44 protein-coding genes, 4 tRNA genes, 1 pseudogene and 1 riboswitch (1 of these 50 only partly in view) are annotated in these 46,457 nt (G+C 71.1%); of the genes and pseudogenes, 35 read left to right on the forward strand and 14 right to left on the reverse strand.

From position 1 onward, the window contains the following. The 3 genes in view from AB0G15_RS23405 to AB0G15_RS23415 are tightly spaced (at most 54 nt apart) and all read left to right on the forward strand, a layout consistent with a single transcriptional unit that may run on beyond the window. Window positions 1–1,054, forward strand: the 3' end of a protein-coding gene (locus AB0G15_RS23405; RefSeq protein ID WP_362843302.1) for a Pls/PosA family non-ribosomal peptide synthetase. Its footprint begins 3,068 nt before the window's first position; 1,054 of the gene's 4,122 nt are visible here — the last part of the coding sequence; the start codon falls outside the window, past its left edge; it ends in the stop codon at window positions 1,052–1,054. A 25-nt stretch (window positions 1,055–1,079) separates the two neighbouring features. Continuing rightward, complete coding sequence (locus AB0G15_RS23410) at window positions 1,080–2,372, forward strand: M1 family metallopeptidase (protein WP_362843305.1); 1,293 nt, start codon at window positions 1,080–1,082, stop codon at window positions 2,370–2,372. A 54-nt stretch (window positions 2,373–2,426) separates the two neighbouring features. Then, entirely contained in the window at window positions 2,427–2,741 is a 315-nt protein-coding gene (locus AB0G15_RS23415) for an L-rhamnose mutarotase (RefSeq protein ID WP_362843308.1), read from the forward strand. Window positions 2,742–2,891: 150 nt separating this feature from the next. Here the strand turns inward: AB0G15_RS23415 and AB0G15_RS23420 are convergent, their stop codons facing one another. Next, window positions 2,892–3,323 carry an ester cyclase gene (locus tag AB0G15_RS23420; protein ID WP_362843311.1) on the reverse strand — a complete coding sequence of 144 codons (432 nt, stop codon included), beginning with the start codon at window positions 3,321–3,323 and terminating at the stop codon, window positions 2,892–2,894. 822 nt (window positions 3,324–4,145) lie between these two features. Between AB0G15_RS23420 and AB0G15_RS23425 the strand changes: the two genes are divergently transcribed. The 4 genes from AB0G15_RS23425 (at window position 4,146) to AB0G15_RS23440 (ending at window position 7,397) form a co-directional block, all read left to right on the forward strand. After that, window positions 4,146–4,790 carry an SRPBCC family protein gene (locus AB0G15_RS23425; protein WP_362843314.1) on the forward strand — a complete coding sequence of 215 codons (645 nt, stop codon included), beginning with the start codon at window positions 4,146–4,148 and terminating at the stop codon, window positions 4,788–4,790. Between the two features lie 23 nt (window positions 4,791–4,813). Continuing rightward, window positions 4,814–5,983, forward strand: coding sequence for a zinc-dependent alcohol dehydrogenase (locus AB0G15_RS23430; RefSeq protein ID WP_362843317.1), 1,170 nt, complete (start codon window positions 4,814–4,816; stop codon window positions 5,981–5,983). Between the two features lie 133 nt (window positions 5,984–6,116). Continuing rightward, window positions 6,117–6,554 (forward strand): DUF2809 domain-containing protein, encoded by a 438-nt coding sequence (locus AB0G15_RS23435; protein ID WP_362843320.1) that lies wholly within the window; start codon window positions 6,117–6,119, stop codon window positions 6,552–6,554. A gap of 33 nt (window positions 6,555–6,587) precedes the next feature. Then, window positions 6,588–7,397 (forward strand): DNA-formamidopyrimidine glycosylase family protein, encoded by an 810-nt coding sequence (locus AB0G15_RS23440; RefSeq protein ID WP_362843323.1) that lies wholly within the window; start codon window positions 6,588–6,590, stop codon window positions 7,395–7,397. Between the two features lie 118 nt (window positions 7,398–7,515). Here AB0G15_RS23440 and AB0G15_RS23445 read toward each other — a convergent pair whose 3' ends face one another. Next, entirely contained in the window at window positions 7,516–8,370 is an 855-nt protein-coding gene (locus tag AB0G15_RS23445) for a tryptophan 2,3-dioxygenase family protein (RefSeq protein ID WP_362683596.1), read from the reverse strand. 149 nt (window positions 8,371–8,519) lie between these two features. Here AB0G15_RS23445 and AB0G15_RS23450 point away from each other — a divergent pair, with 149 nt between their 5' ends. Continuing rightward, window positions 8,520–8,945, forward strand: a complete 426-nt coding sequence (locus AB0G15_RS23450) for an Lrp/AsnC family transcriptional regulator (RefSeq protein WP_362684356.1) — start codon at window positions 8,520–8,522, stop codon at window positions 8,943–8,945. Between the two features lie 119 nt (window positions 8,946–9,064). Here the strand turns inward: AB0G15_RS23450 and AB0G15_RS23455 are convergent, their stop codons facing one another. Then, on the reverse strand, window positions 9,065–10,429 hold the full coding sequence (locus AB0G15_RS23455) for an alpha/beta hydrolase (RefSeq protein WP_362843325.1): 1,365 nt from the start codon (window positions 10,427–10,429) through the stop codon (window positions 9,065–9,067). A gap of 28 nt (window positions 10,430–10,457) precedes the next feature. Further along, entirely contained in the window at window positions 10,458–11,144 is a 687-nt protein-coding gene (locus tag AB0G15_RS23460; RefSeq protein ID WP_362843328.1) for a GntR family transcriptional regulator, read from the reverse strand. A gap of 121 nt (window positions 11,145–11,265) precedes the next feature. Between AB0G15_RS23460 and AB0G15_RS23465 the strand changes: the two genes are divergently transcribed. The 5 genes from AB0G15_RS23465 to AB0G15_RS23485 all read left to right on the forward strand — a co-directional run bounded on the left by AB0G15_RS23465 (window position 11,266) and on the right by AB0G15_RS23485 (window position 16,242). Continuing rightward, window positions 11,266–12,636: an MFS transporter gene (locus tag AB0G15_RS23465; protein WP_362843330.1), complete on the forward strand. Its 1,371-nt coding sequence runs from the start codon at window positions 11,266–11,268 to the stop codon at window positions 12,634–12,636. Between the two features lie 253 nt (window positions 12,637–12,889). Next, window positions 12,890–13,909: an SPFH domain-containing protein gene (locus tag AB0G15_RS23470; RefSeq protein ID WP_362843333.1), complete on the forward strand. Its 1,020-nt coding sequence runs from the start codon at window positions 12,890–12,892 to the stop codon at window positions 13,907–13,909. Between the two features lie 235 nt (window positions 13,910–14,144). Further along, window positions 14,145–14,702 (forward strand): GNAT family protein, encoded by a 558-nt coding sequence (locus AB0G15_RS23475; protein ID WP_362843335.1) that lies wholly within the window; start codon window positions 14,145–14,147, stop codon window positions 14,700–14,702. Between the two features lie 319 nt (window positions 14,703–15,021). Beyond that, complete coding sequence (locus tag AB0G15_RS23480; RefSeq protein ID WP_362683614.1) at window positions 15,022–15,768, forward strand: CbiX/SirB N-terminal domain-containing protein; 747 nt, start codon at window positions 15,022–15,024, stop codon at window positions 15,766–15,768. A gap of 66 nt (window positions 15,769–15,834) precedes the next feature. Continuing rightward, on the forward strand, window positions 15,835–16,242 hold the full coding sequence (locus AB0G15_RS23485; RefSeq protein WP_362843338.1) for a nitroreductase family deazaflavin-dependent oxidoreductase: 408 nt from the start codon (window positions 15,835–15,837) through the stop codon (window positions 16,240–16,242). A 78-nt stretch (window positions 16,243–16,320) separates the two neighbouring features. On the opposite strand, the gene pgeF is transcribed toward AB0G15_RS23485, so the two are convergent. Then, on the reverse strand, window positions 16,321–17,007 hold the full coding sequence (gene pgeF, locus AB0G15_RS23490) for a peptidoglycan editing factor PgeF (protein ID WP_362843411.1): 687 nt from the start codon (window positions 17,005–17,007) through the stop codon (window positions 16,321–16,323). A gap of 96 nt (window positions 17,008–17,103) precedes the next feature. Here pgeF and AB0G15_RS23495 point away from each other — a divergent pair, with 96 nt between their 5' ends. After that, window positions 17,104–17,469 (forward strand): PH domain-containing protein, encoded by a 366-nt coding sequence (locus tag AB0G15_RS23495; protein ID WP_362683620.1) that lies wholly within the window; start codon window positions 17,104–17,106, stop codon window positions 17,467–17,469. Between the two features lie 26 nt (window positions 17,470–17,495). Here the strand turns inward: AB0G15_RS23495 and glgA are convergent, their stop codons facing one another. Continuing rightward, a complete protein-coding gene (gene glgA / locus AB0G15_RS23500) occupies window positions 17,496–18,692 on the reverse strand; it encodes a glycogen synthase (RefSeq protein WP_362843341.1) in 1,197 nt (398 codons plus the stop codon). A gap of 48 nt (window positions 18,693–18,740) precedes the next feature. Between glgA and glgC the strand changes: the two genes are divergently transcribed. From glgC to AB0G15_RS23515, 3 genes are all read left to right on the forward strand, one after another. Next, window positions 18,741–19,967 (forward strand): glucose-1-phosphate adenylyltransferase, encoded by a 1,227-nt coding sequence (glgC, locus tag AB0G15_RS23505; protein WP_350966885.1) that lies wholly within the window; start codon window positions 18,741–18,743, stop codon window positions 19,965–19,967. A gap of 134 nt (window positions 19,968–20,101) precedes the next feature. Further along, entirely contained in the window at window positions 20,102–20,758 is a 657-nt protein-coding gene (locus AB0G15_RS23510) for a helix-turn-helix domain-containing protein (protein ID WP_362843343.1), read from the forward strand. Further along, the gene (locus tag AB0G15_RS23515; RefSeq protein ID WP_362843346.1) at window positions 20,755–21,126 is read left to right on the forward strand and encodes a VOC family protein; all 372 of its coding nucleotides are present in this window, start codon (window positions 20,755–20,757) and stop codon (window positions 21,124–21,126) included. Before AB0G15_RS23510 ends, AB0G15_RS23515 begins: the two co-directional genes overlap by 4 nt. Before the next feature lie 76 nt (window positions 21,127–21,202). On the opposite strand, the gene AB0G15_RS23520 is transcribed toward AB0G15_RS23515, so the two are convergent. After that, window positions 21,203–21,757, reverse strand: a complete 555-nt coding sequence (locus AB0G15_RS23520) for a DUF302 domain-containing protein (protein ID WP_362843349.1) — start codon at window positions 21,755–21,757, stop codon at window positions 21,203–21,205. Window positions 21,758–22,011: 254 nt separating this feature from the next. Here AB0G15_RS23520 and AB0G15_RS23525 point away from each other — a divergent pair. The 3 genes and pseudogenes from AB0G15_RS23525 to AB0G15_RS23535 form a co-directional block, all read left to right on the forward strand. After that, window positions 22,012–22,275, forward strand: a pseudogene (locus AB0G15_RS23525) (helix-turn-helix domain-containing protein); the annotation flags it as partial. Between the two features lie 20 nt (window positions 22,276–22,295). Then, entirely contained in the window at window positions 22,296–22,955 is a 660-nt protein-coding gene (locus AB0G15_RS23530) for a class I SAM-dependent methyltransferase (protein WP_362843352.1), read from the forward strand. A 381-nt stretch (window positions 22,956–23,336) separates the two neighbouring features. Further along, window positions 23,337–24,605 (forward strand): DUF5685 family protein, encoded by a 1,269-nt coding sequence (locus tag AB0G15_RS23535; protein ID WP_362843355.1) that lies wholly within the window; start codon window positions 23,337–23,339, stop codon window positions 24,603–24,605. A 227-nt stretch (window positions 24,606–24,832) separates the two neighbouring features. On the opposite strand, the gene AB0G15_RS23540 is transcribed toward AB0G15_RS23535, so the two are convergent. The 6 genes from AB0G15_RS23540 to AB0G15_RS23565 form a co-directional block, all read right to left on the reverse strand. Continuing rightward, entirely contained in the window at window positions 24,833–25,954 is a 1,122-nt protein-coding gene (locus AB0G15_RS23540; protein ID WP_362843358.1) for a mechanosensitive ion channel domain-containing protein, read from the reverse strand. Window positions 25,955–26,045: 91 nt separating this feature from the next. Continuing rightward, window positions 26,046–27,041: a ribonucleotide-diphosphate reductase subunit beta gene (locus AB0G15_RS23545; RefSeq protein WP_350966888.1), complete on the reverse strand. Its 996-nt coding sequence runs from the start codon at window positions 27,039–27,041 to the stop codon at window positions 26,046–26,048. Window positions 27,042–27,082: 41 nt separating this feature from the next. Continuing rightward, window positions 27,083–29,308, reverse strand: a complete 2,226-nt coding sequence (locus AB0G15_RS23550; protein ID WP_362843361.1) for a ribonucleoside-diphosphate reductase subunit alpha — start codon at window positions 29,306–29,308, stop codon at window positions 27,083–27,085. Window positions 29,309–29,423: 115 nt separating this feature from the next. After that, a riboswitch (cobalamin riboswitch) is annotated at window positions 29,424–29,625 on the reverse strand. A 4-nt stretch (window positions 29,626–29,629) separates the two neighbouring features. Next, a complete protein-coding gene (locus AB0G15_RS23555; protein WP_362843364.1) occupies window positions 29,630–30,649 on the reverse strand; it encodes a tripartite tricarboxylate transporter substrate-binding protein in 1,020 nt (339 codons plus the stop codon). 236 nt (window positions 30,650–30,885) lie between these two features. Beyond that, the gene (gene glmS / locus AB0G15_RS23560) at window positions 30,886–32,706 is read right to left on the reverse strand and encodes a glutamine--fructose-6-phosphate transaminase (isomerizing) (protein WP_362843367.1); all 1,821 of its coding nucleotides are present in this window, start codon (window positions 32,704–32,706) and stop codon (window positions 30,886–30,888) included. 43 nt (window positions 32,707–32,749) lie between these two features. Continuing rightward, window positions 32,750–33,025 carry a hypothetical protein gene (locus AB0G15_RS23565; RefSeq protein ID WP_362843370.1) on the reverse strand — a complete coding sequence of 92 codons (276 nt, stop codon included), beginning with the start codon at window positions 33,023–33,025 and terminating at the stop codon, window positions 32,750–32,752. A gap of 153 nt (window positions 33,026–33,178) precedes the next feature. On the opposite strand from AB0G15_RS23565, the gene AB0G15_RS23570 reads away from it, so the two are divergent. From AB0G15_RS23570 to AB0G15_RS23590, 5 genes are all read left to right on the forward strand, one after another. Then, on the forward strand, window positions 33,179–35,506 hold the full coding sequence (locus AB0G15_RS23570) for an N-acetylmuramoyl-L-alanine amidase (RefSeq protein WP_362843373.1): 2,328 nt from the start codon (window positions 33,179–33,181) through the stop codon (window positions 35,504–35,506). An 88-nt stretch (window positions 35,507–35,594) separates the two neighbouring features. Next, window positions 35,595–35,666 (forward strand) — tRNA-Gly (locus AB0G15_RS23575). 25 nt (window positions 35,667–35,691) lie between these two features. Further along, a tRNA-Cys gene (locus tag AB0G15_RS23580) sits at window positions 35,692–35,762 on the forward strand. Window positions 35,763–35,836: 74 nt separating this feature from the next. Further along, a tRNA-Gly gene (locus AB0G15_RS23585) sits at window positions 35,837–35,908 on the forward strand. 13 nt (window positions 35,909–35,921) lie between these two features. Next, a tRNA-Val gene (locus AB0G15_RS23590) sits at window positions 35,922–35,993 on the forward strand. 437 nt (window positions 35,994–36,430) lie between these two features. Here the strand turns inward: AB0G15_RS23590 and AB0G15_RS23595 are convergent. Then, window positions 36,431–36,709 (reverse strand): hypothetical protein, encoded by a 279-nt coding sequence (locus tag AB0G15_RS23595; protein WP_362843376.1) that lies wholly within the window; start codon window positions 36,707–36,709, stop codon window positions 36,431–36,433. A gap of 245 nt (window positions 36,710–36,954) precedes the next feature. Here AB0G15_RS23595 and AB0G15_RS23600 point away from each other — a divergent pair, with 245 nt between their 5' ends. From AB0G15_RS23600 to AB0G15_RS23645, 10 genes are all read left to right on the forward strand, one after another. Continuing rightward, the gene (locus AB0G15_RS23600; RefSeq protein ID WP_362843379.1) at window positions 36,955–38,406 is read left to right on the forward strand and encodes a pyridoxal-dependent decarboxylase; all 1,452 of its coding nucleotides are present in this window, start codon (window positions 36,955–36,957) and stop codon (window positions 38,404–38,406) included. Continuing rightward, on the forward strand, window positions 38,403–39,944 hold the full coding sequence (locus AB0G15_RS23605; RefSeq protein WP_362843382.1) for a hypothetical protein: 1,542 nt from the start codon (window positions 38,403–38,405) through the stop codon (window positions 39,942–39,944). Before AB0G15_RS23600 ends, AB0G15_RS23605 begins: the two co-directional genes overlap by 4 nt. A 48-nt stretch (window positions 39,945–39,992) precedes the next feature. Next, on the forward strand, window positions 39,993–40,478 hold the full coding sequence (locus AB0G15_RS23610) for a hypothetical protein (protein WP_362843385.1): 486 nt from the start codon (window positions 39,993–39,995) through the stop codon (window positions 40,476–40,478). Between the two features lie 25 nt (window positions 40,479–40,503). Next, window positions 40,504–41,286, forward strand: coding sequence for a hypothetical protein (locus AB0G15_RS23615; RefSeq protein WP_362843388.1), 783 nt, complete (start codon window positions 40,504–40,506; stop codon window positions 41,284–41,286). A gap of 34 nt (window positions 41,287–41,320) precedes the next feature. Then, a complete protein-coding gene (locus tag AB0G15_RS23620) occupies window positions 41,321–41,788 on the forward strand; it encodes a hypothetical protein (protein ID WP_362843391.1) in 468 nt (155 codons plus the stop codon). Further along, window positions 41,785–42,333 carry a hypothetical protein gene (locus AB0G15_RS23625; RefSeq protein ID WP_362843394.1) on the forward strand — a complete coding sequence of 183 codons (549 nt, stop codon included), beginning with the start codon at window positions 41,785–41,787 and terminating at the stop codon, window positions 42,331–42,333. Before AB0G15_RS23620 ends, AB0G15_RS23625 begins: the two co-directional genes overlap by 4 nt. 332 nt (window positions 42,334–42,665) lie before the next feature. After that, window positions 42,666–43,937, forward strand: a complete 1,272-nt coding sequence (locus AB0G15_RS23630) for a YibE/F family protein (RefSeq protein WP_362843397.1) — start codon at window positions 42,666–42,668, stop codon at window positions 43,935–43,937. Window positions 43,938–44,172: 235 nt separating this feature from the next. After that, a complete protein-coding gene (locus AB0G15_RS23635) occupies window positions 44,173–44,604 on the forward strand; it encodes a PPOX class F420-dependent oxidoreductase (RefSeq protein ID WP_362843400.1) in 432 nt (143 codons plus the stop codon). A gap of 248 nt (window positions 44,605–44,852) precedes the next feature. Beyond that, the gene (locus AB0G15_RS23640; protein ID WP_362843403.1) at window positions 44,853–45,740 is read left to right on the forward strand and encodes a hypothetical protein; all 888 of its coding nucleotides are present in this window, start codon (window positions 44,853–44,855) and stop codon (window positions 45,738–45,740) included. A gap of 31 nt (window positions 45,741–45,771) precedes the next feature. Next, on the forward strand, window positions 45,772–46,457 hold a 686-nt coding region (locus tag AB0G15_RS23645; protein WP_362843405.1), incomplete at its 3' end, for a hypothetical protein.

Genomic DNA, 46,457 nt, shown 5'->3' on the forward strand with positions numbered 1-46,457 from the left:
CACCCCCGCCTGGCTGCGCGCCCTGGGCATGAAGGTCGGCCGGGACGTGGAGCTGTCGACGGTGCTGGCGCTGCCGTCGATGACCTCGGTCGGCGACGGCGCCTTCCTCGCCGACGACACGATGGTCGCGCCGTACGAGCTGGAGGGCGGGCGGCTGCGGGTCGATCACGTGCGGATCGGCAAGCGGGCGTTCCTCGGCAACTCGGGAATGACCGCGCCGGGGCGCAAGGTGCCCAAGGACGGGCTGGTCGCGGTGCTGTCGGCGGCGCCGAAGAAGGCCAAGGCGGGCTCGTCGTACCTGGGGATGCCCCCGGTGGAGCTGCGCAGGGCCGCCGAGGAGGGCGACCGGAGCCGCACCTACGACCCGCCGCCGAAGCTGAGGTTCGCCCGCGCCGCGGTGGAGGTGTGCCGCGTGGTGCCGGTGATGTGCACGGTCGCGGTGGCCGTGCTCGTCGCGGCGGCCCTGGAGTGGCTGGCGGGGGCGTACGGCTTCGCGGCGGCGGCGGTCCTGTCGGGCGTGGCGGTGCTGGGCGGCGGGGTGCTCGCCGCGGCGACGGCGACCGTGGCCAAGTGGGTCCTGGTGGGCCGGATCGCGGTGGGAGACCGGCCGCTGTGGAGCTCGTTCGTGTGGCGCAACGAGCTGGCCGACACCTTCGTGGAGGTGCTGGCCGCGCCCTGGTTCGCCCAGCGCTGGCTGGGGACGGCGCCGCTGAACCTGTGGCTGCGCTCCCTGGGGGCCCGCGTGGGCCGGGGGGTGTGGTGCGAGACCTACTGGCTGCCGGAGGTCGACCTGGTCGGCCTGGGCGACGGGGTGACGGTGAACCGGGGATGCGTGTTGCAGACCCACCTGTTCCACGACCGTGTGATGAGCATCGATACTGTCGTCATGCGGGACGGCTCCACCCTCGGACCCCACGGGGTGGTCCTGCCCGCGGCGACGATCGGGGAGAACACCACGGTCGGACCGGCGTCCCTGGTGATGCGCGGCGAGTCCGTGCCCGCCGGGACCCGCTGGTTCGGCAACCCGATCGCGGCGTGGGCCCGGCGAGGATAGCGCGCGAAGAACAGAGGAAGCCGGTGTGACCCTGAGCACGACCTCCATCCCTCAGCTGTACTTCCCCATGCACGGCGACGACGGCTACCGGGTGGAGCACTACGACCTGACCCTCGACTACCGGGTGACCCCCAACCGCCTGGGCGGGGTGGCCCGGATCTCCGCGGTCGCGCTGCGGTCGCTCACCCGGGTCGCCTTCGACCTCGGCGCCCTCAGGGTGAGCGGCGTGCTGATCGACGGCGCGCCGGTGCGCTTCACCCACCGCGGCGGCAAGCTGCACCTGTCGCCGCCGGGGCTGCGGCCCGGCCGCTTCACCGTCGAGATCCGCTACTCGGGCACCCCCCAGCCGGTGACCAGCCACTGGGGCGGGCTCGGCTGGGAGCAGCTCACCGACGGCGTGATCGTGGCCAGCCAGCCGATCGGGGCGCCCTCGTGGTTCCCGTGCAACGACCGGCCCGACGACAAGGCCACCTACCGGATCTCGGTCACCACCGCCTCCGCCTACCACGTGGTCGCCAACGGGGAGCTGGTCTCCAGGCGGCGGGCGGCCTCGACGACCACGTGGGTGTACGAGCAGGCCGAGCCGATGGCCTCCTACCTGGCGAGCGTGCAGATCGGCCGCTACCAGCAGGCCGAGCCGAGCCCGGGGATGCGGCTGGTGTTCCCCGCCAGGTTCGCCTCGCGGGTGCGCCACGACTTCGAGCGCCAGGGCCGGATGATGGAGGTCTTCCGCGAGCGGTTCGGCCCCTACCCGTTCGGCTCCTACACGGCGGTGGTCGTGGACGACGAGCTGGAGATCCCGGTCGAGGCGCAGGGCATGTCGATCTTCGGGGTGAACCACGTGGACGGCAGGCGGGGCGAGGAGCGCCTGGTCGCCCACGAGCTGGCCCATCAGTGGTTCGGCAACAGCCTGACGGTGGCCGACTGGAGCGGCATCTGGCTGCACGAGGGGTTCGCCTCGTACGCGGAGTGGATCTGGTCGGAGAGCTCCGGCGGCCTGTCATCCGATGACCACGCGCAGCGCTGGCACCGCCGCCTCTCCGCGCTCCCCCAGGACTTCGTGCTCGCCGACCCGGGCCCGCGGCGGCTGTTCGACGACCGGATCTACAGGCGCGGCGCGCTCACCCTGCACGCGCTCCGCCGCACCGTCGGTGACGAGTCCTTCTTCGCGCTGCTCAGGGAGTGGACGGCCGGGCACCGCCACGGGACCGTCACCACCGGCGCGTTCACCGCGCTGGCCGCGAGCCGCACCACGCGGCCGCTGGACGAGCTGTTCGCCGGCTGGCTGCGGGACCGCCGCCTGCCCGCCCTCCCCTGACCTTCACACATCCGATGACTGCTATAACGGTCTACAACTTCGTGGAGGTACGGCATGCGCGTCGCGTTGCACACCCGGGTCAAGCCGGGCAGGGAGTCGGAGTACGACCAGGCGCACCGGGAGGTGCCCGCCGAGCTGACCGAGGCCATCAGGAGGGGCGGCGCGCACGAGTGGACGATCTGGCGCAGCGGCCAGGACCTGTTCCACGTGATCGACTGTGACGACTACGAGGCGCTGCTGTCGTCGCTGGCGGACCTGCCGGTGAACATCACCTGGCAGGCCAGGATGGCCGAGCTGCTGGAGGTCGTGCACGACTACTCCGGGGAGGGCGCGGGAAAGGGCCTCCCCGCGGTGTGGCGGCTGCCCTGAGGCCTTTCCGCGAAGCCCGAGGCCTCCTCTCCGGGGACCGGAACCGCCCCGGGAACCCGGGGACCCGCCGAAAATTCCCGTGAAGACCTGAGGCCTGCCCGGGAGGCCTCAGGTCTGCCCGGGACGCCTGAGGCCTGTCCGGGAAGGAGATCACACCGGCTCGGTCACGAGACAGAAACCCAGCTGGTTGTACAGCTCCAGCTGATCGTAGTAATCCCGGTGAGTGACGACCTTGTCGTCCTCGATCGTGCACAGGCCACAACCCCGAAATATGATCTTGCGGCCGGTTCCCTCCGCCACGTGACCGTCGGGCATGAGGAAGGGCCCCATATGAGTGCCCATGAACGTCCACTCGGTGACGGCGGGGTCGCTGCAGTGCACCTTGTACCAGGGCGTGACATGCATGTCCGGGAAACCGGTCAACAGATGCTGGTAGTACCAGAAGATCTGTTCACGGCCTTCGGCGATGCCTACCGGCGTGACGAAGACGGCGTCCTCGGTGTAGAACTCCATCAGTTTGTCAATGTCATGCTCGTTAAGCGCGTCGAACAGCCTGTCTTTGACATCGCGAGCATCGGGCATGCCATACCTCCCTGACCGTCAGGACCACGGTATAACCGATTTTTTGGCAGTGGAAGGGAGACGGCGGCATCCGCCAGGAAACCAGAACATCCGCTCTGAGAAGCGACGACGTGGAGAACTTCGGAGAATCGCGGCGGAGCACGATACGCCTGACGCCCGAAGTCCTTCAAGGCGCGGTCACCCCCGAATCGGCAAAAACCCGCCCGCCGAACCTGCGGTGAATTTCCAGAGGATCTCCCATCGGCCACACCGGACGGGCGGCCGCGACGGTCTTTCAATAATTCACCAACAATGATCATCTGATGATGTTTTGACGATGATGGCCGGCCGGTGACCCGGACCGCGTCGGCGGTACGGAACTTGAACAGATATCTTCCCCCGCCTCTCCCCCGTGCCCGGCATTGATGACAACCTGAAAAGACCGGGTTTCTCACCGCGGCCGGGTTTCTCACCGCACGTTTCTCACCGCGCGCCGGGCACGGTCGCGGCGGACCGTCCGCCGGAAAGGCCCGGGCGGCCGGCAACGGCCCCGGCGGGTCTCCACGGCTCTCCACCGGCCCTCAGCGCACGGTGGGATCTCCCTCCCCGGTCGCGCCGGACGGCGGCGGGCCACGGAGCGCGAAACCACCACCACGCACCTCAGAGCGGGGGAAACCGAGGAAGAAAAGGCTCGACCATGGCACCGGAGGGACGCGAGCACTTCGACAACCGTGACAACGGCCGGACCTAGGTCGTCCTGCCCCGGCGGAACGCACCGGTTCATGAGGCGGAACGCACCGGCTCACGAGACGGGACCTGGGGCGACCACCCAACGGAGGCGAAATGAGCGGAAAGAACGATTGCACGACCAACCGGCTCGCCCGCGCGCTGGGCTGGGCCGGCCTGGGGCTGGGGCTGGGATACGCGGCGGTACGGATGAACCGGCACCGCTCGGATCGAGGGCCCGAGGGCCCGATGGGCCTGCGCGCGGCCATCACGATCAACCGTCCCCGCCCGGAGGTGTACCGGTACTGGCACGACTTCGAGAACCTTCCCCGCTTCATGACGCACCTGGACTCGGTTGAGACGACCGGCGACGGGCACTCGCACTGGAAGGCGAGGGGGCCCCTGAAGCCCGTCGAGTGGGACGCGGAGATCGTCGAGGACAGGTCCGACGAGCTGATCGCCTGGCGGTCCATGCCGGGCGCCCTGGTCGGCAACAGCGGTTCCGTGCGCTTCTCCGACGCCCCCGGCGGGCGTGGCACGGAGGTGCGGGTGAACCTCGCGTACGACCCGCCGGGCGGCAGGGCCGGCCTGGCCTTCGCCAGAATGCTGGGCGAGCATCCCGAGCAGCAGGTGCGCGACGACCTGCGCCGGTTCAAGCAGGTCATGGAGACCGGTGAGGTGGTCCGCTCGGAAGGCAGCCCGGAGGGCACCCGCGCGCTGCGGCAGGCCATGCAGCGTCCCGCCCAGCCCGTACCGCTGTGAAGCCGTGACGTGAGGAGAATTCCATGAAGGCCACCTGCTGGATGGGCCGCAACACCGTCGAGGTCCGGGAGGTTCCCGACCCCAGGATCCTGAATTCCCGCGACGCCGTCGTCCGCGTCACCTCGACCGCGATCTGCGGCTCCGACCTGCACCTCTACGACGGCTACGTCCCGACCATGAAGAAGGGTGACATCCTCGGCCACGAGTTCATGGGCGAGGTGGTGGAGGTGGGCCCGAAGGTGTCGACCCTGAAGGTCGGCGACCGGGTGGTCGTGCCCTTCCCGATAGCCTGCGGCAACTGCACCTCCTGCGAGCACGGCATGTTCTCGGTGTGCGAGAACTCCAACCCCAACGCGGGCCTGGCCGAGAAGCTCATGGGCCACGCCCCCTCGGGCATCTTCGGCTACTCCCACATGCTCGGCGGCTACCCGGGGGGCCAGGCCCAGTACGCGCGCGTGCCCTTCGCCGACGTGGGGCCGATCAAGATCGAGGATGATCTACCGGACGAGAAGGTGCTGTTCCTGTCCGACATCCTGCCCACCGGCTGGATGGGCGCGGAGATGTGCGACATCAAGCCCGGCGACACGATCGCCGTGTGGGGGGCCGGCCCCGTCGGCCAGTTCGCGGTCGCCAGCGCCTACCTGATGGGCGCCGAACGGGTCATCTGCATCGACCGCTTCCCCTACCGGCTGGGGATCGCCGAGCGCGCGGGCGCGGAAACGCTCAACTACGAGGAGGTCGACGTCCTCGACGCGCTGCGGGACATGACCGCCGGCCGCGGCCCGGACGCGTGCATCGACGCCGTGGGGATGGAGGCCCACCACCCCACCCCCGCCATGTACGCCTACGACCGGGTCAAGCAGGCGGCCCGGCTGGAGACCGAACGGCCGTACGCCCTGCGCGAGGCGATCATGGCCTGCCGCAACGGCGGGATCGTGTCCGTGATCGGCGTCTACGGCGGCGTGCTCGACAAGTTCCCGATGGGCTCCCTGATGAACCGGTCGCTGACGCTCAGAAGCGGTCAGTGCCACGTCCAGCGATACCTGGAGCCCCTGCTGGACAAGATCCGCAAGGGCGACATCGATCCCAGCTTCGTCATCAGTCACCGCATGCGGCTCGAGGACGCCCCGCGCGGCTACGAGATGTTCAAGAACAAGCAGGACGACTGCAACAAGATCGTCCTGACCCCGTAGCCGACGCTCCGTGACCCCGGCCGACGGTCGGCCGGGGTCACGGAGCGGAACCGGCGGTGACGAGGGCGGCGGGAGCGGGTACGGGCGGACGGGAGCACGGCTCGCGGAGCGGCGCGGTCGCTATCGTGGGCGGGTGCCTCCCGTCCCCGGTGACCGTCCGCCCCGCGTCCGCCGCACCCGCCTGCTCGCCGTGCTCGCGGCGCTCGTGACCGTCGCCGCCGGGCTGACCGTCCGCGCGGTCACCGGCGGCTGGTTCGGCAAGTACGCGGGCGACGCCCTCTACACCGTGCTCGTCCACGCGCTGGTGGTGCTGGTGTGGCCCCGGGTCACCCCGGTGCGGGCCGCGATCGGCGCGCTGGCGTTCAGCTGGGCGGTCGAGCTGGCCCAGCTGACGCCCGTTCCCGCCGCGCTCTCCGAGGCGAGCGTCGTGGCCAGGCTGGTGCTCGGCAGCACATTCGGCGCGGCCGACCTCGTGGCGTACGCGGCCGGGGCGGTTCTCGCCGCGTCGGCCCACACCCTGGCCGGGCACCGTTCCCGGCAGCGGCGGGAACGGGCGGCCGCGGCGCCCTGAGCATCGCCGGGCGGATCGTATGATTTTCGAATCATGCCTGAAGGACACACCATCCATCGCCTGGCCCGGGAGCATCGGCGGGCGTTCGGCGGGCGGGCCGTGCACGCGGAGAGCCCGCAGGGGCGGTTCGCCGCCGGGGCCCTGCGGATCGACGGCCGGGTGCTCACCGAGGCCGACGCCCACGGCAAGCACCTGCTGCTGGGCTTCGACGACGAGCGGTGGCTCCACGTCCACCTCGGCATCTACGGCAAGTACGCCTTCGGCCAGGCCCCCGTGCCCGCCCCGACGGGGCTGGTGCGCCTGCGGCTGAGCAACGCGGGCGAGTACGCCGACCTGCGCGGTCCCAACACCTGCGAGCTGCTCGACCCGGCGGGGAAGGCGGCGCTGCACGCCAGGCTCGGGCCCGACCCGCTACGGGCGGACGCCGATCCCGAGGTCGCCTGGCGGCGGATCGGCCGCAGCCGCGCCTCGGTCGGGGTCCTGCTGATGGACCAGTCGGTCGTCGCGGGCGTGGGCAACATCTACCGGGCCGAGGCGCTGTTCCGCCAGGGGATCGACCCGTCACGGCCCGGCCGCGACCTCACCCACGGGCAGTGGGAGGCGATCTGGGCGGATCTGGTGCTCCTGATGGCCGAGGGCGTCCGGGTCGGCCACATCGACACGGTCAGGCCCGAGCACACGCCGGAGGCGATGGGCCGCCCGCCCCGCGTCGACGGACACGGCGGCGAGGTATACGTCTACCGACGCTCCAGCATGCCCTGCTTCCTGTGCGGCACCGAGATCCGCACGGAGGTTCTCGCCGGGCGCAACCTCTTCTGGTGCCCGGTCTGCCAGGTCGGCTGATCTCCGCCCGGGCCGGGAAAGGCGCCGGCGGGCCGCTCAGGACCACGGGCGCCGCCGGAGATCGGAGCGAGACGAGATTCCCGACATCGGGGAGGTGTCACCGGTGCCGGGGAGTGCCTCACATCAGCGTCCGGGCCGTCCAGAGTTCGGGGAAGATCTCCCGCCGCATGCTCCGCTCGAGCCAGCTCAGGCCGCTCGACCCGCCCGAACCCGGCTTGGCGCCCATCGAGCGCCGTACCGCCATCAGGTGCCGGTAGCGCCAGTCGGAGAACTGCTCGGCCAGGTCGGTCAGCGCCTCGGCCAGCGGCGCGAACGGGCCGCCGTAGACCTCGACCCAGACCGCCTCGACCTCGGGGTCGGGCCCGTACTCGGCGGCCGGGTCGCGATCGAGCACCGAGCGGGGAACCGCGTGGCCCGCGCGGGCGAGGAAGGCCAGGACCGAGTCGTAGAGGCTCGGCCGGTGCAGCGCCTCCACGAGTTCCTCGTACGCCTCGGGGTTGCGGCGGTGCGGCCGGATGAGCGCCTCGGACTTGTTGCCGAGCAGGAACTCCACGTGGCGGTAGAAGGCCGACTGGAAGCCGGAACCCTCACCGAGGGCGTCGCGGAAGGAGTTGAACTGCGCGGGGGTCAGCCAGCTCAGCGCGGCCCAGGCGGCGTTGAGCGCCTCGAAGTGCCGTACGGTACGCCTGATCGTCAGGGTCGCGGCGGTGACGTCGTCCGCGTCGAGCTGCCGCTGGGCGAGGCGCCACTCGGTGCGGAGCAGCCCGAAATAGAGCTCCATCACCTGGGTGGTGACCAGGAACGGCAGTTCCTCGGGGACGTCGGTGACGGTGCGCTGGAGCCTGTGCAGGGTGGCGGTGCCCACGTAGTCGTCGTAGGGCGTCCCGGTTTCGAAGCCCAGCGTCGGCAGCCCTTCGTTGGCTTCGGCGCGCGCCTTACGGTCCTGCTCCGTGAGCTGCTTGATGCCGGTCATCACTCCTCCTTCGTCGGTCTATCTCCATGGTGGTCTGTATCGGTCTGTACGGAAATAATGGAAGAAAGGCGATTATTGGATCGGGCCTTCGGAACGGAAGGCATCGAGCGGATCAAGTTACGACGTGACGGAGCGTGACCGTGGACGCGATGGACTGGGCGTTGCTGGCCGAGCTGCAGGGCGATGCGCGGCTGTCGTACAGCGAGCTCTCGCGCCGGGTGCACCTGTCGGCTCCGGCGGTGGCGGAGCGGGTGCGGCGGCTGGAGGAGACCGGGGTGATCACCGGCTACCACGCCCGGGTCGACGCGGCGCTGGCCGGACGCGGGGTGGCCGCCCTGATCAGGATGTCGTGTTACGGGCCCCGCTGCGTGCTCCGCGACGAGCAGGCGCTGGCCTGGCCGGAGATCCTGGAGGTCCACCGGGTGACCGGCGACGCGTGCTGCCTGCTCCGGGTGGCCGCCGCCTCGATGACGGCCTTCGAGGAGATGATCGACCGGCTCGCTCCGTACGGTCACCCGTCGAGCATGATGGTGCTGTCCAGCCCCGTGCCCTGGCGCCCGCTGTCCCCCACCTGAGAGACCTTCCGAGAGGCCTCGGCCCGGGCTTCCGAGAGGGCCTTCACCCGGCGAGCCCGTCACCACCGCCGGAGGACCCGCAGACGGAGGACCCGCAGACGGATGAGGGAGGAGGCGGGTCAGGAGGGCCTGCGGTGCTCGGCGACCGCCCCGGCGGTGGCCCGCCAGATCGGTGACGCGGGATCGATGACGTCGAAATGATCGCCCGACATCTCGAGATACGTCACCTGGTCGCCCGCCTCCTGGGCGGCTCGCGCGTAGCGGCGGCCGAAGTCGACCAGGTCCAGGTCGTCCCCGCCGCCCTGCACGATGAGCTGGGGCACCCCGAGGGGAAGCCGTTCCAGCGGCCCCGAACGCCGGTAGGCCGCGGGCGCCTCGGCGGCGGATCCGCCGAGCGCGACGGCGACCGCGCCGGAACTCATGTGCCTGCGGTCCCCCTCCGCCAGGTCGAGCACCCCCGCCAGCGAGACGGCCAGGGTGATGCGGTGGTCGTCGGCGGCGGCGCGGAGGGCGAGCTGCCCGCCCGCCGAGTGGCCGATCACCACGAGCGGCCCCCGGGCGCTCTCCGCCGCGAGGGCGACACCCCGGGCGACGTCCCCGGTGGTCGCGTCCCAGCCGTGCAGGTCGGGGCGGCGGTACTCGAGGTTCCAGGCGGCGAACCCGCGCTCGGCGAGGTCGACGGCGAGCGCGTCCATCAGGTCCGCCCCCCAGATGGACCGCCAGAACCCGCCGTGCAGCAGCACCACGGTGGGCGTCCGCTCCCCGGCCTCGCGCGCCGCCGTGGGCGCCTGCCCGCCGTTCTCGTACGGCGGCGTTCCTGCGGGTGTCCCACGCGGTGGAACCGTGGCGGGCGCCTGACCGGTGACCCCGTACGGGAGGCGCACCTCCGCCCACTGGTCGGGATGGTCGCCGTAGGCGACCCGGTGCGCGGGCCTGCGCATGCGGTGCACGGCGTGCCTGATCGCCCAGGTCAGACCCCAGATCCCGCGCCCGTGTATGTGGGTCCCCGTCGTGCCTCTCGCGCCGCCGTGGCCCACCCCGTCCGCGCCGCTCATGTCGCTCGCGCCGCCGTGGCCCCCGCCGCCCGCCCCGCTCATGTCGCTCGCGCCACTGTGACCCCCGCCGCCCGCGCCCGCCGGGCCACCCGCGGACCCCGCACCGCCCGGAGACCCCGCGCCCCCCGCGGACCTCGCGCCGTCCGCGGCGGCGCGAAGCGGGGCGTCGGCCTTCGTCAGGTCGAGCCAGACCGCGTCGGGACGGTCGGCGAACAGGCCGCGGACCTCCGGATCCGGGCCGGGCAGGACGACCAGGACGTCCGGTGACTCCAGCCCCGCCCGGAAGCCGGGCAGGTCCGAGGCCGCCGACACCGTCCCGCTGACGCCGAGAGCCGCGAACTCGCGATCGGCCACCTCGGTGAGCAGGCGAAGGTCCGCGACCAGCCCGGGACCGGTGAGCACCAGCACATGCGGATTCGGAGGAAACATCCGGTTATTCTGCCCCATTACTTCGCGTTTACGGCTCGGGGATATATGCCTGTATCAGCAGTTTCTCGGCGTCGTCCAGGTAGCTCTCCAGGGCCCGCTCGGCCTCGTCCGCGCGTCCGGTCTCCATGAGCTCGACCAGCTCCAGGTTGCGGGCCACGAAAGGCTCGTGGAAGGCGCGGGGGTTCTTCATGACGTGGAAGACCAGGCGGAGCTCTGCCAGCAGCTGGCGCATCGCCTCGTCCAGGCGGGGACTGCCGTTCAGGGCGGCGAGGCTCTGGTGGAAGCGGATGTTGGCCGTGCCGACGTCCTGCCAGCGTCCCTCGCCGGCGGCGCGGGACGCCTCGGCGACGGCCTCCTTGATGGCGGCCAGGGCCTCCCGGGGGGCGCGCGCGCCGTTCCGCACCGCGGCACCCTCGATCACCCGGCGCACCCGGTAGAGGTCGGCCACGTCCTCGGCCGACAGCACGCGCACGAACACCCCCCGGTTGAGCCGATGCTCCAGCAGACGTTCGTGGCCGAGCAGCCGGAACGCCTCGCGCAGGGTGTTGCGCGAGACCTCCAGCGCCGCGCCGATGCTCTCCTCCGACAGGCGCTGACCTGGGACGAAGAGCCCTTCGGCGATCCGGTCCCTGAGGATGTCGGCGACCACCTCGGCCGCGCTGCTGCGTCCGAGGCGGCCGCGGTCGCGCTGTAGCGCCGCGGTGACGTTTTCCACGGTTCCAAGAAATCATCAAACAAACCTATTGTCGAATTGTTCAACGATTCTTATGTTGATAGGGACTCACCACGAAGCTAGTCCACGGGACACCCCCACAAGAAGCTAAGGAGCGCACGCGATGGCAAGCTCCCAGACCAGGCGGGTCATTGTGGCCGGACTGGTCGGCACCTCCCTGGAGTGGTACGACTTCTTCCTCTACGGCTCGGCCGCGGCGCTGGTCTTCAACAAGCTCTTCTTCCCCACCTTCGAGCCGCTGACCGGGACGCTGCTGGCGTTCCTCACCTACGCGATCGGGTTCGTCGCGCGGCCGCTCGGCGGGATCGTGTTCGGCCACTTCGGCGACCGGGTCGGCCGCAAGAACGTGCTGGTGGTGACGCTGCTGCTGATGGGCGTCGCCACCTTCCTGATCGGCCTGCTGCCCGGCTACGCCGCCATCGGCGTGGCCGCCCCGTTGCTGCTCGTCACCCTGCGCTTCGTGCAGGGGCTCGGCCTGGGCGGCGAGTGGGGCGGGGCCGTGCTGATGTCCATCGAGCACGGCGATCCCCGGCGGCGCGGCTTCAACGCGAGCTGGCCGCAGGTCGGGGTGCCCGCGGGAAACCTGCTGGCGGCGGGCGTGCTCGGGATCATGTCCGCGGCACTTCCCGAGGAGGCGTTCCTGTCGTGGGGCTGGCGGGTACCGTTCCTGCTGTCGGGCGCGCTGGTGGTCGTGGGCCTGTGGATCCGCCTGCGGATCGTGGAGTCACCGCTGTTCGCCCAGGTCGAACAGGCGGGCGCGAAGGCCCGGATGCCGCTGGTGGAGGTGCTGCGCACGCACCCGCGCGCGCTGATCTCCGCGGGCTTCGCGCGCATCGGCGTGGACGTCGCCTTCTACATCTTCGTGACCTACATCCTGGCCTACGTCACCGGCACCCTCGGGCTCGAACGCGGGGTCGCGCTGAACGCGGTGCTGATCGGCTCCGCCTTCCAGCTCTTCCTGATCCCGCTGTTCGGCGCGCTGTCGGACAGGATCGGCCGCCGGCCGGTCTACCTGGCGGGCGTGATCGGGGCCGCGGTCTGGGTGTTCGCCTTCTTCCCCCTGCTCGACACCGGATCCTTCCCGGTGATCGCGCTGGCCTCGATCGTGGCCCTGGCCTGCCACGCCGCGATGTACGGGCCCCAGGCGGCCTTCATCGCCGAGCTGTTCAGCACCCGCCTGCGCTACAGCGGCGCCTCGATGGGCTACCAGGTCGCCGGGATCTTCGGCGGCGCCCTCGCCCCGATCATCGCGCTGTCGCTGTTCGACCGGTTCGACAGCACCCTCGCCGTCTCGCTCTACGTGGTCGCCGCGCTGGCCGTCACCGCGGTGGGCCTGGCCATGGCCCCCGGGGCGCAGCACGACGACCTGCCCGCCCCTCTCGGCGGTAAGCCTGGGGACGTCCCCGCCGACGACCCCGGCCTCCCCGACGGCGACCCGGGAACGCGTACGGGGACCGCTTCCCGGGACGCCTGACCTCCCGGCCGCGGTCACCGGCCCTCCCCGGTGGCCGCGGTTCTTCCCCAAGTCGGAAATCTCCCGATTTTTGGATACTTCACCGAACTTACCGGCCCACCGGCTCGTCGAACCCGGTTGGAGCGCGTGAGGACCGGTTGGAGCGCGTGAGGAACTGTCAGAGCCCGCCACGGAGGGAAGCCGGTCGGGCCGGTGGCCGGGGACGGCCATCCCCGGCCACCGCCCTCCGGCGCCCGCCCAAAGGAGGATCGGCATGCCCATCGGAAAAAGCGTCGCCGCCGTGGTGTTCGCGGTCATCGCGGTGATCGTCCTGATCAGCGTCGGAGGCGGCTTCGCACGCACCGAACCGGGCCAGGTGGCCGTCGTCAGGGACGGCGGCCCGCTGGACGACTCCGGGATCCGGCAGGTCATCCCGCCGGACTCGGGGCTCACCTGGGTCGGCCTGTGGTCGTCGGTGCACTCCTACCCCGCCCAGCAGCGGATCTACACCATCACCACCGACGCCAAGCGGGCCAGCTCCAGCGGCGTGGACGAGGTGACCGTGCCGAGCTCCGACGGGGTGAACCTCGGCATCGAGGGCACGCTCTACTTCACGCTCAACCTCGACCAGGAGATGCTCAAGCGCTTCGACGACAGGTACGGCACCCGCACCTACCTGGGCCAGGACGGCGAGTCGCGCTCCGCCTGGGACGGGGACGAGGGATGGAACGCGTTCTTCATCCAGTCCGTGCGACCGGTGATCTACAACGCCCTGCGCAGCCAGATCGGCGCCGCCGAGTGCGCCGAGCTGCTCTCCTCCTGCTCGCTGGTGCAGACCACCTCGAACAAGAAGGCCCTGCCGGCCGTCATCGACAGCAACGCCTCCATCATCCGCGCCCAGAACGGCATCAACCAGATCCTGGAGCGCGACCTGGAGCAGCTGCTCGGCGGTCGTTTCTTCACCGGCCTGCGGTTCACGCTGGTCCGGGTGACGCTTCCGTCCGAGATCCAGGCCGCGGTGAACAAGACCCAGGTCGCCCAGGCGGGGATCGCCGAGGCGAAGGCGAAGGCGTCGCAGGCCGACGTCGAGGCCGAGGCGAAGATCAGGCAGGCCGAGGCGGACGCGAAGGCGTCGGTCGCGCTGGCCAAGGGCGAGGCCGAGGCGAACAAGCAGCTCCAGGAGAGCTACCGCAAGTGCCGTGCCTGCGTCGAGATCGACAAGCTGAACGCCCTCCCCGAGGGCATCACCGTCTACGCTCCGGGCAACTCCGACATCGTCGTCCCGGCGAAGTGAGCCCGGCCCCTCCACGCGGCCTTCCCCGGACCTCGGGCCCCCGGGACGACCTGTTCGTCCCGGCGGGGCGAACCCGGCCCCCGCACGCGAGGCCGGGTTCGCCTGAGTCCGGGCACAGGCGTCGCCAGACCTGGGCACGCACGAAGCCGTGCATATAAGATCACCAAAATGATGGTATGTCCGCTTACCGGAAAGATCTCTAGCCCTGGGACCTCCGAGACGTTAGCGTCTGCGCATGCGCCACGTTGAGATCTCGGGCAAGCGACTCCGGCTCAGGGAGATCACCATCGACGACGTGGACGCCCTGCACGCCGTGTACGGCGACCCGGCGGCCACCGAGCACCTGCCGTTCGACCCCCGCACCCGCGAGGAGGTCGAAGAGACGATCATCGAGGCGATCAAGGCCTCGGAGGTCGAGCCCCGGCGTCTCTACGTGCTGGCGGTGACCGACCTCGACGACGGCGAGGCCTTCGGCGTCGCCCGGCTGCACATCGAGGCCGACCACCCGCACAGCGCCGAGATCGGCCTCGGGCTCCGTCCCGACCACTGGGGCCGGGGCATCGGCACCGACCTGATCCGGCTGATCCTGACGTTCGGCTTCCGCGACCTGCGCCTGCACCGCATCTGGGGCGCCCGCTCCCCCGCCAACACCGCCGCCCAGCTGGCGATGCTGGTCGCCGGGATGGTCGAGGAGGGCAGGATCAGGCACCACGTACGGGCCCGCGGAGCCTGGCGCGACTCCATCGTGCACTCGGCGCTGGAGGACGAGTGGGAGGGCCACCGTGACGTCTGACCCGAGGCGTCCCCCCGCCGCCGGACCGGCCGCGCACCGGCCACGAGCCAGACGCGCACCGCCCGCGAACCGGCCGCGAACCGGTCGCGAGCCGGCCACGAGCCAGACGTGAACCGGCCGCGTACGGGTCGTGAGCCGGCCGCGTACGCGGGAGAACCCACCCCCGAGCCTCGCCTTTTCAGAATGTTGTGACGGGAATGCTGCCGTTTCCGGTCACGGGAAGTGTCAAATGGCCCTAGAGTCCGCGCATGTGAGCGAAAGTCCCATCCTCCCCGTACGAGGGCGCCCGGTGCGACCCTCCGGAAGGCACCGCAGGCCGGTGCCCTCCCAGCTCCCGCCCGAGGCACCAGCGCTGGTGCTGGCCGCGCTCGGCGACGCCTCCGGCACCGCCGCGGAGCTCGCGGCCCTCATACGGGGGGACAACCCACAGATCCAGGTCCGCCTGGCCGCGCTCGGCGAGGACGGCAAGGAGCTGACCTCCGAGCTGGAAGCGGCGGCCAGGGAACGGCCGCAGGAGGCCACGGCCGCCATCGTGGTGCCGCTGCTGACCGGTCCGCACCCGGTCGCGGACCGGCTGATCGCCGAGGCCGTCGCCGCCGGCAAGGTCCCGGTGACGGTCACCGACCCCCTGGGGCCGCATCCGCTGCTCGCCGAGGCCCTGCACATCCGCCTGTCGGAGAGAAGCCTGGCGCGGGCCGACCGGATGCGGCTGCTCAACGTCTCCAGCCCGGTCGACGCGGTCATCCTCGCCACCGTCGGCGGCGAGAACGCGGCGGTGGAGGCTCAGCCGACGGCGGTGTTGCTGGCCTCGCGGCTGACCCTGCCCGTCCTGGTCGCCTCCCTCGACAGCGCGCCCGCCGTGGCCGACGCGGCCGGGCGGCTGCGCGACATCGGCGCCCAGCGCATCGCCCTGTCGCCCTGTGTCCTGGGCCCGGAGGCGGCCCCCGGGCTCGCGGACGCGGCGGCCGAGGAGATCGGGGCCGAGTGCGCCGGCGTCCTCGGGGCGCACGACCTGATCGCGGACCTGGCCGCCCGCGCCTACGGAAGCGTCCTGTCGGCCGATTGAGCGAATCGGTGTGATCTGTCTCCTCTGACGGGTAATGACCCGCGTAGCTGTCAGAGGAGATAGATCATGCTGTTCGGAAAAGAGCACGTCGACCGATACATAGCGACCGACGGAGCCGAGGGGCACGAGTGGCAGGGCACCACCGCCCTGCTGCTCACCACCATCGGCCGCAAGTCCGGCGAGCCGCGGACCACCCCGCTCATCTACCAGCGCCACGGCGACGACCTCCTCGTCGTGGCCTCCAAGGGTGGCTCCGACGAGCCGCCGCTGTGGTACCTCAACCTCCAGGAGAACCCCGAGGTCGAGGTGCAGGTGCTGGGTGACCGGTTCAGGGCCAGGGCCCGCACCGCCACACCCGGGGAGAAGCCGGAGATGTGGTCGATCATGACCGCGGCCTGGCCCGCCTACGACGAGTACACCAAGAAGACCGAGCGGGAGATCCCCGTGGTCGTGCTGGAGCGTCTCACGTCGTGATCGGCGCCACGCCGGCCGGCGGGACCCCGACATGGCCGGGAACCGGCGCGGCCGGGCCCGGCGGGCGGTGAGGACCGGTCAGGGCTCCAGCCAGACGTAGCCCGCGAACCGGCCGGTCGTCCCCTCCCTGCGATGGGAGAACAGGTCGGCGCTCTCGATGGTGCAGCGGGTGTCGTGGGTGATCTCCCCGACACCCGCCTTGCCCAGCTGCGAGGTGATCGCGGCCCGCAGGTCGAGGGCCGGGGTGTCCTGGCGGGTGATCGACCAGGCCTCGGGAAGCATCACCGCGACCTCGTCACGCATCTCGGCGGGGACCTCGTAGCAGGTGCCGCAGGCCATCGGCCCGATCAGGGCGGTCATCCTCGCCGGGTCCGCGCCGCGCCCGGCCATTTCCTCGACCAGGGCCGTGACCACGCCGGACATGGTGCCGACCCGCCCCGAGTGCGCGGCGCCGACCAGTCCGGCCTCCGGCTCGGCCAGCAGGACCGGCGCGCAGTCGGCGCAGAGCGCCGCCAGGCCGAGACCGGGCACGTCGGTGCAGACCCCGTCCAGCGGCGGCGGGTCGTCGCCGAACGGCTCCCTGACGTACCGGACGTCGGCGCTGTGGACCTGCCGCATGAACACGACCCGCTCCAGGCCGAACTCGGCGGCCGTCCTGGCCCTGTTCGCCGCGACCGCGTCCGGCTCGTCGCCGCACATGCCTCCGAGGTTGCGGCTGCCGTACGGATCGGCGCTGACACCACCGTGACGATCGGTGATCCTCATCTGAAAGTTCACGGGCCGACCTTACCCGCCCAGGAACCCGGTCCCCCGGACGTTCGTTTCACAAGGACACAGAACCCCATAGAGATTGCGAGCGTCATGGCGCAGGTTGTGTACGACCGCAAGGAGCAGTACCAGCAGATCGAGAGCGGTCTGATGCCCGGCGAGCAGATCATCGCCGTCTACGACGCCATCGGCACGGGCACCGGCTTCCTGGGACTCACCGACAGGCGCGTGATCGTGCAGGACAAGTCGTTCGTCGGCAAGAGGGTCGCCATCACGAGCATCCCCTACGGCAAGGTCTCGGCGGTGAGCGTGGTGAGCAACAAGTCGATCGCGGGCTCGTTCTTCTCCTCGGGCGCCATCGCCATCCACGTGGGCACCCACACGTACGAGGTGGAGTTCCGGGGCGACAACAAGGCGCACCACGTGCACAACGTGATCCTGCACTTCATCACCGCCTAGGAACCTCCTCGCGCAAGCGGGGACCGTCACCCCGCGGAGATCGGCGCCTCCCCTGCGGCGACCCGCCGGTAGAGCTCCATCGTCCGCTCGGCGATGCGCTCCCAGGAGAAGTGCTCCACCGCGCGGACCCGCCCGGCCTCGCCCATCCGGGTCGCGAGGGCGGGGTCGGCCAGCAGCCGGTTGACCCGCTCGGCGAGGTCGGCGGCGAAGGCGTCGGGGTCGTGCGGGGTGCCGTCGGCGGCCTGGTCGATCGGGACCAGCAGGCCGGTCGAGCCGTCGGCCACGACCTCGGGGATGCCGCCGGTGGCGGTGGCCACGACGGCGGTCTCGCAGGCCATGGCCTCCAGGTTCACGATGCCCATCGGCTCGTAGACGGAGGGGCAGACGAAGACGGTCGCGTGGGTGAGGATCTGGATCACCTCGGGGCGGGGAAGCATCTCCGAGATCCAGACGACGCCCTCGCGGTCGAGCCCGCGCACGAGCGCGGTCACCTCGGCGGCGATCTCGGGCGTGTCGGGCGCGCCCGCGCAGAGCACCAGCTGGGCGTCGGGGTGGAAGTCGCGCGCCGCGTGCAGCAGGTGGACGAGGCCCTTCTGCCGGGTGATGCGGCCCACGAAGACGACGTACGGCCTGCTCGGGTCGATGCCGTGCCGCTCCAGCACGTCGGTGCCCCGGTCGGGGGCGTACTCGCCGGTGTCGATCCCGTTGTGGATCACGGTGACCCTCTCCGGCGAGATCTCCGGATAGCTCGCCAGCACGTCGCGGCGCATCCCCTCGGAGACCGCGATGATCGCGTCGGCGGTGGCCAGCGCGCCGCGCTCGGCCCACGATGACAGCGTGTAACCGCCGCCCAGCTGCTCGGCCTTCCACGGCCGCAGCGGCTCCAGGCTGTGGGTGGTCACCACGTGGGGCGTCCCGTACAGCATCTTGGCGACGTGGCCGGCGAAGTTGGCGTACCAGGTGTGGCTGTGGACCAGGTCGGCGCCCTCGCACCCGGCGGCCATCTCCAGGTCGACGCCGAGCACCTGGAGCGCGGCGTTGGCCGTCTCCAGGCCGCCGGGCACCCGGTAGGCCGCGACGCCCTCCTCCGGTCGTGACGCTCCGAAGCAGCGGACCCGGGTGTCGGCGAGCCTGCGCAGCTCCCGGGCGAGGTATTCGACGTGAACTCCCGCCCCTCCGTACACGTCGGGGGGATATTCACGGGTCAGCAGATCCACTCGCATACGATCAGCCTAGTGTTTCATCCCTGTTCATCAGGTTAGGGTCCACCTATGAGAGTCCTCGCGATCGTGCTCGCCGGCGGAGAAGGTAAGAGGCTCATGCCTCTGACAGCTGATCGAGCGAAGCCCGCGGTGCCTTTCGGGGGGATATACCGTCTCGTCGACTTCGTACTGTCCAATCTCGCCAACGGTCACTATCTCCAGATCGTCGTGCTGACGCAGTACAAGAACCACAGTCTCGACCGGCACATCTCCCGGACATGGCGCCTGTCGGCGATGCTCGGCAACTACGTCACGCCGGTGCCCGCCCAGCAGCGTCTCGGGCCGCACTGGTTCTCCGGTTCCGCCGACGCGCTGTTTCAGAACCTGAACCTCATCTACGACGAGATGCCCGACCACGTCATCGTGTTCGGCGCCGACCACATCTACCGGATGGACCCCCGGCAGATGGTCGAGCAGCACATAGAGTCCGGGGCCGAGGTGACGGTGGCCGCGATCCGGCAGCCGCTGTCGCTCGCCGACCAGTTCGGGGTCATCGAGGCCGACCCGGCCGGGCGGCGGATCGTCGCCTTCCGCGAGAAGCCGAAGGACGCGGTGGGCCTGCCGGACGCTCCCGACCAGGTGTACGCGTCGATGGGCAACTACGTCTTCAAGACCCAGTCGATGATCGACGCGCTCAGGGAGGACGCGCTCGACCCGACGAGCAAGCACGACCTGGGCGGCAACATCATCCCGATGATGGTGAAGTCGGGCAGCGCGGAGGTCTACGACTTCGCCGACAACATCGTGCCCGGCTCCACCGAGCGCGACCGGGGCTACTGGAGGGACGTCGGGACGCTCGACGCCTACTACGAGGCCCACATGGACCTCATCTCTGCGCACCCGGTCTTCAACCTCTACAACAGCCGGTGGCCCATCTACACCGGTCACGACCCGCTTCCCCCGGCCAAGTTCGTGCACAACGACGGCGACCGGGTGGGCAGGGCGATCGACTCCCTGGTCTCGGCGGGCGCGATCGTCTCCGGCGGGCTGGCGGAGCGCTCGATCCTCTCCCCGGGCGTGGTGCTGCACTCCCACTCCCAGGTCGAGGACTCGGTCCTGATGGGCAACGTGAAGGTGGGCCGAGGCGCCATCGTCCGCAAGGCCATCATCGACAAGAACGTGATCATCCCGGACGGCGCCAGGATCGGCTTCGACCTGGAGTACGACCGCAGCCGCTTCGCGGTGACCAGCGGCGGCATCGTCGTCATCGGCAAGAACGAGATCGTCGAACGCTGACCCGGACCCGTCCCCGGGTCCCCGGCCCTCAGGTCCCCGGCCCCCGGTCCCGCCGTCACGGCGGGGCCGGGGGCCGAGCCGTGTGCCACAAAAACACATTGACGGAGTGAGCACTCACTCCGGAGAATGAGCGCATGGAAACCCCACCTGCCCGGCGACGCGCGCCGGGAATGAGTCCGGAGCGACGCCGCGAGATGATCGTGGCGGTCGCCCTCCCCCTGATCGCCGAGCACGGCGCCGCCGTCACCACCGGCCAGATCGCCAGGGCCGCGGGCATCGGCGAGGCCACGATCTTCCGGGTGTTCGCCGACAAGGACGAGCTGCTCGACGCCTGCGTGATCGAGGCGCTCCGCCCCGACCACGTGTTGGAGCAGCTCACCACGATCCCGCTCGACCAGCCGCTGGCCGCCCGGCTGGCCGAGGCGGCCGACGCCATGCACGCCTACACGGACCGGATCGGCACGGTGATCGGCGCCCTGCACGCGTTCGGCCGCGCTCGTGAGCGCCCGGCCCCGGAGCCTTCCGCGAACCCCCGGGAGAAGGGGCCCGGGTCGCTTCGCGACACCACGCTCAGGGAGACCCGCGAGGCGCTGGCCGAGCTGTTCGAGCCGGACCGCGACTCCCTGCGGCTCCCCCCGGAGCGTCTGGCGACGCTCTTTTTGAACCTGGTGCGCTCCGACGCCCGGCGGCTGCCGGGCGACCCCGAGCTGGGTGTCGCCGATCTCGTCGACGTGTTCGTGCACGGCGCCCTGACCCGGCCCCGCCCCCTGACGGAAGAGGGCCCGTCGTGACCATCACGCTGAACCACACCATCGTGCCCGCGCTCGACAGGCGGCGGGCGGCCGACTTCTTCGCCGGCATCATGGGCGTGGAGTGCCTGCCGCCCGCCGGGGCGCACGGCCACTTCGCCCCGGTCCGGGTGAACGGATCCCTCACCCTCGACTTCATGACCGTGGAGGCCCCCGAGGGGCACCACCTGGCCTTCGACGTCGACCCGGCCACCTTCGACGGCATCCTCGCCCGCCTCAGGGAGCGGGAGGTGCCGTACGGCAACCACCCGGCCCACCACGGCAACGGGCGGATCGACCACCCGTTCCGACCGCGCGGCCTGTTCTTCGCGGACGAGACGGGAAACCTCTACGAGGTCATGTCCGACTGACCGCGGAGGCGGGGTGCGGCGACGGCGCGGATCCGGGGCGGCGGCCGGGGCGGGGCGGGCAGAGGCGGCGAGGCCCTCACCCGCCGGACGCCCGCCCCTGGACCAGCTTGGCGGGCACGGGGGCGCCGAGGTGCTCCAGCAGGGCGGCGAGCTTGCGGTCCAGCTCGAGGCCGACCTCGGTGATGTCCGGGTCGCCGAAGCTGGAGAAGCGGGTGCTCGGCTGGTCCACGGCGAACCAGGTCGTGCCCTGCGCGTCTTCGTAGATCGCCGTGCGCAGCGGCGCGTAGAGCAGGACGGCCGGATCACGGTGGAACATCCGCTGGGCGATCGTGTGGTTCCCCATCAGGTACTCGACGCAGAGCCACCGGTCGCCGGCCAGTCCCATCAGGGGCATGGCCTCGAAACTCCAGTAGACGAGGAAATCGTGCGGCGCGTTCTCGGCCGTCGCCCGCAGAACGGCGTCCCAGCCGGCGTCGTCCTTGACGAGCCCCTCGAAGCGCCCGGTGTCGATCGGGGGAACGGCGCGCTCGTACCGCTCACGGAACTCCTGGAACGGAGCGGGAACGCCGACGGTCAGGCGGTTCACCTCGTGCGTGACGGTGTGGACCCTGGTGTCCGTTCGCTGGGTCATGATCTCTCCGGTGATGTCTCGTGATCGATGACGTGGCCGGCGGCTCGTCCGGCCGGGCGCCGGCGGTCCGGGCACCCGCGCCCAGAGCCGTCGCGGGCGATCCCGGGCGCCGGCCCGCCGCGGGCGTCACCACCGCGCTCCCCGCTCCCGCCTCCGGGAGCGGCGGACGCTCCTCTGATCTTGCGGGCGCGCCTCCAACTTGCAGTTCGAAGTCAGTTATCGCAAGCCAGATATAGGCATAAGGGGTTAAAGCCATGGCAACCGACCAAAAAGCGCGCGGGGGAGCCGCACCCTGCCCGATCGGCCGGGCCGTCGATGTCCTGGGCGAACGCTGGACGCTGCTGATCCTGCGCAACGCCACGCTGGGCATGACCCGCTTCGAGGACTTCCGATCGGACCCGGGCATCGCCGACAACATCCTGTCCGCCCGGCTCGGCCGCCTCGTCGAGCGCGGCCTGCTCACCCGGGTGCCCTACCGCGACGGCGTGCCCCGTCACCTGAGGACCGGCCTGTCGGTGGCGGGTGACATGATTCGGCGATGCCCGAGACCAGCGCTTCGATCGCGTCCTTCTGGAACGCCTTCGCCGCCTCCTTCGACGAGGAGGCCGACCACGGCCTTCGCGACCCCCATGTCAAGGCCGCCTGGGCGGAGCGCCTGCGCTCCTGGATGCCCGCCTCTCCCGCCGACGTCCTGGACCTGGGGTGCGGAACCGGCTCGTTGTCCCTGGTGCTCGCCGAGCAGGGCCACCGGCCGGTCGGGGTGGATCTGGCCCCGCTGATGGTCGAGCAGGCCCGGCGCAAGCTCACGGCGGCCGGCTTCGACGCCGCGATGATGGTGGGCGACGCGAGCGACCCGCCCGCGCGGGCCGGGACGGCCTTCGACGTGATCCTCTCCCGTCACCTGTTGTGGACCCTGCCCGATCCGCAGGAGGCGCTGCGCCGGTGGATCGGCCTGCTGCGTCCCGGCGGGCGTCTGGTCCTCGTCGAGGGGCGCTGGGCGACGGCCGAACCGGGCGAGGACCGGCCCTACGAGGTGGAGCCTGAGTCGATGCCGTGGATGGGCGGGGTCGAGGCGGAGCGTCTCCTGGCGGCGCTGCGGCCGCTGGTCGAAACCGCCCGCGTCGAGCCACTGCCCGATCCCGCCCTGTGGGGGCGGGCCGTCCAGGACGAGAGATACGCCGTGGTCGCGTTCGCGTGACCGTCTGGACGCACCGGATGAGAGACGGTTGTCCGGTGCGTCCACGCCGCCCCGGCCCTTTCCCGGGCATTCCGGCCGCTGCCCGGCAGGGGACGAGGGCGATCGAAGGCGGTCGGAGCGGTCCGGCCGTGGACGACGGGCGCGACGCCGGTGACGCCGTACCGGGGCCGGTGGTGACCGAGCGGGCCGGATGGCGGCGGCTTCGCACTCCCTCTCGCTCGCGCGGTGGCGGGCGCGGTCCTCGGCCCCTGGGCGGGCCGGGCGGGCCGGGCGCCGGCCGTGAACCTGCCCCTCTCCGCGCGACTTCTTGATCCGTACGGGATAGATTCTCCCGACACGTTGCACGACTTCCCGGCCAGACCCCCAGGTACGAGAGATCACATGTTCGGCATCATTCGCCCCTGCGGCGAGCACTCCTGTCCTACGCTGCACCGGGCCTGGATGGCACACCTGTGCGGGCTGTGCCTGACCCTCAGGGACGGGCAGGGGCACGCGGCCCGGCTGGCCACCAACTACGACGGCCTGATCATCTCGGTGCTGGCCGAGGCGCAGGGCCCGGCGGGCTCCCCGCACCGGACCGCCGGACCCTGCGCGCTGCGGGGGTTCCGGCCGGCGGACGTGGTGGACGCGCGGGCCGCGGGCGTACGGCTGGCCGCCACGGTGTCGCTGGTCCTCGCGGCGGGCAAGCTGCGCGACCACGTGGCCGACGGCGACTCCGCGCCGGGCACCGGCACGGCGCGCAGGATGCTGGCGGCCCGCTGGGAGGCGGCGGGTGCCCGGATGGGAGCCGGGATCGGGTTCGACACCACCTCGCTGGCCTCGACGGCCGAACGCCAGATCGAGCTGGAGAGCGGCGCGGGAGTGACGCTGCTGGAGCTGACCGCTCCCACCGAGGAGGCCGTCGCCGCCGCGTTCGCCTACACCGCGACGCTCGCGGGCGCCCCCGGCAACGCGGCGGCGCTGGCCGAGGCGGGCCGGTTCTTCGGCCGGATCGCCCACCTGCTGGACGCCGTGGAGGACCGGGAGGAGGACGCCGCCCGGGGGGCGTTCAACCCGCTGACCGCCACCGGCACCTCCGTACGGGAGGCACGGCGGCTGTGCGACGACGCCGCGCACGGCCTGGAGCTGGCGCTGCTGGAGCTGGAGCTGGCCGACCGGCACCTGGTGGACGTGCTGCTGGGCACCGAGGTGCGGAGGGCGGTGGACCGGACGTTCCGCCACGCCTCCGGCCCGGATCACGGTCCCGCCGGCGGGGCGTGCGCGCGCCCGCACGGGGAGCACGCCCCCTCCCCCGCCGGAGGCCCCCGCTCCCCCGCGGAGCAGGACCCTCTTCCCGCCGGGCACACCCCCTCCCCCACCGGCCCCGGCCACGGCCACGGCCACGGCCACGGGGCGCCGTCCCCCGCGGGGGAGTCGGGCCACTCCTACGAGCGGCCCGGGTTCGTCCGCAAGTCCGCCGCCGGGGTGGGGACCCTGCTGACCTGCGGTCTCTGGCGGCCCCGGTGGAGCTCCCGGCGGCGGGACGCCTGGGACGACCGCTGCTACCTGACGCGGTGCGACGGCTGCGGCTGCGAGGGGTGTGACGGCTGCTGCGACTGCTGCAAGTGCTGCAGCAAGTGCGACGGGTGCTGCTGCGACTGCAACGTCTGAGACGTCGGGGAACGGCCCGCCGGACATCGCGGGCGGCCCTCGGAGGCCTCACGAACCGATCGCACTTCACGAACCGGACGGTCGAGCGGCCCTTCGAACCGAACGGATCCCACGAACCGGACGAGCCTCCTGACCGAACGCGCCTTACGAACCGGGCTCGTCCCAGGAACCGGGCGGATCCTACGAACCGGACGGGCGAGCCTGCCGCCCCGGCCCGGACCTCGGTCTCAGACCGGGTCCCGCCGGTCGCCGTCCTTCTCGCGGGCGCCGTCCCGCTCGCCAGGGTTGCCGCCCAGGCCCCGAGACATCAGGCCCGCGCCCATCAGCCCGGTGAGCGTCCCGGGAACGGTCGCGGACGGGGGCGGGGTCTCGACCCGGAAGCGGGGCAGCGCCTCGGGGTACCTCTCACGGACGAAGGTCACCATGTGCTCGCGCATGTCGCACTTGAGATCCCAGGCGCTGGCGGAGTCGGCGGCGCTCATCAGGGCGCGCAGCTCCAGCAGCCCGTTGGGAAGGGTGTCGGTGATCTGGAGGGTCCAGTCCTTCTGGTCCCAGAGCGGGTGCGCGCGCAGGGCCCGGTAGAGCTCGGCGCGCAGCTCCTCCACCGGCACCGACCAGTCGACCCGGAACATCACGTGGCCGATCACCCGGCTGCTGTGCCGGGTCCAGTTCTCGAACGGGTTGGCCGTGAAGTAGGAGACCGGCAGGACGAGCCGCCGCTCGTCCCACAGCCGCAGCACCACGTAGGTCAGGCTGAGTTCCTCGATCCGGCCCCACTCCCCCTTCACCACGACGACGTCGTCCAGCCGGAGCGCGTCGCTGAAGGCCAGCTGGAGCCCGGCGAGCATGTTGCCCAGGGTCGACTGGGCGGCGATACCGACGACGACACCGGCGATCCCGGCCGAGGCCAGCAGCCCGGCCCCGAGCGCCCGCACCTGCGGGAAGGTGAAGAGCATCGCGCCCAGCGCGACCACGATGATCACCGCCGAGGCGACCCGGCGGACCAGGGTGATCTGGGTGCGGATGCGGCGGGCCCTGCGGTTGGCCTCGCCCTCGACGGTGATCAGGCGTTCCAGCACCACGTCGGTGACCGCGTAGGCGGCCTGGATGACCAGCCAGGTGGCGCACCCGATCATCGCCAGGCCGAGACCCTGATAGACCAGCCGGCCGGCCACGGTCGCCGCCATCGGAGGCTCGTAGGCGGTGTAGGCGGTCACCACGGCGGCCGTGGCGAACCCCGGCCAGGTGCAGCGGCGCATGAGCGGACCGGCGAGAACCCATTTCTCACCGATCAGCCGCGAGCGCAACACCCGTCGCACCACCTCCACCGCCACGACGGCGGCCGCCACGGAAACAATCATCATGATCCAGCCGGACACTTGAGGCGTCCTCCTCGACGTCTTCCATCCTCGTCGTGCTCTTCCCTGGATCACCAGCTAATCAGAAGGATTCGTCGAATGTGACATTCCCTTCGACGGCTATCTGGTAGGCCGAAACCCGCCGTTCGAAGAAGTTGGCCAGCTCCTGCACGTCCTGCAGCTCCATGAACGCGAACGGGTTGGCCGTGCCGTAGCGGGCGGGCATCCGCAGCCTGACCAGGCGCTGGTCGGCCACGTACTCCAGATATCGCCGCATCTGGTCCACGCTCATCCCGAGCAGGCCGTCGCCGCACAGGTCGGCAGCGAAGGCCAGCTCGGCCGCCACCGCCTCCTCGATCATCCGGGTGACCTGCTCGGCGAGCTTGTCGTCGAACAGGTCCGGCTCCTCGGCCCGTACGGTCTCCACGACGCCGAAGGCGAACTCCATGTGCATGGACTCGTCGCGGAACACCCAGTTCGTCCCGGTGGCCAGGCCGCTGAGCAGGCCCCTGGAGCGGAACCAGTAGACGTAGGCGAAGGCCCCGTAGAAGAACAGCCCCTCGATGCACGCCGCGAAGCAGATCAGGTTGAGCAGGAACGCCCGCCGGTCCTCCCGCGTCTCCAGCCGGGTCAGCCCGCCGAGCGAGTCGATCCAGCGGAAGCAGAACTCCGCCTTGTCCCGGATCGAGGGGATGTGCTCGACCGCGGCGAAGGCCTTGACCCGCTCGTCCGGATCGGGCAGGTAGGTGTCCAGCAGGGTCAGGTAGAACTGGACGTGCACCGCCTCCTCGAACAGCTGCCTGCTGAGATACAGGCGCGCCTCGGGGGCGTTGAGGTGCTGGTAGAGGTTGAGGACGAGGTTGTTGGCCACGATCGAGTCGCCGGTGGCGAAGAACGCCACGAGGCGGTTGATCAGGTGGCGCTCCTCGGGCGTCATCCTCGCCAGGTCGGCCAGGTCGGAGGTGAGGTCCACCTCCTCGACGGTCCAGGTGTTGCGGATCGCGGCCCGGTAGCGCTCGTAGAACTCGGGGTAGCGCATCGGCCGCAGGGTGAGATCCATGCCGGGGTCGAGCAACATCGGGAAAACGCCTTTCTCAAAGCTTCGGGGAACCGGGACGGCTACTGGCAGGCGTCGCAGTACTCGGGGTTCTCCAGGGAACAGGCGATCGCCTCGGGGTCGAGGACGGCCTGCGCGACCGGCGCCGCCACGGTGGCCTGCGCGATCCGGGTGGCCGGGCGCGAGCGCAGGTAGTAGGTGGTCTTGAGGCCCGACTTCCACGCGTAGGCGTACATCGAGGAGAGCTTGCCGATGGTCGGCGTGGCCATGAAGAGGTTCAGCGACTGCGACTGGTCGATGTACGGGGTGCGCGCGGCGGCCAGGTCGATCAGCGCCTTCTGCGGCAGCTCCCAGGCGGTCCGGTAGAGCGCCTTCAGGTCGGCGGGGATCTCCGGGATGTCCTGGACGGAGCCGTCGGCGCGCTTGATCGCGTCACGGATCAGCGGGGTCCACAGGCCGCGGGCCTGCAGGTCGCGGACGAGATAGCGGTTGACCTGGAGGAACTCCCCCGAGAGGGTCTCGCGCTTGAAGACGTTGGATACCTGCGGCTCGATGCACTCGTAGCAGCCCGCGATGGAGGCGATCGTGGCCGTCGGCGCGATCGCGATCATCAGCGAGTTGCGCAGGCCGGTCCCGGCGATCCGCTCCCTGAGCTCGGCCCACTCCGCGGATCCCGCCGCCCCGTAGTGGTCGGGGTGCAGCACCCCGGCGGCGGCCCTGGTCTCCTCGTACGAGGGGTGGCGGCCCCGCTCCACGGCCAGGTCGGAGGAGGTCCGGTAGGCGGCGAGCGCGATCTCCTCGGAGATCCTGGTGGACAGCTCCAGGGCTCGCGGCGAGTCGAACGGCAGCCGCAGCGCGAACAGCACGTCGGCCAGGCCCATCACGCCGAGCCCGATCGGGCGCCACTTCCGGTTGGCCGCCTCCGCCTCGGGGGTCGGGTAGAAGCCCAGGTCGATGGTGCGGTCGAGGAACCGCACGGCGGTACGGACGGTCGCGCGCAGCCGGGCCCAGTCGATCCCGTCCTCGGAGGAACCCTCGGTCAGGTGGGCGGCGAGGTTGATCGAGCCGAGGTTGCAGACGGCGGTCTCCGCGTCGCCGGTGACCTCGAGGATCTCGGTGCAGAGGTTCGACAGGTGGATGACGTTTTCCGGCCTGGCCGTCTGGTTGGAGGTCCGGTTGGCCGCGTCCTTGAAGGTCATCCAGCCGTTGCCGGTCTGGGCGAGCGTGCGCATCATCCGCCCGTACAGGGTGCGGGCGGGGATCTGCCGGGTGAAGCGGCCCTCGGCCTCGGCGGCCCGGTAGGCGTCGTCGAACGCGTCGCCGTACAGGTCGGTGAGGTGCGGGACCTCCTTGGGGTCGAACAGCGACCAGACGCCGTCGGCCTCGACCCGGCGCATGAACTCGTCGGGGATCCAGTTGGCCAGGTTCAGGTTGTGCGTGCGGCGGGCCTCCTCACCGGTGTTGTCGCGCAGTTCCAGGAACTCCTCGACGTCGGCGTGCCAGGGCTCCAGGTAGACGCAGGCCGCGCCCTTGCGCCGGCCGCCCTGGTTGACCGCGGCCACGCTGGAGTCGAGCGTGCGCAGCCAGGGCACGATGCCGTTGGAGTGGCCGTTGGTGCCGCGGATCAGCGAGCCCCGCGAGCGGACCCTGGTCCAGGCGATGCCGATGCCCCCCGCGTACTTCGACAGCCGCGCGACCTGCCCGTAGCGCTCGTAGATGGACTCCAGCTCGTCGCGGGGCGAGTCGAGCAGGAAGCACGAGGAGAGCTGGGGCCTGCGGGAGCCGGAGTTGAACAGCGTGGGCGAGCTGGGCAGGTAGGACAGGGTGGCCATGAGCGCGTACAGCTCGGCGGCCTCCTCGACGGTCTCGGACAGGCCGCAGGCCACCCGCAGGAAGAAGTGCTGCGGGCGCTCCAGGACCTTGCGGGTCCTCGGGTGGCGCAGCAGGTAGCGGTCGTAGACGGTACGCAGCCCGAAGTACTCGAACCTGGCGTCGGCCCCAGGGTCGGCCAGCGCGTCCAGCACCCCGGCGTGGGCGGCCACGAACTCCGCGAGCCCGTCCTGGATCAGCCCCGCCTCGTGGGTCGCGGCGATGGACTCGGAGAAGTCGCGGACGCCGTGCTCGGCGGCCTCGTCGGCGATCAGCTCGGCCAGCATCGCGGCGGCGACCCTGGAGTTCCCGGGATCGGTGATCACCCGGGCGGCCGCCTCGTCGATGGCGAGCCTGCGGTCGTCCGACGCGTTCCCCGCCGTGGTACCCGCCGCGGTCTCCGCCAATGCCTGTGTCACGTAGTGCCCCTCGCTCGATCGGACTTCCCCGTACGGCTTCGCCGGATGGGCACGCGTCCGCGAGCGATCCCGGGCACGCCGGATCGCCTCGTTCCGCGGACCCTCCCACGAGGCCCTGGACGTTCACGTCACCGGCAGGTCTTCGGACTCACGGGCGCATCGCACATGCCTACCGGCCGTCGCTTCCCAGGCATGGTTCACCCAGTGCTCAATGACGGCTTTCGTTCCCGTTCACCGCTGCGGGGCAGTCCCGGAATCTCACCGGGTTCCCTCTTGCCTCGCCCCTCGCGGGGCGAACCAGCAACGAGCAGGATCCTACATCTAGGGGCGTCGGACGCAACTACCCCAACAGGTTGTGTCGGAGGACTTCAACAGTCCGAGCTCGTGAAGCACGCCGCGAGTGCGGCCCGTCTCGGTGGAGAGCCACTGGCGGAACTCGTCGCCGCTGAGGTAGACCCGGCTCCAGCCACGGGACGCGCACAGGGCACGCCAGCGCGGCGCGGCGTCGATCCTGTCACACAGGGCGATAGCGGCGTCCCGGTCCCCCGGGCTCATGCCCTTGGGGCCCAGCAGGCCGCACCAGTCGCTGTACTCCAGGCGGACGTCGACCTCCAGGAGCGTCGGCGCGTCGATCCCGTCGATCCGGCCGCCGGAGGAGACCACCAGGGGCCGCAGGCGGCCCGCGGCGATCTCGGGCCGCAGGGCGCGCGCCGACCCCAGCAGGGCCGCCACCCGGCCGACGTGGAGCGCCTCGGCGGCGTCCTCGGGGGCGAGGAATCCGGCGTACTCCAGCAGCCGGGTGTCCACCCCCAGGCACTTGCCGATCATGCCGTAGAGCACGTGGTCGGAGCCGCCCTCCGACCGGCCTCCGACCGTCAGCCCCGCCGGGTCGTGCCGCAGCCGCGCGACGAAGTCCTCGAAGGTACGCAGGCGGGAGCCGGAGGGGACCACCAGGACCGCCCAGTCGCCGACCAGGCGGGCGACGGGGGTGGCGGCGCTCACCACGGCCGCGGTGTTGGCGATCTCCGCGGCGGCCACCATCGGCATCGCGGTGACGAGCAGCCTGCCCTCGCGCGCGAAGGGTCCGCGGAAGGCGCCGAACGCGTCGCGCGGCGCGGAGCCCAGGGCCCCCGCCCGCTCGACGGCCATCGCGGTACGCGCCAGTCCCGACTGGACCAGAACGGTCGCCAGCCTGCCCGCGATCCCGTCCCAGCCGTGGCCGTCGGCGGTCGGCTCGAGAAGGAACAGGCGCCTCACCCCCGGGTCGGCGCCGCCGTCCGCCCCGCACCCCGCGGCGACCGCGGCTCCCGCCGCCAGTGCGAAAAACCCCCTACGGCGCATAAGCGCCCCTTCCCCCAAGAACCCCCTATACCATAGGTTACTTTCCCCTCACTTTCTGTGATGAAGTGGGGTATGCCGGAACTTCCGGTGATCCACATTCGGACACGGGCCACCGGAAAAGACGCTGTGAATCCGGGTACCGGAGACGATCGTCTCGCGAGGGCTCCGGGGAACGCCCCCGCCCCCGGCAGGCCGGGGACGGGGGCGCGGAGGCGGGGACGGAAGGGGCCGTGGTTTCACTCCACCGTGACGCTCTTGGCCAGGTTCCTCGGCTTGTCGACGTCCCGGCCCAGCGCCACAGCGGCGTGGTAGGCGAAGAGCTGGAGCGGGATCGACAGCAGGATCGGGTCCAGCTCGGTCTCGTTCTTGGGCACCACGACGCAGTCGTCGGCCAGCTTGGGGTCGGCCGTGCGATGGCCCACCATGAGCACCCGGCCGCCCCGGGCGCGGATCTCGCCCAGCGTGGTGAGGTTCTTGTCCAGCAGCTCGTCGTCGGGGACGATCGCCACCGTCGGCATGTCCGGGCCGATCAGCGCCAGCGGCCCGTGCTTGAGCTCGCTGGCCGGGTACGCCTCGGCGTGCACGTACGAGATCTCCTTGAGCTTCTGCGCGCCCTCGCGGGCCACCGGGTAACCCCTGACCCGGCCCACGAACATCATGCTCGGCGACTCGGCGTACCTGCCCGCCAGCTCCTTGATCTGCGGCTCCAGCGCCAGGATCTCCTTGATCTGGTCCGGCAGCCTCCGCAGGCCGTCGCAGATCCTGCGGCCGTCGGCGGGAGACAGGTCACGCACCCGGCCCAGGTGCAGCGCGAGCAGCGCGAAGGCCACGGCGGTCGAGGTGAACGCCTTGGTGCTCGCCACCGAGACCTCGGGACCCGCGTGCAGGTAGACCCCGCCGTCGCACTCGCGGGCGATCGCGCTGCCCACGGTGTTGACGATGCCGAGCACCCTGCCGCCCTTGCGCTTGAGCTCCTGCACGGCGGCGAGGGTGTCGTAGGTCTCCCCCGACTGGCTGATCGCCACGTAGAGGGTGTCGGCCTCCACCACCGGGCTGCGGTAGCGGAACTCGCTGGCCGGCTCCGCGTCGGCCGGGATGCGCGCCAGCTCCTCGATGAGCTGCGCGCCGATCTGGCCCGAGTAGTACGCGGAACCGCAGCCGATGATCTTCACCCGGCGGAACGAGCGGGTCTCCCGCGCGTCCATGTTGAGACCGCCCAGGTGGGCGATGTGGAAGCGGTCGTCCAGCCGCCCGCGCAGCGTCCTGGCCACCGTGTCGGGCTGCTCGGAGATCTCCTTGAGCAGGTAGTGCTCGTAGCCGCCGGTGTCGTAGTGCCCGGCCTCCCAGTCGACGGTCAGCGTCTCCTTGGCCGTCTCCCGCGCGTCGCTGGCGAAGGTGTTGAACCCGTCGGCCCGCAGCACGGCGATCTCGCCGTCCTCCAGGTGCACCACCTGGCGGGTGTAGCGGACCAGCGCGGCGACGTCGGACGCGGCGAACATCTCCTTCTCGCCGATGCCCAGCACGATGGGGCTGCCGTTGCGCGCCACGACCACCTCGCCCGGGCGCTCGGAGTCGATCACCGCGATCCCGTACGTGCCGACGACCCGCTTGAGCGCGGTCCGCACGGCCTCCTCCAGCGAGTCGGCCTCCTTGACCGTGCGGGCGATCAGGTGCGACAGCACCTCGGTGTCGGTCTCCGACAGGAAGATCGCCCCGTCGGCCTCCAGCTTGGCGCGCAGTTCGTCGGCGTTCTCGATGATGCCGTTGTGCACGACGCCGATGCGCTCGTCGGTGGACAGGTGCGGGTGGGCGTTGACGTCGCTGGGCGCGCCGTGGGTGGCCCAGCGGGTGTGGCCGATGCCCAGGCCGCCCTTGAACCGCGCGGGCACGACAGCGGCCAGGTCCGCCACCCGGCCCTTGACCTTGCGCATCTTGAGACCCTTGTTGGAGACCACCACCCCGGCCGAGTCGTAGCCCCGGTACTCAAGACGCTGCAGGCCCTCCAGCAGGATGGGTGCCGCGTCCTTGGGCCCTACGTAGGCCACGATTCCGCACATGTAACCGCTCCTTGTCCATAAACGATCGAGGTGCCGTCGTCTGTTACCCGTAGACGATCCGGCGAAGCTGTCGCAGGGAGAGTTCGGGTGCCGCGACACGGCGTACCGCCAGCTCGGCGGCGACCCTGGGGAAGATCTTCTCGTTGACCAGCCCCCTGGCCTTGAGCTCCGCGTGGCGCCGCCGGACGAACTCGTCGACGGGCTCGGAGAAATAGGCCAGCACGTCCGCGACGACCCGCGCCGCCTCGCCCGGACCGAGCGCGCTCGTCCGGGTCAGGTGGGTGATCAGATCCTCGTGCGGATTCCGTGCCGTGGACACAGAGCAGGACCATACGCATCCGGGAGAGAACACACCAAGTTTCCTGCCCGATTTCGGGCAGAGAATCTCTTCAACATCTCAACCCCGCCGCAATGCGCGACAGTCGGTAATCTCTGATAACTCTAGGTAGCTACCAGAGGGGGAGGAACCGCTATGCGCCGCCTGCCGGGGACCACCGTCGTCGCCACTCTCACCGTCCTGGCCTCGGTCGCCCTGGTCTCGGTCGTCCCGGCGGAGGCGGCACGCCCCGGGAGCCGGCCCGCCCGGCTCCAGACGCACCCGGCCCCCGCCGCGGCGACGGAAGCGGGGGCACGGTCCGGCAGGCAGGCCGCCTTCACCGAGGCGGCACGAAGGTACGGGGTGCCGGAGAGCGTGCTGCTCGCGGTCTCCTACCTGGAGTCCCGCTGGGAGGGCCACGGCGGGCTGCCCAGCGTCTCCGCCGGGTACGGCCCGATGCACCTGATCGACGGCCGGGCCGAACCCGGGCACCCCCACGGCGCCGGGGAGGACCCCCGCGGCGACGAGACCCGGCCGCGCGTGATCGCCCTTCCCCCCATGGCGGCGGACCCGCCGGAGGACACCCTGCGGCGGGCCTCGGAGCTGACCGGCCTGTCCCCCGCCCGGCTGCGCGAGGACGCCTCCGCCAACATCATGGGCGGTGCCGCGCTGCTCGCCGACTACCGGCGCCGCACCGGCGGCGAGGGCTCCGGCGACGATCCGGCGAGCTGGTACGACGCCGTGGCCCGCTACCCCGGCACCCCGAAGAGGGGCGCGGCGGCCGGGGAGGCGGCGCTGTCCTTCGCCGACGAGGTCTACGCGACGATCCGGGCCGGTGCCGCGCGGGTGACCGGCGACGGCGAGCGGGTGACGCTCCCCGCCACGCCGGGCCTGTCCACACCCTCCACACGATCCGGGCCGGCGGAACCCTCCGGGCCGTCCGGCTCGTCGAGACCCTCCCGCCCCTCCGAGGCGCGAGCGGCGCTCCTCCCGGCACGACCCGCCTCCCTCTCAGGGCCACCCCCCGCCCCGGTGGCCCGGCGCCGCGCCCCCGCCCCCGCGCCCACCCCGGCACCCGCCACCAAGAAGCCCACCACCGGACCCGCCACGAAACCCGCGGCAACCGCCACCAAGAAGCCCGCCACCCAACCCGCCACGAAACCCGCGGCAACCGCCACCAAGAAGCCCGCCACCCAACCAGCCACGGGGTCCGCCCCCGCGCCCACCCCGGCGCCCGCCCCCACTCCCACCGCGAAGATCGCCATGATGCTCGCCAAGCGGCCCGCCCCCGCTCCCACGCCGGGACCCGACTGCCCGAAGAGCGTCTCCTGCGAGTGGCTCCCGGCCGCCTACAAGCGGCTCCCCGGCGGCAGGTACGGCAACCACGACCGCTCCGCCGGCCCCCGGAGGATCGACTACATCGTGATCCACGACGGGGAGACGAGCTACGACGCGATGACCCGCCTGGCCAAGAACCCCGCCTACCTGAGCTGGCACTTCACCATCCGCTCCGCCGACGGCCACATCGCTCAGCACCTGCGGGCCAGGGACATCGGCTGGCACGCGGGAAACTGGTACGTCAACTCCCGTTCCATCGGCCTGGAGCACGAGGGCTACCTGGCCAGGGGCGGCGCCTGGTACACCGAGGCGATGTACCGGGCGTCGGCCAGGCTGGTCCGCCACCTCGCCGCCAAGTACGACGTCCCCCTCGACCGGGCGCACATCCTGGGGCACGACAACGTGCCGGGCACCACCCCGGAGACCGTGGGCGGCATGCACGACGACCCCGGCCCCTACTGGGACTGGGCCCACTACTTCGAGCTGCTCGGCAGGCCGCTACGCGCCTCGGGCGGTGACGACGCGCGCTCGGTGCTGATCAGGCCCGACTACGGCACCAACAGCCCGGGATTCACCGGCTGCCCCGGGGGGTGCCGCGGCCTGGGCGCCGCCTCGGTCTGGCTGCGCACGCGCCCCTCCGCCACCGCGCCACTGGTCAAGGACATCGGCAAGCACCCCACCGGCGGCTCCACGTACAGCGTCTACGATCACGCCGCCCGCGCCTCCACCGGCCAGCGGTACGCGCTCGCCGAGCGCAGGGGCGACTGGACCGCGATCTGGTATCTCGGCCAGAAGGCCTGGTTCCACGATCCGGCCGGCGCCCCCGCCTCCGTGCGCGCGTCCGGCCCCCTGGTCACGCCCAGACCGGGCCGTTCCCCGGTCAGGGTGTACGGCAGGGCCTACCCGAAGGCGCCCGCCTATCCGGGGGGCGTTCCCGTACAGACCCTCACCCCGCTGCAGTACTCGATACCCGCCGGGCAGGTGTACAGCTCCGGCGGGAAGACGCGGGCCTCCTACCTCAGGGCGGCCGCCTTCGACCCGTCCGAGCACCGCGTCGTCACCGGGAAGATCCGCTACCGGCAGATCCAGTTCGGGCACCGGATCATGTTCGTCCGGGCCTCCGACGTCCAGCCGGTCACCAGGTGAGGATCTCCGGCAGCCCGCCTGGTTGCGCACATCCGCCCTGCGGAGGCGCTAGAGTTTTCACGTGCCCCGGAACGTTTCCGGGGGTCACGCGGAAGTGGCTCAGTGGTAGAGCATCACCTTGCCAAGGTGAGGGTCGCGGGTTCGAATCCCGTCTTCCGCTCCGGCGGGTCCTCAGGGGCCCGGCCGGTGGAGTGGCCGAGAGGCGAGGCAACGGCCTGCAAAGCCGTCTACACGGGTTCAAATCCCGTCTCCACCTCAACGCACGACCATCGGACCCCCAGGGATCCGGTAAAGTGGTGCGAGCGCGGAGGGGAAACCCGAAGCCGAAACGCGGAAGTGGCTCAGTGGTAGAGCATCACCTTGCCAAGGTGAGGGTCGCGGGTTCGAATCCCGTCTTCCGCTCTGGTTCACCCGAGGACGATTAGCTCAGCGGGAGAGCGCTTCCCTGACACGGAAGAGGTCACAGGTTCAATCCCTGTATCGTCCACCCAGTTTCACCGGCTCGAAGGCCGGATCCGGAGATCACGGATCCGGCCTTTCGCATGTCCGGCGGCAGCGGTCACGACGCGGCGGTCAGGAGCAGGCGAAAGGGTGACGAGGGGTGGTGTCCCCACCGGCCCGGTGGATCCCGTCCTCTCCAGGCCGGGTGCAGGGGCGGACGCTTCAATAAGATCTCCCGTCGCGGCGGCGGCCTCGAATGCCGGACTTAATCCACGTTCGCAAGAAAAACCCATAAGCCACAAAACAACTATGAGTCACCGGGCATCTCCCCACCCCAATCGCCGCGCGTGAGTAACTGTGGCCGGAATCTGCCACTCCACCTGCGTCCGAGGTCTTGCGCCCCTCCCGTCATCAATGGTTAGGTCGCTTACATGACGGGCGTGCCAACGTATCCGGCGAGTGAAATTCACCGCGAATTAATCGCTATTCGTCCACGACGGATCTCTTCCAGATCCTGATCGCCGACGGCATCGCCGCCGGACCGATCCGGATCGCCCGAACAGGACGTGAGCAGGGGCTGCGACGCCCCGCGTGCCATCCCCCACCATCACCGATCAACATTCCCTCCTCGAAGTTGGACCGTTCCACGATGTCGAAACGGTCCGGCGGCGCGAATTCCGACTCTCGCCCCCGGATACCGGAGACCTCTTTCTCGCCCGACTTCTCGCCCGACGCACCACCACAGATCACGTATTTATTCACGAGAACCTCCATGTGATCGCCCGGGAGTTCAATTCACCATGCCCGAACTCCCGCCCAGGCGTGACCATAAGGGCGTTCTCGACGCCGGATCGTTTGGAGCCTCCTCCGTGACGAGTTCGCTTTCCGATGTCCACAGTTCCCTTCCAGAGCCGACGACTCCAGAGCCGGCGACCGGCGAAGGCTCCCGGTCCCCCACGCCGGCCCTCGCCGCGGCCTTCGATCCCGGACGTTTCCACGACGGCGCCGTGGACATCGTCAGCCGCCTGACGACGTATCTGGGCGACCGGTCGGTCCGGGGGCTCGACCTCCTCGATCCGGCGGTGCTGCTGAAGACCGCTCGGGGGCTGATGACCCCGGAACGGCAGCGCGTCGCCGACTTCGACGCCGATCGGGTCAACCAGATCGTCGACCTGTACACCGGGACCGGCATCCCGGTCTACTCACCCGGCTACATGGGACGGCAGTTCTCCGGCGTGGTGCCGCTGGCCAGCCTCATGGACCTGGTCGGCTCGGTGGTCAACCAGCCCTCCTCCTTCTACGAGGCCGGGCAGCTCCCCAGCGTCGCCGAGCGGCTCATGGCCGAGGAGCTCAACCGGTTCATCGGCTGGAGCCGCGACCGGTTCGCCATGGTGACGACCTCGGGGGGCTCCCTGGCCAACCTGACCGCGCTGCTGGCCGCCCGCAACCGCGCCTTCCCGCACATCTGGACGCGCGGCGCGGGCGGCATGCAGGGGGCCCCTGCCATCGCGGTCAGCGAGGAGGCCCACTACAGCGTGACCCGGGCGGCCGGGGTGCTCGGCATCGGGGAACGGCAGATCGTCCGGCTCCCGGTCGACCGGGCCGGGCGGATCCGCCCCGATCTGGCCGGCCCGGCACTGACCGAGGCGCACCGGCGCGGCCTGCGACCGTTCTGCCTGGTGGCCTCGGCCGGGACCACGTCGATGGGCGCCTTCGACCCGCTGGAGGAGCTCGCGGCCGTGGCACAGCGGCACGGGCTCTGGCTCCACGTGGACGGGGCGCACGGGGCGAGCCTGCTGCTGTCGGACCGTCACCGCGACAGGCTGCGCGGCATCGAGCAGGCCGACTCGCTGACCTGGGACGCCCACAAGATGCTGTTCATGCCGGCGCCGTGCACGCTGCTCTTCTACCGCGACGGCACGACGGCGCGCGGCGCGTTCCGGCAGCGCGCCAGCTACGTCTTCGACGAGGAACCGGACGTCTACAGCGCCTACGACAGCGCGGACAAGAACTTCGAGTGCACGAAACGCCCGATGATCATGCCGCTCTGGACGGTCTGGTCGGTCTACGGCCCGGCGCTGTTCGCGCAGCGGATCGACCGGCTGTGCGCGATGACGCGGCAGGCGTACCGGATGCTCGCCGCCGAGCCGGACTTCGCCGTGGCGCACGAGCCGGAGTCCAACATCCTGTGCTTCCGGTACCGGCCGGACGGCCTGGAACCGGCGACCGTGCACCGGCTGCAGCTGGAGATCCGCAACCGGATCCGGGGCGGCGGGCGCTTCTTCATCTCCAAGGTCGACATCGAGGGGGTGGCGGCGCTGCGCGTGGTGGTGATGAACCACCTGATCGACGCCGACCACCTGGCGATGCTCATCGCCGAGATCAGGGACATCGGGCAACGGGTGCTGCGCGCGAGCGCCACGGCCCGGCACGACCAGCGAAACGGGAGTCACTCATGACCATGACGGATCTGGACATCGCCACCTCGGCGGAGCTGGCGGCACGGCTGATCCCCGAGGAGGAGCTGCGGCCCCGCTCGGTGGACGACGTCACCCGGCTGCCGTCGTTCGCGGGGAAGCTGGAGGAGTGCGGGCGGCTCGCCGGAGTCCCGTACTGCGAGTCCCCGCTCGACCTCCAGGACGCGCTGGTGTTCCGCCGGCTCCAGCAGCTCGTCGGCATCGCGCTGCTCAACCCGCTGTGGCGCGAGCGGCTGCACTACTTCGGGATCCGCGACGCGCCCGCCGACATGTCCGAGTGGGAGCGGATCCCCCTCTCGGACAAGACCGTGCAGCGGGACATGTTCATGGGCGCGCGGGCCGGGATGGTCGTGCCGATCGACCACGGCGGGTTCGAGGTGGTGGCCAGCGGCGGCACCGGTGACGGCATGCCCCTGGAGATCGTGTACTCCCTGCGGGAGCTGCGCGACACCTACCGCATCGCGGGGGCGTTCATGGGCGCCTACCAGCTCGGCCGCTACCTGCGCGGCCCCGCGCCGCGCTGGCTGTTCACCACCCTGGCCGACTACCAGATGTGGAGCAGCGGGACCATGGTCGGCGGCGTCCTGTCCCACGTCCCCGAGGTCAACTACATCGGCGCGGGGCCGGTGAGCGCGCCGGTGCTGGAGCACATGTTCTCCTACCCGGGCCACAAGGCGCTGATGGGCATCACCGCCGGCATCGCGCTCCTGCCCGAGCTGGGCGCGGGCCTGCCCCCGCACGCCAGGGCGAGCTTCCGGGTCGCCATGTACGGCAGCGGCTCCCTGCCGCAGCGCAAGCGCGACGAGCTGCAGGCGTTCTTCCCCAACGTGTCGATCCTCAGCTACTTCGCCGCCACCCAGGCCGAGTGCGTCGGGCTCCAGCTCGACCACGCCTCGCCGGCGCTCTCCGCCGTGCCGGGGCTGCACCTGGTGGAGATCGTGGACGAGCACGGCCGGGCCGTCGCCGAGGGCGAGGAGGGCGAGCTGGTCGTCACCCGGCTGCACGCCGACGAGACGCCGCTGCTCAGGCTCAAGCTCGGCGACCGGATGATCCGCCGTCCCGCCCTGAACGGGCCGGGGTTGCGCACCGAGCGATTCGAGTTCGCCGGGCGCACCGCCGACGTGCTGCACCTCAACGACAGCCAGTACTCGGCGACGCTGGCCTACGCGGCCCTGCGCGGGCGGCTGCGCTCGACGACCGGCGTCGACCTGGACCTGGTCGCGCACGAGGTCCAGTTCCACAACCACCGCGAGGACCGGACCCTCACCCTGCTGGTGGCGGTGGACGACGCCGAGGGCATGGCCGCGGCCGTCGAGCACGCGCTCGGCCCGAGCGGGACGCGGCAGCTGTTCACCCAGGCGCTGCCGAGCTCCCTGTCGCTCTTCAACGACCGGGAGGCCAACGCGGCGGCCATCGAGCAGACCGGATACGGGTTCCGGCTGGTGTTCGTGCCCCCCTCCTCACCGCAGATCGAACGGACCGCCGTCGGCAAGACGCCGCTGGTCAGGGACCGGGGCTGAGCACGTGGCGACCCGTACGCCCGCATGACATCCGACAAGGGAGGATCGATGAAACAGAGGATCAGCATCGTCGTGATGGTCGACGCCGTCGGGGCGTTGTCCGACCGGACGCTGCACAACGGCAATCTCTCGCTGGTCGACGACAGCTCGGCGGGGAGCAGGCACCAGGGGACCCCCGACCTCATCACGGCGGTGGCCCCGGGGCAGGTCGTCCAGTGGACGCCCATCCACGTGGACGTGCAGACCCCCGTCGAGATCCAGGCCATCGAGTTCCTGTCCGGCCCGGCCGGCCAGGCCGCGCCACCGCACCCGGCGGAGTCCTCCACCGTGCCGGCACCCGGTGCCGTGCCCGGGGCGAGGGTCGACGCCATGGGTTCCAACGGATACGAGAACCACGACCTGCTGGTGTGGGAGGGCGTCGTGCCCTACGACATGACGCCCGGCGTCCCGTACCGCTACCGGCTCTCCCTCAGGCTCCACGAAGGCCCCAACAGCGTGCTGCACATCGACTCGCCCGCGCTGCTGCGCGTGTGAGCCACGTTCTGCGAAAGGCGGTTCCATGGCCCAGCAACACGGGATCATCGTGCTCTTCGACGTCGAGAACGCGCTCCGGACGCGGTCGCTCGACGGCAACACGTACTGGTTCGACAACATGAAGTTGTTCGGCTCGGCCGGGGTGGGCACCGAGCAGCTGGTGACGATCGTGCCCGGCACCCACTTCCTCGACGGGTCGCAGGCGACCGAGCAGGTGCTGAACTGGCTGCCCGCGGCACTGGGGTCGATCCCCCCGACGGTGCCGCGCAACTACCTGGCCGAGCAGGAGCGCGCCGACGACCGGCGCACGCTGAACGAGCTGGCCTCGCTCAGCACCGAGGACGGCGTGAGCGACACCGATCTCAAGCGGCTGCAGCGGCGGGTCGGCAAGCGCCCCGCCACGTCGAGCGGCGGACGCGGCCTCACCGCGGCCAAGCTGCTGGACGTCACCGGCAAGACCACGAGCAGCCCCGGCGCGTACAACTACCCGGCTCCGGTGATCACCGACATCACCGGCGAGGCCGTCACCGAGAAGATCATGTATCCGGCCCAGTACGGGTCGCCCGACATGATCTACGACGGCTGGTACTGGGCCGCGACCGTGGACACGAGCCGGCCGGGGGTCTACCCGTACACGGTGCACGTCCAGCTGCACGAGCTGGTCGAGCAGAACGACGAGATGGTCTGGCAGTCCGTGGACCTGACCTGCACGTCGAGCCTCAAGATCATCAACGACCCGAAGCGAAACGGGTTCACCGGTGCCGGGGTGGGCGTGCTCCCCCTCCCCGCCGTCCCGGCCGTCCGCTGACCCGATCCGGAGCGTTTTCGAGCGGAGGAGCCGCATGCCCCCGAGGAACAAGCAGCCAGAACGTCAGCCCGCCCGGCCCGCCCGGCCCGTGACGATCACCGCGGTGGTCGACCCGGTGGCCGCGCTGGCGTCGGAGAACCTGGACGACAACCTCTACTTCTACGACACCAACAAGGCCGCGGGGTCCACCGGTTTCGGTACCCCCGCGCTGCACAGCCGGGTACGCAAGGGCGACACCCTGCTGTGGAACGTGATCCCGCTGGAGTGCGAGACCTACGTGTCCCTCAGCGACATCGAGATCGACCCCCGGATCGCCGAGCCCACGCAGAAGGTGTACCCCGGCACCGACATCGTGTTCTGGACCGCCGAGGTCAAGCAGGAACTCACCGAACCGGTCCCGTACCGGCTCTCGTTCCTGCTCGGCACCGTCGGCACGCCGTTCACCCCCACCGCCCGGCCGACCCTGGCCGGTCCCGCCAGCGAGGGAAAGGAAGGCCGATGACCCAGGCGTACGCGGCCACGGACTTCGCCGATCGCGGCCAGCTCAACTCCGTCCAGCTGAACGTGGTGACCCTCGTCGACATGGAGCGGGCCGCCGCGACGAAGTCCCTCGAAGGCTGCCTCTACATGATGGACAACAGCGTCGGCGGGATCGGGCAGGGCGCCGACCACCTGGAGACCATCTGCAAGCAGGGTCAGGTGATCAACTGGATCATCCGCCCGATCGACATGCACCGCGGAGCGGACGGCACCTGGCCCCCGATGCCGAAGATCAACAACATCGTCTTCCTCGACATCGAGAAGGGCGACGAGGACGACGTCGCCGAACGCCGGATCATGACCGAGCTCAAGGTCTACGGCGCTCCCGACCGGATGCGCGACCAGTACACCGCCGTCTACTACTACTGGGCCGGTGCGGTGATGAGCGACGCCCGGCCGGGGCTCTACCGCTACCGGCTCGTCCTGGAGCTGGAGAAGAAACACGGCACCGACAAGCTCTACCTGAACTCGGTCCGCTATCCCGCCCTGCGGGTGCTGCCCGTCTGACGGCCCCCGGGTCCGCGGGCGCGGTGTGGTGAAGGCGCAGGTCATGGCCGCCCGGCGGCGGCCATGACCTGCCGGTACGCGCCCCCGATCCCGCGGATGCGAGACGATCTCTCGTGGTACGGCGAGGTGAACCGGCCGGCGGGGCCCGGCAGCGGATCGAGCCCCCGCCGCCCCGCCACCCCCGCCGCCCGCGGCGGACGGCGGCGGGCGCCCCGGCACGACCGTCGCGAGTGCGCCGGCGCGGACTTCCCGTCACACCGGCATACGGCGACACGATCACCTCCGCGGTGCGGTACTTTCTCCTTTCCCGTCCAAGGAGAGCTCTTTCGACCATGGGTGCCAACCACTCCCACGGCCCGGCCGCCCCGAGTTCTCGTGGCACGGTGTGGGCGACGCTGGCCGTCATCGTTCCCCTGGCGCTGGCCACGCTGACCGCCCTGATCTGGCTGTGGCCCCCTGAGCTCACCTCCACCGGCCAGCCGCCGACCGGCCTGCAGCGGGTGACCGGGACGATCACAGCCGTCACCCTCACCCCGTGCCCGCAGGAGCCGCCCGCGGACGGGCAGCCCCCCGGCCGGCAGCCGCCGGTCGACCCCGCCATCTGCGGCGACGCCAAGGTCGAGCTGACCAGCGGGCCGCAGACCGGCCGTTTCGTCACCAGCGGCCTGCCCAGCGGGCCCGGCTCGCAGAAGTTCGCCGCGGGCGACGACGTGATCCTCATCCACACCCCCGGCGGTGAGCTGGAGATGCCGCCGTACCAGATCTCCGACCACGACCGGTCCTCCCCGCTGTGGCTGGCCGGTGTCGCGTTCGCGGCGGCGGTGATCGCCTTCGGCCGCTGGCGCGGGGTGATGGCGCTGGTCGGGCTGGCCATCACGTTCGTGCTGCTTCTCCTGTTCGTCATCCCGGCGATCCTGACCGGACAGCAGCCGCTGCTGGTCGCCATCGTCGGCGCCGCGGCGATCATGCTCGCGGTGCTCTACCTCACCCACGGCTTCACCATCCCCACCTCGATGGCCGTGGTCGGCACCCTGATCAGCCTCAGCCTGACCGGCGTGCTCTCGTACGCGGCCATCGGCATCGCCCAGCTCAACGGGATCACCGACGAGAGCTCGTTCTACCTGGACGTCAGCTACCGGATCAACACCGAGGGCCTGCTGCTGGCCAGCATCATCATCGGCTCGCTCGGCGTGCTGGACGACGTCACCGTCACCCAGGCCGTCACCGTCACCGAACTCGCGCACGCCAATCCCGGCTACACCTTCGCCCAGTTGTACCGGGCCGCCGCCCGGGTCGGCCGAGCCCATATCGCCTCGGTGATCAACACGATCATCCTCGCCTACGCGGGCGCGTCCCTGCCGCTGCTCCTGCTGGTCAGCGTCGGCGACCAGCCCATCGGCGAGGTGGTGACCAATCCGGTCATCGCCACCGAGATCGTCCGCAGCGTCGTGGGCACGCTGGGACTCATCGCGGCCGTCCCGATCACCACCGCCCTGGCCGCGCTGGCCAGCGCCCGGCGGGCCGCCCCCGACCACCGGTCACTGGCCACGGCGCGCCACCGGCGGCGGACGGACCCCCTGACCGGCTCCGTCACCCGCTCGTAGCGGCCCGCGCGACGGGCGGCTTTCGCGGCCACCGGCCGGCGGAGAGCATCGCGCGCCCTCCCGGGGACCGGCAGCGCGATCACAGGCTCACCGTCCGGCCCTCCGGGTGACCGGGCCTTTTCCCCTCACCGATTCCCCTCACCGGCCCCCCTCATCGGCGCCACGACCGGCCCCGGCCCCGTCTCGCGGAAAACAGGGGGAATAACCGGCCTCCGGCCGCGACTTGGCCCTGGACATGACCGCCACATCATTCGATCCGCGCACGCTGCTCGCGGAAAGCCGGCTCGGTGTCCTCGCGACGATCAAGCCGGACGGCCGCCCCCAGCTCTCCCCCGTCATGCCCTTCTACGACCAGGAGGCCGATGTCGTCTACGTCTCGATGACCGAGGGCCGCGCCAAGACGGCGAACCTGCGCCGGGACCCGCGAGCCACCCTGGAGGTCACCGCCCCCGACGGCTGGTCGTGGGCCACCGCCGAGGGCACCGCGACGCTCACCGGGCCGGGAACCGACCCCCGCGGCCCCGAGGTCGAGGCGCTGGTCGGCTACTACCGCCTCGCCGCCGGGGAGCATCCGGACTGGGACGAGTACCGGTCGGTGATGGTGTCGGACCGCAGGGTGCTCATGGTGATGACGGTCGAGCACGTGTACGGCGCCAGGATCCGCTGACAGCGCTCCGGAGAGGTCCCGCGTGCCCGGGTCCGCGCCGGCGACCGGCCCGGCGGGTCCCGGCCGGGCGGCGTCCCGGGCCCGCCTCCGGAGCCGCCCCCCTTCCGACCTGGGACGATCTCCGGACAATCGTCCGGATCGTCTTTTGGCACGCGATAGCCGACGATGGAGAGGCACCATGTAAGGACGCATGACCTGAAACATGGTTAATCGCTATGCTCTTGAAACACGGCAAAGGGGGCGAGCCTGTGCAGCGCGTGGTGGTCGATCCTGAGGTGCCCAGGGATGTCGCCGAGCTCTTCCGCCGGAACGGTCCGCTGCTCTACCGCCTCCGCACCGGGCGCCCGCCCAGGGACCAGGACGACCCCAGGATCCCCGGAGTGCTCATAGGGGTCTTCGGCGGGACGGCGGCCCTCGCGGCGGCCAGCCTCTTCGCCCTCGGCGCTCCGCTCTCGGCGGCCGTCCTGCTGCTCACCCCGCTGATCGGCCTGTACCTCTTCATCCTCGGGGTGGTCTACCTCGTGAGGAAGCCCTCGCCCGCCGACTCCGTCGAACGGATCCTGTACGCCCACGCGCGGCACTGGCAGGGGCGCTTCCTGATCCTGGAGGACTTCGACCACAACGCCAGGCACCTGCTCGGCCGGGTCCAGCGGGCGATCGACTTCGTCGTGCGCTCGCGGGTCAACGCGATGGGCATGCTCGACAGCGTGCGCAACTCGGTGATGCTGCCCGCCGAGGAGTGGGAGATCGCCCGGCTGCTGACCAAGCTCTCCGCGCTGCGGGCCAAGCACCACAACCTCGCCAGGGGAGGCAGGAGCCCCGAGGTGGTCGCGGCCATGGCCCCGCTGGAACGGGCGCTGGCCGCCAGCGAGGCCGCCGTCCTCGCCCGGGTGGAGGCCCTGGAACGCTACGCGGGCCACGTGGCCGACGCCGAGCGGGCACTGCGCGCCCAGGGACAGATCGAGGTCCTGCGAGCGCACCTGCCCGAGTACGAGCAGCTCGTCGCCGAGACGGGCGCGGCCAGGTTCTCCGTACCGGAGATCGGGCATCTCAGCGACGACGCCGACATGCTTCGGCGAGCGCTCCGCGAGAGCGTACGCTCGGCGCACGAGGCGTTCCGCCATCTCGACGGCTGACGTGAATGTGATCGAACGGAGGTGCGAGCCTGTGCGGCGAGTGGTGGTCGATCCTGAAGTCCCTCCCAAGACCGCCGACCTGTTCCGCCGGCACGCGTCGATGTTGTCACGCATCCGCGCCGGCTGGAGCCCCGAGCCTCCGCCGCCCAACTCGCGCCTGCCCGGGCGGTTCCTGAACGTCGGCGGCGGGGTGGCGGCGATCTTCCTGGTGTGCCTGATGTTCCTCGCCGACGTCGGGCAGCTGCTGTTCTTCATGCTCGCGCTGCTCGTCTTCGTGGTCTTCGTCGGCCTGCTGGCCGCCCGCGAGCCGGCGGAGCCGGAGACGATCGAGCACGAGCTCTACCGCGAGGCCCGCTGGTACGAGGGCCGCTACCTGCTGCCCGCCGAGGACTTCGACTACAACGCCGGGCAGCTGCTCGACCGGACCCAGCAGGCGATCGACTACATCCTGCGCTCGCGGGTCAACGCGATGGGCATGCTCGACAGCGTGCGCAACTCGGTGATGCTGCCCGCGCAGGAGTGGGAGATCGCCCGGCTGCTGACCAAGCTCTCCGCGCTGCGCAACGAGCACCACGAGTTCGTGTACGGCGGCAGCACGCCCGAGGTGGCCGCCGCCATGGCGCCGCTGGAGCGGGCGCTGGCCGCCAGCGAGGCCGCCGTCCTCGCCCGGGTGGAGGCCCTGGAACGCTACGCGGGCCACGTGGCCGACGCCGAGCG

The sequence above is a fragment of the Streptosporangium sp. NPDC023825 genome (assembly GCF_040639575.1).
Lineage (GTDB): Bacteria > Actinomycetota > Actinomycetes > Streptosporangiales > Streptosporangiaceae > Streptosporangium.

Coding starts and splice junctions, on each gene's coding strand:
- AB0G15_RS23430 (WP_362843317.1), top strand. CDS start 4,814: ATGAAGGCCACCTGCTGGATGGGCCGCAACACCGTCGAGGTCCGGGAG.
- AB0G15_RS23470 (WP_362843333.1), top strand. CDS start 12,890: ATGCCCATCGGAAAAAGCGTCGCCGCCGTGGTGTTCGCGGTCATCGCG.
- AB0G15_RS23630 (WP_362843397.1), top strand. CDS start 42,666: ATGGGTGCCAACCACTCCCACGGCCCGGCCGCCCCGAGTTCTCGTGGC.
- AB0G15_RS23570 (WP_362843373.1), top strand. CDS start 33,179: ATGCGCCGCCTGCCGGGGACCACCGTCGTCGCCACTCTCACCGTCCTG.
- AB0G15_RS23535 (WP_362843355.1), top strand. CDS start 23,337: ATGTTCGGCATCATTCGCCCCTGCGGCGAGCACTCCTGTCCTACGCTG.
- AB0G15_RS23465 (WP_362843330.1), top strand. CDS start 11,266: ATGGCAAGCTCCCAGACCAGGCGGGTCATTGTGGCCGGACTGGTCGGC.
- AB0G15_RS23425 (WP_362843314.1), top strand. CDS start 4,146: ATGAGCGGAAAGAACGATTGCACGACCAACCGGCTCGCCCGCGCGCTG.
- AB0G15_RS23510 (WP_362843343.1), top strand. CDS start 20,102: ATGGAAACCCCACCTGCCCGGCGACGCGCGCCGGGAATGAGTCCGGAG.
- AB0G15_RS23530 (WP_362843352.1), top strand. CDS start 22,296: ATGCCCGAGACCAGCGCTTCGATCGCGTCCTTCTGGAACGCCTTCGCC.
- AB0G15_RS23620 (WP_362843391.1), top strand. CDS start 41,321: ATGCCCCCGAGGAACAAGCAGCCAGAACGTCAGCCCGCCCGGCCCGCC.
- AB0G15_RS23485 (WP_362843338.1), top strand. CDS start 15,835: ATGCTGTTCGGAAAAGAGCACGTCGACCGATACATAGCGACCGACGGA.
- glgA (WP_362843341.1), bottom strand. CDS start 18,692: ATGCGAGTGGATCTGCTGACCCGTGAATATCCCCCCGACGTGTACGGA.
- AB0G15_RS23475 (WP_362843335.1), top strand. CDS start 14,145: ATGCGCCACGTTGAGATCTCGGGCAAGCGACTCCGGCTCAGGGAGATC.
- AB0G15_RS23635 (WP_362843400.1), top strand. CDS start 44,173: ATGACCGCCACATCATTCGATCCGCGCACGCTGCTCGCGGAAAGCCGG.
- AB0G15_RS23615 (WP_362843388.1), top strand. CDS start 40,504: ATGGCCCAGCAACACGGGATCATCGTGCTCTTCGACGTCGAGAACGCG.
- pgeF (WP_362843411.1), bottom strand. CDS start 17,007: ATGAGGATCACCGATCGTCACGGTGGTGTCAGCGCCGATCCGTACGGC.
- AB0G15_RS23495 (WP_362683620.1), top strand. CDS start 17,104: ATGGCGCAGGTTGTGTACGACCGCAAGGAGCAGTACCAGCAGATCGAG.
- glgC (WP_350966885.1), top strand. CDS start 18,741: ATGAGAGTCCTCGCGATCGTGCTCGCCGGCGGAGAAGGTAAGAGGCTC.
- AB0G15_RS23455 (WP_362843325.1), bottom strand. CDS start 10,429: ATGTTTCCTCCGAATCCGCATGTGCTGGTGCTCACCGGTCCCGGGCTG.
- AB0G15_RS23440 (WP_362843323.1), top strand. CDS start 6,588: ATGCCTGAAGGACACACCATCCATCGCCTGGCCCGGGAGCATCGGCGG.
- AB0G15_RS23415 (WP_362843308.1), top strand. CDS start 2,427: ATGCGCGTCGCGTTGCACACCCGGGTCAAGCCGGGCAGGGAGTCGGAG.
- AB0G15_RS23625 (WP_362843394.1), top strand. CDS start 41,785: ATGACCCAGGCGTACGCGGCCACGGACTTCGCCGATCGCGGCCAGCTC.
- AB0G15_RS23420 (WP_362843311.1), bottom strand. CDS start 3,323: ATGCCCGATGCTCGCGATGTCAAAGACAGGCTGTTCGACGCGCTTAAC.
- AB0G15_RS23555 (WP_362843364.1), bottom strand. CDS start 30,649: ATGCGCCGTAGGGGGTTTTTCGCACTGGCGGCGGGAGCCGCGGTCGCC.
- AB0G15_RS23520 (WP_362843349.1), bottom strand. CDS start 21,757: ATGACCCAGCGAACGGACACCAGGGTCCACACCGTCACGCACGAGGTG.
- AB0G15_RS23545 (WP_350966888.1), bottom strand. CDS start 27,041: ATGTTGCTCGACCCCGGCATGGATCTCACCCTGCGGCCGATGCGCTAC.
- AB0G15_RS23445 (WP_362683596.1), bottom strand. CDS start 8,370: ATGACCGGCATCAAGCAGCTCACGGAGCAGGACCGTAAGGCGCGCGCC.
- glmS (WP_362843367.1), bottom strand. CDS start 32,706: ATGTGCGGAATCGTGGCCTACGTAGGGCCCAAGGACGCGGCACCCATC.
- AB0G15_RS23605 (WP_362843382.1), top strand. CDS start 38,403: ATGACCATGACGGATCTGGACATCGCCACCTCGGCGGAGCTGGCGGCA.
- AB0G15_RS23610 (WP_362843385.1), top strand. CDS start 39,993: ATGAAACAGAGGATCAGCATCGTCGTGATGGTCGACGCCGTCGGGGCG.
- AB0G15_RS23450 (WP_362684356.1), top strand. CDS start 8,520: ATGGACTGGGCGTTGCTGGCCGAGCTGCAGGGCGATGCGCGGCTGTCG.